The following is a 55,088-nucleotide window of genomic DNA, read 5'->3' on the forward strand; positions in this document are numbered from 1 at the left end:
ATTGGACCCTGGTCGAGCAGGCGCTGGCCGTCACCGAACGCGACGCGGATCGTGCCGCAGCGTGACCGTAGTCACATTCCTGGCTTGACAAGGGGCGCCGATTCGTCCCGAATGTTCACTTAGCTGAACAACGCAGGGGCGGGGCCGGAAAAGTTCAGACCGGATTCACTGCCCCAAACCAAGAATTTGCAAAGGAATTGTAAAGCGCCGGGTCCCGAACCCGGCTCCCGGATTTACGACTTTTGAACGAATCGCCGAGCTCGGCTAGGATCGCATCGATGTCTTCCGCTCCCTTCCATCGCCGCATTGCCTTCGCCACCTGCGTGGTGCTGTCGGCTGTGCCGCTGTCTTCGGCGCTGGCGCAGCAGCCGCCGCGCGGCGACCAGGGGCGGGCGGAGATGATGGAGCGGGGCGAGCGTGGCAACCGTGGCGACGAGCGTTCGCTGTCCGATGCCGTGCGCCGCGTGCAGCGCACCACCGGCGGCCACATCCTCGGCGCCGAGCGTGTGCCGTTCGATGGTCGTGACATCAACCGGGTGAAGTACATGGACGACCGGGGCCGGGTCCGCTACATGGACGACCCTGCACCGTCGCGTTCACAGCCGCGCACGCCGCGGTCGGATATGTCATCACTACGCGGCGATAACCCCTGAACAGGGATAGTTGTCGCTATCAACCCGTACCCCACAGGCCTCCGGGCCACACCCAGGACACTAGGGAGAGTTCATGCGTATCCTTCTGGTCGAAGACGAAGCCCCGCTGCGTGAGACCCTGGCAGCCCGGCTCAAGCGCGAAGGCTTTGCCGTCGATGCTGCGCAGGACGGCGAGGAAGGCCTCTACATGGGGCGCGAAGTTCCGTTCGATGTCGGCATCATCGACCTCGGCCTGCCCAAGATGTCGGGCATGGAGCTGATCAAGGCCCTGCGTGACGAAGGCAAGAAGTTCCCGGTGCTGATCCTGACCGCGCGTTCGAGCTGGCAGGACAAGGTCGAGGGCCTGAAGCAGGGCGCCGACGACTACCTGGTCAAGCCGTTCCACGTCGAGGAGCTGCTGGCCCGCGTCAACGCGCTGCTGCGCCGCGCCGCCGGCTGGAGCAAGCCGACCCTGGAATGCGGCCCGGTCGCCCTGGACCTGGCTGCGCAGACCGTCAGCGTGGCCGGCAGCAATGTCGACCTCACCAGCTACGAGTACAAGGTGCTGGAGTACCTGATGATGCATGCCGGTGAACTGGTCTCCAAGGCCGACCTCACCGAGCACATCTACCAGCAGGACTTCGACCGCGACTCGAACGTGCTGGAAGTCTTCATCGGCCGCCTGCGCAAGAAGCTGGACCCGGATGGCGAACTGAAGCCGATCGAGACCGTGCGCGGTCGCGGCTACCGTTTCGCGATTCCGCGCAACGAGGGCTGAGCCGGCTCAGCCTGGCGAGACCATGATGTCCGGCCGTCTGTGGTTCTTCCGACGCTGGCGGCCGCGCTCACTGCAGGCGCGCCAGATGCTTGCCGCGTCCGTGGGTCTGGTCGCGTTCCTGGCCCTGGCCGGTTACGCGCTCGACGCCGCCTTCGCCGATACGGCGAAGGCGAACCTGCGTGAGCGCCTGAAGAACTACGCCACCGCCTACGCGGCCGGCATCGACTTCACCCGCGACCGCTCGCTGTACATCCGCGAGCAGCCGCCGGATTCGCGCTTCGACGTGCCGGGCAGCGGCCTGTACCTGCAGGTGGTGATGCCGCACGGCAAGGGCAATTCGATGTCCGCCGAAGGCCCGATGCTGCCCACCGTCGGCGGCGGCCTGCTGGCGCCGCGCCAGGAAGTGTTCGAAGGACCGCTGCCGATGATCCAGATCGACGGCAGCCAGGGCTCGGTGTACCGCTATGGCCTGGGCCTGGTGTGGGACGCCGACGCCGACCCGGCCACCGAATTCCCGTACACCATCTACGTGATGGAAGACTCGCGCGCGCTGGGCGCACAGCTGCGCGTGTTCCGTGGCCGTGTCTGGTTCTACCTGGGCGGCATCGGCCTGATCCTGCTGCTGCTGCAGACCGTCATCCTGCAGTGGAGCCTGCGCCCGCTGCGCCGGGTGATCACCGAGCTGACCAAGGTGCAGCGCGGCGAGACCGAGCGCATGAGCGAGCGCCACCCGCGCGAGCTGGAACCGCTGACCGACAGCATCAACGCCTTCATTGAAAGCGAGCGCGAGAACCTCGAGCGCCAGCGCAATACCCTGGCCGACCTGGCGCACAGCCTGAAGACGCCCATCGCCGTGCTGCGCACGCAGATGGACAGCGGTGCCGGCGATGGCGCGCTGCGCGAGGAACTGGACGTGCAGCTGCAGCGCATGAACAACCTGGTCTCGTACCAGCTGGCACGCGCGGCCTCGTCGGGCCACAAGCTGTTCTCCGCGCCGCTGCCGATCGAATCCAATGCCGAGGAAATCGTGCGTGGCCTGGAAAAGGTCTACGCCTCCAAGGGCGTGCTGTGCGAGTTCGACATCGACCCGGCCGCGCGCTTCCACGGCGAACCGGGCGACCTGCAGGAGCTGCTTGGCAACCTGCTGGAAAATGCCTTCAAGTGGGCCAACCGCCGCGTGTTGCTGACCGCGCAGCCGCTGCCGGCCCCGAACGCGCGTCGTGCCGGCTTGCTGCTGGCCGTGGACGACGATGGCCCGGGCATTGCCCCGGACGACATCGGCAAGGTGCTGCAGCGTGGCGTGCGTGGCGACGAGCGCGTGCAGGGCCACGGCATCGGCCTGTCGATCGTGCAGGACCTGATCAAGGATTACCGCGGCGAACTGGCCGTTGGCCGTTCCGGCGAACTGGGCGGCGCCCGTTTCGAAGTGCGCCTGCCGCCGGGACCGTAGGCCGCGCGTTCCGGTCCGCCGGGCATCGCCCGTGCGCATTACCGGTAGCGCCGGGCCATGCCCGGCGAACGAATCACCCCACCATCTTCGGCGGCTCGCCATACAACCGCCGCAGCTGCGCCGCCACCTCCGGCAACGCCTGCTGCAGCACATCCGGTACCGAGAAGTGGTACTCGCTGGCCACCGCGAAGAACTCCTCCGGTGCCTCGGCCGCGTACGGGTCGATCAACGTTTCCTCACCCGCGTCCACCTGCGCACAGAACGCATCGTAGGCACGCTGGAAAATGCCCGCCCACTCACGCTGCCATTCGCGCGGCAGCGGCGGCGTGCCGTCCATCGCGCCATCCAGCGCATCCAGCTTGTGCACCATCTCGTGCACCGCCACGCAGTAGCCCTCGTGCGGCGCGGCCAGCTCGGCCTGCACGTCGGCCCAGGACAGGATCAACGGGCCGCTGTCCCATGACTCGCCGATCAGCTCGTCATCCCATTCGTGCAGCACGCCGGCCGCATCCATGTGGCTGCGGTGCACCCGGAACGCATCGGGGTAGACCACCAGCTGCGACCAGCCTTCCAGCCCCACCTCACCGAATTCCAGCAGCGGCAGGCAGCACAGCGCGGCCAGCAGCACGCCATCGCCGGCGTGCAGCTGCAGATCGCCGATCGGGGTGATGGTCTTCTCGTGAAGGAAGCGGGTGGCCAGCACGCGCAGGCGTGCGCGGCGTTCGTCGTCCAGGCCGTGCAGCCAGGCCGCGCGGCGGCAGGCCTCATCCCACAGTGCATCATCGATTGGCCGCGGCGCAGGCCGCAGCCACTGCAGCAACGACTTGATCAGCGGAACATTCCCGGCAGGTAGCTGTGCCACTTCGGTGCGCGGATGCGCTGCAGGACGTCGTCATCGCTGCCACCGCCGCCAGTGCTGGTGTTGGCTGCCGGGCGAACGGCTGCGGGCTTTGCCGCCGCCGAGGCCGTTGGGGTCGGTGCACGCTGCGAGGCGGGATCACCGTTGGAAGACACGCAGGCCCCGCGGCTGTCGTCCAGCGCTGCCGTCGCAGACGCCGCGAAGGGCATCATCAGCAGGATCAGGCAATGGGCATAACGGCGCATTGACGACATCCACGTTAAGGGAAGGTGAGTTCCCGATTCTAGCCCGAACCCGGCGCCCCGATGGAAGCCCTCGCGGAACCCAGCGTGGCGGGCGTCATTGGCGGCTTTCCCGCATAATTCCTTCCTGACTTCGTGGAAGCTGCCGTGGACGACCGCCAATTGCTGGCCAAACTCGCTGCCGGTCGCCTCTCCGGCGACGCCCTGGCCCGTGAGCTGGGCCAGACCCGGGCGGCCATTTGGAAGCGTATTCAAGGACTTAGAGCCGCCGGTGTAGACATCGAGGGCCGTGCAGGCGAGGGCTATGGCCTGACCCGGCCGGTCGATCTGCTGGACCCGGCCGCGATCCGCGCCGGTCTTCCCGCCGATGCCCAGGCCCTGCTGCATGACCTGCAGGTGGCCTGGACAGTGGACTCGACCAACGCCGAATTGCTGCGTTGCAGCGCGCCCCAGCGCGGGGTGAGCGTTCTGCTGGCCGAACGCCAGACCGGCGGCCGGGGTCGCCGCGGCCGCACGTGGGCCTCGCCACTGGCAGCGCACGTCTATCTGTCGGTGCTGCGCCTGTACTCCGGTGGCCTTGGCCGCCTGGCCGGGCTGAGCCTGGTGGCCGGCATCGCCGTGGCCGAAGCGCTGCACGACCTGGGCTACACCCAGGCACAGCTGAAGTGGCCGAATGACCTGATCGTTGATGGCCGTCGCAAGCTGGTCGGCCTGCTGGCCGAGGGCGGTGGCGAATACGCCGGCCCGGCGCGGGCGGTGATCGGCATCGGCATCAACACGCACATGCCGCCGTCGTTTGCCGAGCAGATCACCCAGCCATGGGTGGATCTGGACACGTTGGCTGGCAAGCCGGTGGATCGCAACGTCGTGGTCGCCGCCGTACTCGCGCGCCTGCTGCCGGCACTGGAAGAATTCGACCGCGAAGGACTGGCGCCCTTCCTGCCGCGCTACGCCGCGTTCGACATGCTGGCCGGCCGCGAAGTACGGGTGGAGCTGGATGGGCAGTGGCAGCACGGCACCGCACTCGGCCTGGCCGATGACGGCGCACTGCGTGTGCGCATCGATGGCCAGGAGCGCCTGCTGCACGCCGGCGAAGTCAGCGTGAGGGCGGCATGAGCGATTGGTTGTTCGACCTCGGCAATTCGCGCTTCAAGTTCGCGCCGTTGCAGGGTGACCGTGCCGGCGATGTGCAGGCCTGGGCGCATGGCGCCGAAGGCATGGCCGGGCAGCCGCCGCACAGCCTGCCCAGTGGCAGCACCGCGTTCGTCGCCAGCGTGGCCGCACCGTCGCTGACCAGCGCCATGCTGGACCAGCTGCAGCGCCGCTTCGCGCACGTGCACGTGGTGCGCACCAGCGCCGAATGCGCTGGCGTGCGCATTGCCTATGCCAAGCCGGAAAAGTTCGGTGTCGATCGCTTCCTGGCCCTGCTGGCCGCGGCCAAGGCGCAGCGCCCGGTGCTGGTGGTCGGCGTGGGCACCGCACTGACGATCGATCTGCTCGACGCCGACGGCCAACACCACGGCGGCCGCATTTCCGCATCGCCCACCACCATGCGCGAAGCACTGCATGCCCGCGCGGTGCAGCTGCCGGCCACGGGCGGTGACTACAGCGAATTCGCCAACGACACCGCCGACGCGCTGGCCTCCGGCTGCGATGGTGCGGCCGTGGCGCTGATCGAACGCAGCGCACAGCAGGCGGACGCGCTGCTGGGCGTGGCACCGTCGCTGCTGGTGCATGGCGGTGGCGCACCAGCGCTGATGCCGTTGCTGCCCGGCGCCGACTACCACCCCTCGCTGGTGCTGGATGGCCTCGCCCGCTGGGCGGTGCACCAGCCCGCAGGCTAGTATCCGCGCATGCTGACCCGTGCCCTGATCGTCGTACTGGCCATCCTCAATCTTGGCGTCGCCTGCTGGTGGCTGCTGCGCGATGCACCGCAGAGGCCTGCGCCGCCGCCGCAACCGGCCGGCGTGGCCGAGCTGCGCTGGGTGCCCGGTGGTGTGGATGCGAATGCCGCAGCCGAAGCCACTGCTGCCGCACCCACTGCGCCGCTGATGGAGCGCGAACCGGCCGAGAAGACGGCCGTGGCGGCGACGCCTGCGCCCGTTCCGCCGGCCAAGCCAGAGATCGCCAAGCCGCCAGTGGCCGAGGCTACGCCGGTTGCTGCCGCTGCCAAGCCGGTGACTCCGGCCGCGCCGACCCCGGCCCTGGAAAAGCCCGCAACCCCGCCCGCAGCCGCCGAGCCGCCGCGTTGCGTGGCGCTGGGCCCGTTCGCCGACCGCGCCGCCGCAACCAGTGCACAGGGCAAGGCCGGCAACGTCATCAGCCAGGTACGCCTGCGCGAACAGCCCGCTGCCAGTGGCAGTGCCCGCTACCGGGTGATGCTGCCGGCCGCCGCCAACCGCGAAGACGCACAGGCCACGGTGAAGCGCATCGTGGCCGCCGGCCTGAGCGACTACTACATCATCAGCCAGGGCGAGGACATCAACGCCGTGGCGCTGGGCCAGTACCGCAACCGCGAAGGCGCCGAGCGCCGCATGGCAGCGGTGCAGGCCGCCGGCTTCCAGCCGCGCCTGGTCGCCAGCGGCGACGCCGGCCAATGGTGGCTGGAAGGGCAGCTGGCGGCGGGCACGCAGCCGGCCCAGGCCCAGCAGCGCAGCGGCGCGGCGCAGAGCCGGTCGCTGGAATGCGCAAGGTTGCGCTAGAATCCCCCGGACCGCGGCGCTGCCGCCGGTGATGCACTCATGCCGCTTTAGCTCAGTTGGTAGAGCAACTGTCTTGTAAACAGTAGGTCATCCGTTCGATTCGGATAAGCGGCACCACTCAACTCATTGAAGTTGAATGGTTTGTGGGCGAGTTGATGTCGCCTAAGAGCGGCCCCGCGCCCTGCTTTCGATATGCCTATCTAGTTCTCCGATCCGCTGCCTGATTTCCGCACACGGCCAAACGCGGTGCCCCATCACGTCTTCCAGACTCTGCTGCCAACAGGCACGTCGGCCTTCTTGAGCGCGGGGAGACAGACGACCAGCTTGTAGCCGCCAGGTCGAAAGTGGTCCAGACGAAGTTCCGCCTCCGCAAGCAAACGGGTGCCGTCCGGACGCTCTACGATGACGGTAAGAGCGGGGATATGCCCGCCGGGCGGGAGCGGCACATCGGGAGCCAGAACCAGCCCCCGCCCGTCAACCGCGAAGCGGTCCTCGACACACAATAGAAGCTCCCTCAGTTCCCCATTCGAATCGCCCGCGTGACGCATACGTGAGTCTCAATCCATGTGTGCCTTGGTGCCACTCCATCAAGTCAGCTTCCTGGGTTCGCGGCTTTGTAAGCGCGCGCTCGACCAGAGGCAGTACATTCTTCTCGACAAAACTGCGAGCATCTTTCTCTGTATCAGACTCTTCAACACGGAAATCCTCGTTCCGCAGAGCCGATTTCCAAGAGAACTCTGGATCATGGAGGCTCTCGTAAAGCTCCCGCCTCAATGCCTCTCTGTATGCTTGGGTCCGTTCAAGCTGTTCCTGAAACAATTCAATCATCCCAGGCCAGTCGCCGATCTCAGTTGAGTAAAATGACTCGAGAGCAGAAACAGCTATGTTGTATGGCCTCATGCAGCACCTCCTGAGTAAGGGCGACTATGTTGCGCAACGCCATCCGGGATGCGCACTGACTATTAGCCTGCGACTCCCATCGACGGGAACGGACGCGCGATGCTGCTCGTTGTGCAAATGTACGTCGGCACGCAACAGGGAGACTCGGCAATGGGCGTGCGCAGGCTAGATCACACGGATCTCGGCAACCAGGTCCAGATACTGCGAACTTCCATCCTGCAGAGGTTGCTTCAGCTCATCAAATACGTACGTGATCTCAATCCTGCGCCCGACGGCGTAGCAGGAGACCTCACTGGGTGCATTTACGTACATATCCTCCGAGCGAATTGAACCATCCTGCAACCTGAAGTCAAAGGCATTCGGAGACCGCCGATGGTCCTGGCCAGTGACATAAAGACTTGTGATGACGCCAGCGACCGTCTCGGTGTGGATCAATCCATCCTCAATACTCCGCCACCACTGCTCACTTCCAAACAGCCCTTGGGTGCCTTTGAGCCCGAATAGAGGGCGGGCCTGGTTCAAGGTCAGCGCCTGGGTCTCCGCGACTCGTTCGGGGTGCAAGTCAAGATCCTTCTTCAACGAGTAAAGCACTTTCATCTTCGCTCCTGGGTCGACTCTCGCCTTAACCACTCAAGTAGGTCTGCTTCCGGCCTGACGCAGACGCTGGGATCACAAATATTGGGGCCACCTGTTCGTGACTTATGACTGTCCGCTACAGCCTGCGCTCGGGCGCTGATCGCGCAATGCTGTGTAACCGAAGGCACCATCCAACACTCGCAGTTCGAAACTATCCCCATTCTTGAGCAGAGAAAGGTCGGCAGATCCCGGGGTGTATTGCAGGTAGCGTGAACCCTTTGCTTCATCTTGTGGAAGGCGGATATCAGCATCCATCACGCGCTGTACGTTGCCACTTGGATTGGCCTTGATTGCCACAAGCAAAAAGCACTGGGTGCGCTGTTCCGCGCCGAACCTGTTCAACAACGACGCAGTGCCGGAGGCCACCTCTTGTGCCAGAAAGCCCATCCCGACGGAAACAACAATGAAAAGCAACGAATACTTCGAAAACGAGTTCTGTGGATCCTTGATGAAATGCATGCGCACGGCGAATGCCGCAATCATCAGTGCCGAAACCCCTAGCCACACCAGCGGCAGCGCTGTATTCAACCAAGTGTGCGGCACGAACAGTGACGATCGGCCAAGGACGATCACTACACCGAGGCTCGCAACAGCACATAGCAGTGGAATGAGAATGACGGGTTTGGGTGAAGCGCTCATGGAATGATTGAACTCCCCGCTCATTGCTTACTGGAATGTGTGTGGCGCCGGCAATCAGCAACGATCAATGAGTTCAGTTCGATGTGCTCAAGTACGTCCGCACTCCGATGGCATCCACGTCTTGACCCGTCAGATAGAGTGCGCCGATCGTACCTTCGGTTAGCGACGGAACTTGCTTCCTGCGCACATCTATTGCCTCCACGCGAATGGAAGTGGCGCGGACGTTAACCGGAGCGGCGCGAGCGCGCCCCTGTTGAGCGTCCTCCAGCGTCCTTGGCACCTCATACAATGAAATGAACACGTCACCGACGCTTAGAGAGCCACCTGTGACTACAAACCCGACGTGCACCGGTCTGCCAGCGTGATCCCTGGCAATCGCCTCAATAAAGAACTCCACGGTCGAAGTCATGACGAGCTTCCAATTCTGGCGATCCGAACTAATTTCTTGACTCGTTCCCGGGCCAACTTCGATGTCATTTTGATCAGCTCACCTCTTCGGCTTTGTCTACCGATGAGTCTCCGGCAACGATTACGATCGCAAGTCCCGAGCAGGGCGTATCATCCGGGAATCTGGAGGGTCGTCAAGTGCTTGATTCGCGCGCAGGATGACCGGTCGTTTGTCCCCCGAACCTGTCAGGTCAAGTTGGTTTCGACAGCCAGTTCGACATACTGCCAAGTCCGGCGATGCAGAGGCTGCTTCGATTGACGCTCTCAAGGACATAATTTGGCGCGCTCGCATCCTGGCCTGTATCGGTCGGCTCGCTGAAGGCCATCCTGATGATCATCGCTATTTGGCGGATGGCATTTCTGAATTGCGTATCGATGCAGGACCGGGTTACCGCGTGTACTACAGCCAGAGCGGCAGGGCAAACACGAAGGCCAAAAATGCGCCGCCCGCTTTTGATTTTCCTCACAGACTGCTTCCGGCCCTCACCGCATACTGGGAGTACACACCCGTCAGGACTCGCTCATGCGTCGCCATGCCCTGCGGCTCACCGTCGCACTGTTGTCTACCGCGTTCGCAGCCCTGGCCATGGCTGCGGTGCCGTTCTTCAACGCCAGTTGCCCGGGCGGCATCGATGTGCATGCCGATGAGGGCGGACCGGTCTACGTGCAGGGCCGCGAGGCGGCGCTGAAACGCGTCAACGACCGCTATGCCGAAGCGCGCGATGCCAAAAGCGGCATCACCCTGTCGATCAGCCGCAACGATGACGGCTCGCCGCAGGTCAGCTACACCGGCCGAGGCGGCGCCAATGGCATCTGCCAGGTCAGTGCCGGCAGGACGCCTGCACCGGCAGCACAGGGCGATGCGCCTCGCGACGCTGCCACCGGCGACGCCGCGCTACCGCGCGAAGTCACCTGCGAATCCACCGGCCAGCAGCAGGTGTCGTGCGATCTGAATACCCGTGGCAACGTCGAAATCGTGCGCCAGCTCAGCCGCACCCGCTGCGAGGAAGGCAAGAACTGGGGCCTGTCGCGGCACTCGGTGTGGGTCAACGGTGGCTGCCGCGCGGTGTTCCGCAATGTGTACTCGGTGTCCACCCCCGCGCCGGCAGACGATACCGCGCTGGGCGCCTGCAACATGCGCAAGGGCGCGCAGGGTGCGCTGGTTACCCAGATGCCGGTGGGCAGCGATTACCAGGAGCTGATCATTGATTATCCGGATGGCCGCTTCCTGTGCATGATGCGCAACAACGGCCAGGTGCAGAGCGTGACGCCGGTTCGCCGCCGCGGACGCTGAGCGCGGGGTGTAGACCCGGCGTCAGCCGCCGGACCTGTACAGCAGCACCCACGCCAGGATCAGGGCGAACGTTCCGACGACGGTCACGCCGAACCACAGCGCGGCCACCTTCACGTTGCCGATCAACGCCGCCAGCATACGGTGCAGTTCGCTTTTCAGAATCGGGTATTCAGCGTGCGCCTTGCGCAGACGCTGCCAGCCCAACCCGAGGAACAGCAGAAACGAAAATGGTGTCAGCAGCAGCGTCGCCTGCATCAGCCAGCCGTTCGGCGACGCATCGATCGAGTTGCTTAGAAAAACCGCAAAAGCGGCAAAGGGCAGCGCTCCGATGAAAAAGCGTGGCCAGGCGGTATTGATGAAGGGCGACATCGCAATCTTCCATGAAAGGTGGTCGGGACCGCGCCGCATCATGCCATGCAATGGCCCTGCTGCACCGCCGCGAGTGGTGTCACACAGCTCTGGCTAGACTGTGCTTCTTTTTCCCCCGCAGGAGGCACCCATGGCCCATCCCATTTCCGTATCCCTGATTGGCGTTCCCACCGATGTGGGTGCGGGCCATCGCGGTGCCCGGCTGGGGCCGGAGGCGCTGCGCGTGGCGGGCCTGCCGGAGGCGCTGGAAGCGCGTGGCGTGGACGTGCGCGATCTGGGCAACCTAGATGGCCCGCGCAACCCGTGGACCGCGCCGGTGGAAGGCTATCGCCACCTGGATGAAGTGGTGGCGTGGAACCACGCGTTGATGGAAGCCAGCTACGCCGAACTGCAGGCCGGCCGCATGCCGATCATGCTCGGTGGCGACCACTGCCTGGGCATCGGTTCGATCACCGCCGTGGCACGCTGGTGCCGCGAGCAGGGCAAGACCCTGCGCGTGCTGTGGCTGGATGCGCATTCGGACTTCAACACCAGCGACGTGACCCCGTCGGGCAACATCCACGGCATGCCGGTGGCCTGCCTGTGCGGCCTTGGCCCGGATGCGCTGACCCGGCTCGGTGGTACCGCACCGGCGATCACCCCGGCGCAGATGCACCAGATCGGCATCCGCTCGGTGGACCCGGAAGAGAAGCGCCTGATCAAGACCCACAAGGTGGATGTCTATGACATGCGCTACATCGACGAGAACGGCATGAAGCGCGCGGTGGAAGCGGCGCTGGCCGGCATCGACGAGAACACCCACCTGCATGTCAGCTTCGACGTCGATTTCCTCGACCCGAGCATCGCGCCGGGCGTGGGCACCACGGTGCCGGGCGGCGTGAACTACCGCGAGGCGCAGCTGGTGATGGAGATGATCGCCGACACCGGGCGCATGGGCTCGCTGGACATCGTCGAGCTCAACCCCTTGCTGGACAAGCAGAACGCCACCGCCGAGCTGGCCGTGGACCTGGTCGAAAGCCTGTTCGGCAAGTCCACCCTGATGCGCGACTGAGCTCTCCGCCTGAACGGATCTGTGATCCGTTCACACCCGCTCCACGCCCCTGCCGCCAGATTGCACTTCACGCGGCGGCAGTGGCATTGGCTTCTTCCGCCGAGCGACCGAACCCCATCCGCGAATGAAGCGGTATAGCGGCGAACCCAAGGAGAAGCCCATGAAGCGCGTAGTTGCCCTGATGCTGTTGTCGATGTTCTCGGTGGCCCTGCTGGCCGGTTGCAACACCGTTGCCGGTGCCGGCAAGGACGTGCAGAAGGCTGGCGAAAAGGTTGAGGATGCCGCCAAGGGCCGTTGAGCCTGACGTGGAACGGAAAGAGAAAAGGCCGGGGACTTCCCCGGCCTTTTTTGTTGCGCGTTTTCTGCAGCGCACGTGTCGAAGCGTAGTGAACCATTCAAGCAGGTGAGCAGTGTTTTCATGGTCGGTTGACCGGTACTCAACAGCGGCTGCGCGAAGCTGGGGCCACGGTAAGAACGCCGTTGCAGCCAAGGATTCCCAGCAATGAACAAAGACATCATTTCCGGCAAGTGGTCGCAGCTGAAGGGCAAGGCCCAGGCCAAGTGGGGCGATCTGACCAACGACGATTTCGATGTGGCCGAGGGCAATGCCGAGTACCTGGCCGGTCGCCTGCAGGAACGTTATGGCTGGGCCAAGGACCGCGCCGAGAAGGAAGTGCGCGAGTTCCAGGACAGCGTGAGCAAGGACTACCCGGACTACAAGTAAGCACCACGCTTTCCCCCACAGCACGACGCCCGCACCGTGAGGTTGCGGGCGTTGTGTTGCCTGCGCTCAGCGCGCCGGCGGGTCCGGCACGTAGCGGTTCGGGAACGCCTGCGGTTCGCGCGGCAGGCGCGACGGCGGTGTATCGACCAGGATGCCGCGCGCGCGCAGGTTGCGGGGGCTGTCGTAGCGCAGCTGCAGCACCTGGGCAGGACTGCGGCTGGCGCGCTCGAAGTCGGTATCGCGTACCGAGGACTGTTCGCGTGCGCCGTGGCCGGTGCCCAGCGCAGGGGCCTGCGACTTGCTGGCATAGCCCTCGATGCGGCTGGCACTGGCATCGGCGGCAGCCTCGGCTTGCGCGGCCGGTGCCGGCAGCGGCACGCCACGGCGCAGGATCGGCTCCGGACGCCAGCGGCGCGCCTCCTCGAATACTGCAACACCGACCACGCCGATGTTGTCCGGGCGGCCGGTGCGGCTGGCATAGCTGCCGCTGGGGCTGCTGAACACGAACTGCGCCACTTCGTCCTGGCTCTTGCGCCAGCCGGTGATGTCGGCGCGCTGGCCGGGGTTGAGCACGTAGCCGGTCTGCGAGGGATCGGCATCCTCGCCGGAGATGGCGTTGACGCCGTCCACCGACAGCACCACCAGCACCCGGCGCGGGCTGTCGTTGTACAGGCGCACGGCGTAGCGGTGGCCGCGCTCGCCGGCTACCCAGCGCTGGCCTTCGGCGGGGTAGCTGCGCAGTTCGATGCCACGGTCGCGGTCGACCAGGGCCATGCGCACGGGGCCGCCCGTGTACACCGGCGGCGGGGGCGGGGCCGGGCGGAAACCGGCCAGGGGCAGGATCAGCAGCAGGGGCAGCAGGCGTTTCATCGGGCGTCTCCAGCGGGGTTGGGTGAATGAACGCGCCGCCGGCCCTGACGGGGTTGGCCGCCGGCACGGTAAACTGGCCCCGTTCATCGAAGGTTTCCCCACGCAGTCATGACGACCCGAGTCCTTACCGGCATCACCCCCTCCGGCACGCCCCACCTGGGCAACTACGTTGGCGCCATCCGTCCGGCGATCGCGGCCAGCCGCGCCCCGGGGATCGAGAGCTTCTTCTTCCTGGCCGACCTGCACAGCCTGATCAAATCCCAGGACCCGCAGCGCACTCAGCGCGCGACCCTGGAAATCGCGGCCAGCTGGCTGGCCTGCGGCTTGGACCCGGAACACGTGTGGTTCTACCGCCAGAGCGACATCCGCGAGACCACCGAGCTGATGTGGTTCCTGACCGCCATCGCCAGCAAGGGCATCCTCAATCGCGCGCACGCCTACAAGGCGGCGGTGGACAAGAACCGCGAGGAAGGCGTGGATGAAGATGCAGGCGTCAGCGCCGGCCTGTTCATGTACCCGGTGCTGATGGCCGCCGACATCCTGATCTTCAAGGCCAACCAGGTACCGGTCGGCCGCGACCAGATCCAGCACATCGAAATGGCGCGCGATTTCGCCCAGCGCTTCAACCACGTGTACGGCAAGGAGTATTTCCCGCTGCCGGACGTGGTGATCGACGAGCAGGTGGCGACGCTGGCGGGCCTGGATGGCCGCAAGATGAGCAAGAGCTACCACAACACCATTCCGCTGTTCGTGCCGCGCGAGGAGCTGAAGAAGCTGGTGTTCTCGATCCTGACCGACTCGCGCGCACCGGGCGAGCCGAAGGACACCGAGGGCTCGGCCCTGTTCCAGATGTACCAGGCGTTCGCCACCCCGGAACAGACCGCCGAGTTCGCCAAGGCGTTCGCCGCCGGCATCAGCTGGGGCGATGCCAAGCAGCAGCTGTTCGAGCGCATTGACAGCGAGTTGTCGCCGCTGCGCGAGCGCTACAACGCGCTGATGGCCGAACCGGAAAAGATCGAAGCGCTGCTCAAGCGCCGTGGCCAGCAACTGCGCGAGCAGCTGGCGGCCCCGTTGCTGGATGAACTGCGCCATGCGGTGGGCCTGCGCGACCTGTCCACTGCCGGCGACATCGCCAGCGAGGACGCCGGCGTGGCCCGCGTGGCACCGCCGCTGTTCAAGCAGTACCGCGAGAAGGATGGTCGCTTCTACTTCAAGCTGACCGCCGGCGACGGCACACTGCTGATCCAGAGCGAAGGCTTCGATTCGCCGCGCGATGCCGGCCAGCTGATCGCGGTGATCAAGCAGGCAGAGCAGGGCGACCAGCTGCAGAGCGAACTGTTCAAGCTGGAAGCCGAAGTGGACGCGGTGCTGGCTGCGCTGGCGGCGCTGCGCGCCGAGTGATCGGTAGTGCCGGCCGCTGGCCGGCATTTCCCGTGCAGCCGGCCAGCGGCCGGCTCTACACGGCATTGCCCCCATGGCATGATGTCCGCGCGCCCCCGGCGCGATGACATGGAGTCTGCGATGGCCTGGTTGTCGCTGCTGCTGTTCCTGCCCTGGTTCCTGCTGCTGGGCAGCCTGTACTGGCTGTTCCCGCGCCAGCCGCGCACTCCGCGGCGGCGCCTGTTCGATGGCACCACCCTGCTGCTGGCCTTCGCGCTGAGCATCGTGTCGATGTTGTGGGGGTATCGCCTTGGCATGGCACAGCCTGGCGCCGGCCCGATCTGGCCGCAGGTGCTGGCGGTGCTGTACGCCTACGGCGCATTCCTGGCGGTGCTGGTACTGGCCCTGCTACTGCGGCCGCGGTTCGCATTGCGCTGAACCTGGCCCTTGCGCACCCGATGGACCTGCGGTTGGTGGGCCTGCGCTTGCCTTGGTAGAGTCGACTGTCAGTCGACTGCTCTTCTGGAAGCCCGCGCTGCGCGCGACAGTCGACTAACTGTGTAAACCCACCACGTTGTTCAGCAGGACTCTGGAAATAGGTGGCTGACCACCGATCCCCATGTGAGGGCGGTGCCAGTTGTAGTGGTGCAGCCATTGGGTCAGCACGGAATTGCGCTGGTCCGAGGAGGCGTATTCGCGGGCGTAGGCCCATTCACGCAGGCTGGTTTGGATGAAGCGCTCCGCTTTGCCGTTGGTGCGCGGGGTGTACGGTTTGGTCCGCATGTGCTTGATCCCAAGGGACTTAAGTAGCTTGGCGAATGCAGTGGAGCGATAGCACGCCCCGTTGTCGGTCAGAATTCGTTTGAAGGTGATTCCCAGGCTGGCGTAGTACTCCAAGGCACCAAGCAGTGCTTGGCAGGCCGTTTCCTTTTGTTCGTCGGGGTGAACGCTGCTGTAGGCGATGCGGGAGTGATCGTCGATAGCCACGTGCACGTAGCCCCAGCCTCCGCCACCGGCATTTCCTCGGCGCTGGGCGTCGGTTCTATGGCCCGGCCGCTGGAAGTTGCCCAGCTTCTTGATGTCCAGGTGTAGCAGCCCTCCGGGCTGATCGTATTCGTATCGGATGACCTCCTTAGGCGGATCCAGCCGGCACAAACGATTGAGGCCGTGGGCGCGCATCAGCCTGGAAATGGTGCTGTGGCCGATCCCCAAGGCTTTGGAGATGGTCAGATAGGTCTGCCGTTTACGGCGACACTCCTTGATCTGCTCGACCACCGGTGCAGATGTGGCATGTGGTGTCCGGTGAGGGCGTGAGCTGCGGTTTTCCAGTCCTGACACCCCCAATTCCCGGAATCGGGCCAGCCATTTGTAGGCCGTACGCACACTTACGCCGCATGCTTGGGCTGCTTCCTCTGGGCGCAGGCCCTCGTGGAGGATGCGGCGAACAAGAAGTGCTCGACTATGGACGGTCAAACGGGCATTTTTATGGGGGTTCATCCGGGCTCTTTGGGGTCTGGAGAGGTGTGGTAACCACCATTTTCCAAAGATGTCCCGGATGAACAACCTACAGAGAGATCACAACTAACAGTCGACTCTACCCGGCCAGCAACCGGCACTACCCGACCAAAGCCGCATCGAACCGGAGCCGCCCGCGCGCCTACCATGGGCATCTGTTCCCGACCCTGCCAGGTGCGTGCCGATGACCGCCGACCCCAGCATCCACACCATTGATACCGGCTTCCAGCGCCCGGACTTCGATGCGGCCTACCTGATCGTTGAAAACGGCCGCGCCGCCTTCGTCGATTGCGGCACCGGTCTGTCGGTACCGGCCATGCTGCAGGCGCTGGCCGACACGGGGCTGGGCGTGGATGCGGTGGACTGGCTGCTGCTGACCCATGTGCACCTGGACCACGCTGGTGGTGCCGGCCTGCTGATGCAGCGGCTGCCCAACGCGAAGGCGGTGCTGCATCCGCGTGGTGCACCGCACATGATCGACCCGACCCGGCTGATTGCCGGTGCCACGGCGGTGTACGGCGCCGAAGAGATCGCGCGCAGCTATGGTCGTATCGAGGCCATTCCCGAACACCGTGTGGTGGTGGCCGAAGACGGGCACCGCATCGATCTGGCCGGCCGCGAGCTGGTGCTGCTGCACACGCCGGGCCACGCGCTGCACCACTACTGCGTGTGGGATGCGCGCAGCCGCAGCTGGTTCACCGGCGATACCTTCGGCATCTCCTACCGTGAACTGGACAGCGCGCAGGGCGCTTTCATCTTCCCCACCTCGTCTCCGGTGCAGTTCGACCCGGAGGCGATGAAGGCCTCGATCCGGCGCATGCTCGACTACGCGCCACAGGCGATGTACCTGACCCACTATGGCCGCGTTGAGCAGGTGCAGAAGCTGGCCGAGGACCTGTTCGAACAGATCGATGCGATGGCCACCATCGGCCGCCAGTGCGATGGCCGCCCGGACCGTCATCGCTGCCTGCTGGCCGCGTTGCAGGCGCTGTACCTGGAACGCGCGCAGCAGCATGGCTGTGCGCTGGACCAGGCGGCGGTTACGGCGGTGCTGTCGATGGACATCGAGCTGAACGCACAGGGCCTGGCCTGCTGGCTGGACCGCATCCGTCGGTAGATCCACGCCATGCGTGGATGGCGCAAGCCCACGCTGCACCGTGATGTCACGACCACGTTACACTCTGGTGACTTCCAAGCCTGCCGTGGTACTGCCGTGAATCCGATGCGCGTGTTGCTGCTGTCGTCCTGCCTGTTCGTCGGTGGCCTGGCCCATGCGGCCAACGACCTGCCGGGTGGTGGCATCGATCCGCAGGCACTGTCGCGGCATGTGCGTGTGCTGGCGTCGGATGAATTCGAGGGCCGCGCGCCGGCCACCGAGGGCGAAGAGCGCACGGTGCAGTACCTGATCGAGCAGTTCCGCAGCTACGGCCTGCAGCCGGGTGGCGTGGACGGCAGCTGGGTGCAGCCGGTGCCGCTGGTGCGTGCCCAGCTGGATGGCGCGGCCAAGGCCAGCCTGTCGCTGAAGCAGGGCAAGCGCGCGCTGGCCAACGGTGTGGACGTGACCCTGCAGAGCCTGCAGCCGCGCAAGCGCGTGCAGATCAAGGATGCGCCGCTGGTGTTCGTCGGCTACGGCATCGACGCGTCGGAACGCCACTGGAACGATTACAAGGACGTGGACCTGCACGGCAAGATCGCCGTGGTGCTGATCAACGACGCCGATTTCGAGGCCGATGCACCGGGCGCGTTCGACGGCAAGGCGGTGACCTACTACGGTCGCTGGACCTACAAGTTCGAGGAAGCCGCACGCCGTGGCGCCGAGGGCGTGCTGATCGTGCACGAGACCGCTCCTGCGGCCTATGGCTGGGCCACGGTGAAGAGCTCGGGCACCTCGCCGCTGTTCGACATCGAGCGCGGCCAGGCTGAAGCGATGGCGCAGCACACGCCGCTGCGTGGCTGGATGCAGCGTGAGCTGGCCGAGGCGATCTTCGCCGACGCCGGCCTCGACTTCGATGCCGAGAAGCGCAAGGCGATGCGCGCCGACTTCCGCCCGGTGGCGCTGGATAACGCCAGGCTGAGCGTGGACTTCGCGCTGAAGCGCGAACAGGTGGTGACCCGCAACGTGGTGGCCAAGCTGCCCGGTGGCGCGCATGGCGACGAGGCGGTGATCTTCTCCGCACACTGGGATGCCTTCGGCATCGGCCAGCCCGACGCCAAGGGTGACCGCATCCGTCGTGGCGCGATCGACAACGCCACCGGCGTGGCCACGGTGCTGGAGCTGGGCCGCGTATTTGCTGCCGGCCCGCAGCCGCAGCGCACGTTGTACTTCGTGGCGCTGACCGCCGAAGAGAAGGGCCTGCTGGGCGCCAGCTACTACGCCGCGCATCCACTGGCGCCGCTGGACAAGACTGCCGCGGTGCTGAACATCGAGATGTTCAGCCCGGATGGCCCGACCCGTGACATTGCGTCGTGGGGCAAGGGCCGTGTCTCGCTGGAAGGCGACCTGGAGCGCGTGGCCAAGGCCCGTGGCCGCAGCTACAGCCCGGATCCGAACCTGGAGGCCGGCTTCTTCTACCGCGCCGACCACTTCGCCTTCGCCCGCCTGGGCGTACCGGCGATCACCATCGGCCCGGGCCTGGACAAGCTGGACGGCGGCGTTGAAGCCGGCCGTGCGCTGCGCGAGAAGTACTTCGCCGACTGCTACCACCAGGCCTGCGATGCCTGGACCCCGAGCTGGGACCCGAGCGGCCACGCCGCCGACACCCTGCTGGTCTATGACCTGGGCACGGAGCTGGCCAACAGCCGCCGCTGGCCGACGTGGGAAAAGGAATCGGAGTTCCGCGGCGCGCGCGACAAGAGCGAATCCGCCCGCCGCTGATGGGCCGGTGAATGACGGTGTGTAGAGTCGACTGTCAGTCGACTATCGCGCGCAGCGCGGGGCTTTTCGCTATCTGATCAAAGAGCAGTCGACTGACAGTCGACGCTACCCCGCCGGGGCTTCGACGATTCACCATCGTGGAATGGATGTCGCGATGCAGGCGGTAGAGTCGACTATCGCGCGCAGCGCGGGGTTTTTCGCGGTCTGATCGAAGAGCAGTCGACTGACAGTCGACGCTACCCTGTCGGGGCTTCGACGATTCACCATCGTGGGATGGATGCCGCGATGCAGGCGGTAGAGTCGACTATCGCGCGCAGCGCGGGGTTTTTCGCTATCTGATCGAAGAGCAGTCGACTGACAGTCGACTCTACCCCGTCGGGGCTTCGACGATTCACCATCGTGGGAAGGATGCCGCAATGCAGGCGGTAGAGTCGACTGTCAGTCGACTATCGCGCGCAGCGCGGGGTTTTTCGCGGTCTGATCGAAGAGCAGTCGACTGACAGTCGACTCTACCGTGCAGGTTTCATCCGGCCGGTCTTCCACAGCGGCCACCGGCATTGCACCGGTGGCCGCGATCACTACCGCGCCCTTACTTGCGGGTGCCGTCGAGCCAGTTCGGGCCCTTGTTGGTCAGGAAGAAGATGTAGACCACCAGCGAGACCGCGATCGTCGCGGTGACGTAGATGGCGAACCAGTCGACATGGCCGGTCTTCAGTGCGCCCTGGTACAGCAGCGGGGCGGTGCCGCCGAACAGCGAGTTGGCCAGCGCATAGCCCAGGCCCACGCCCAGTGCACGCACGTGGGTGGGGAACAGCTCGGCCTTCACCACCGCGTTGATCGAGGTGTAGCCGGTGAGGATGACGAAGGCCAGTGCCAGGGTCAGGAACGCCAGCGTGGCGTCGTGCTGGTGCGGCAGCTGGGTGATCAGGTACCAGCTGTACAGCACGCCGCCGACACCGAAGAACACCAGCAGGGTCTTGCGACCGATGATGTCCGACAGCCAGCCGCCGACCGGCTGCAGCACCATCAGGAACGCCAGCACGCCCAGGTTGATCAGGGTGCCGGTCATCGGGTCGTTGCCCGCGAAGGCGCTCTGGATCATCTTCGGGCCGTTCACCGAGTAGGTGTAGAAGGCCACGGTGCCACCGGCGGTGATCAGGAAGCACAGCAGCAGCGGCCGCCACTGGTGCACGAACAGCTCGTACATCGAGCCGGACTTCTGGGCCTTGCCCTCGCGCGCGGCTTCGATCGACGACTCCGACAGCGATTCGTCCATGCCACGGCGCAGCCAGAACACCACCACTGCGGCGATGCCACCGATGCCGAAGGCGATGCGCCAGCCCCACTCGGAGATTTCCGGCTTGCCCCAGAAGGTCAGCATCAGCAGCAGGGTCAGCTGGGCCAGCACATGGCCGCCGACCAGGGTGACGTAGTGGAACGAGGACAGGAAGCCGCGACGGCCCGGAATGGCGGCCTCGGACATGTAGGTGGCGCTGGCGCCGTATTCGCCGCCGGTGGCGAAGCCCTGCAGCAGGCGCGCAAACAGCAGGATGACTGCTGCCCAGATACCGATGCTGGCCGCCGTGGGCGTAATGGCGATCAGGAACGAGCACAGCGCCATCAGCGTGACCGAGACGGTCAGGGCCAGGCGGCGGCCGTGGCGGTCGGCGAAGCGGCCGAAGAACCAGGCGCCGATCGGGCGCATCAGGAACGTGGCGGCGAAGATCGCCCACACGTACATGGTGGAGTTCTTGTCGTCCGGCGAGAAGAACTGTGATTCGAAGTACACGGCGAATACCGAGTACACGTAGACGTCATACCACTCCACCAGGTTGCCGGCGGAGCCTTTGAGGGTATTGGAGATCGACCGCCGCAGGGCGGCGCGGTCGTTCGCGGGTACGGCGGGTTGGGACGTAGTGCTCATCTGGGTGGGAATCCTCGATGCGGCGCGTCCGTGCGCAGGGAAAACGGCGCCCGGCCTTGGGGCGGCGCGGCCGGGCAGCCCTCTTGGTACTGCATGGGCCGTCAACACGGGGTAGCAGACCAGAGCAGGGTGCATGGATGGATGACAGCGTGCCACCGTACGGGGTGCCGGACCATACTCAAAACGTCCTAGAATCCGCCTTCCCCCGGCTCCCTGGTGTGTCATGTCGGCTCCCCCCTCTTCGTCTGCGGCTGCCCCCCGGGGTGGCCTTGTCGCGCTGGCATTGCTGCTGGTCTACGTGGTCTGGGGCTCGACCTACCTGGGCATCGCCAAGGCCCTGCATGGCGGTGCGCTGCCGCTGACGATGGTCTCCGGCAGCCGGTTCATCATTGCTGGCGGCCTGATGTTCCTTGCCCTGCGCCTGTTCTGGAAGATGCCGAACCCGACGCTGCGGCAGTGGCGCAACCTGGTGGTGATGGGCGTGACCATGCTGGTGCTGGGCAACGGCATGGTGGTTCTGGCCGAGCGTGAGGTGTCCTCGGGCCTGGCCGCGACCGCGGTGGCCTCGGTGCCGCTGTGGATGGCGCTGTTCTCGGCGCTGCGCGGCCAGCATGCCCGCCGCGGTGAGTGGCTGGGCATCGCCATCGGCTTCCTCGGCGTGGTCTGGCTCAATGCCGGCAGCAGCCTGACGGCCTCGCCGACCGGGCTGGTGCTGCTGCTGATCGCGCCGGTCGGCTGGGCCTTCGGTTCGGTGTGGGCACGTGGCCTGGACCTGCCGGGCCCGTTCATGACCGCCGCCGGGCAGATGATCTGCGGTGGCGTGCTGCTGGTGCTGATCGGCCTGGCGGTCGGCGAGCGCCCCACCACGCTGCCCGATACCGGTGGCCTGCTGGCGATGGCCTACCTGTGCGTGTTCGGTTCGATCGTGGCGTTCACCGCCTATGTGTGGCTGCTGCAGAACGTGCGCCCGGCGCTGGCCGGCAGCTATGCGTACGTCAATCCGGTGATCGCGGTGCTGCTGGGCGCACTGTTGAACGGTGAACGATTCGGCTGGCGCGACCTGCTGGCGATGGCGGTGATTCTCCTGGGTGTGGTGGTGTTGACAATGGCAAGGACGAGAAAGAAGTGAGCATGGACGAGCAAGAACAACGCCGGGGCCTGCTGGTCACTGCGTCCACCTTCGTGATCTGGGGCCTGGTGCCGGTGTACTGGCACCTGCTCAACGAGGTGCCTTCGTTCCAGATCATCGCCCACCGCATCATCTGGAGCACCGTGCTGGTGCTGGGCTGGCTGTTGCTCAGCGCGCGCCTGGGCTGGTGGCAGAAGATTGCCGCCCAGCCGCGCGCGCTGCCGATCCTGCTGGTGTCCAGCCTGACCATCGCCTTCAACTGGGGCCTGTACATCTGGGCGGTCAATGCCGGCCACGTCATCGAGACCAGCCTGGGCTACTTCATCAATCCGCTGGTGAACGTGCTGCTGGGCGTGCTGGTGCTGAAGGAGCGCCTGCGCCGCCTGCAATGGGTGGCGGTGGCGATGGCAGCGGTGGGCGTGGCCTGGCTGACGATCGACGCGGGTACACCCCCGTGGATCGCGCTGGGCCTGGCCTGTTCGTTCGGCCTGTATGGCCTGCTGCGCAAGCTGGTCTCGGTTGATCCGGTGGCCGGCCTGGGCGTGGAGAGCATGTACCTGTTCCTGCCGGCGCTGGCGTTTGCGATCTGGGCCGAGAACGGCCATGGCGGCGCGTTCTTCCATGGCTGGGGCTGGCGCAACGACCTGCTGCTGATCTTCGGCGGCGCGGTCACTGCGGTACCGCTGATCGGCTTCGCCTACGGCGTGAAGCGCATTCCGCTGTCGCTAGTCGGCATCCTGCAGTACATCGCGCCGAGCCTGCAGCTGCTGCTGGGCGTGTTCTTCTTCCACGAAGCGTTCGACACCGCCAAGGCAATCGGGTTCGCGGCGATCTGGGCTGGCCTGATCCTGTTTGTCGGCGACAACATCCGCACGATGCGCGCGAAGCGGTAACGACCCAGGGGTCAGAGCCCTTCGTGTAGCGAAGGGATCCGACCCCCGCCTTCCGGCAAAAAAAGAACGGCGCCCCGAGGGGCGCCGTTCTGCTTCCATCCACCGCCAGGAGAGAGAGATGGCGGTGGCGGGAACGCGGTTGCAGGCTTAGAAGCGCTGCTGGTACTTCATGTACATGAAACGACCGATGTCGAAGCCACCGTAGTAGGTGAAGCTGCTGTTCGGCTGGCTGTACATGATCGGACCCTGGTGGTCGAAGACGTTGTTCACGCCCAGCGACACGGTGCCGTCCCACGGCAGGCTGTAGCGCACCTGCAGGTCGTGGAAGGTGTTGGAGCCCACCTTGCGGCTCGGCTGCGCATCGGTGTACGGCGAGACGAAGCCGGCCATGTTGCAGTCCGGGCCACCGGCCAGGTCATACGAACAGGCTTCCTTCATGCCCGAGTAGTAGCGGGCGGTCCAGCCGATGCCCAGGTCGCCGTACTGCCAATCCAGGTTGAAGGTCGAACGGACGCGGAAGTTGCCCTGCCAGCCGGTCTTCTGCTCCACCGGCGTGGTGGCGGCGCTGTCGTTGCGCTGCTCCAGGTAGTCGGTGTAGGTGGTGTTCCAGGTGGCGGCGAAGCGGCCGAACGCGGTTTCCGGCAGGCGGTAACGCAGGCTGAAGTCATAGCCGGCGGTTTCGCGGTAACCCGCATTGACCAGCGAGCGGTCCAGCGACGTCACCTGGCCCAGCGTCTTGGCACTGGTGGAACGGGTGAAGCGGCCGCAGGCCGAATCCACGCCCTGCACGTAGCACTGGTTGAGGATGTCGGTGGCCGACTCGCCCACGATCGCGTTGTCGATGCGGATCTTCCACCAGTCCAGGCTGACGTCCAGGCCCGGCACGAACTCGGGGCTGTACACCAGGCCCACGGTCCAGGTCTTGGCGGTTTCCGGCTTCAGGTTCGCATTGGAACCGGAGTCGAAATCGGCGATGCCCTGCTGGCCCGGACGGTTGGCGACGTTGCCTTCCGACGCGGTCTGCTGGCGGAAGTTCGCCGGCACCTTCAGCGCCTGGCAACGTGCGGCCACGGTCGAGCTGCTGGCAGCGATGCCGAACGAGGTATCGCACGGATCGGTGAACGAATCACGGCTCTTCACCGCACCGCCGTACAGGTCGTCCACGGTCGGCGCACGGAAGCCGGTGCCATAGGTCGCGCGCACCAGCAGGCTGTCGATCGGCTTCCACTTCAGGCCGAACTTGCTGTTGGTGGTCGAACCGAAGGTGTTGTAGTCGGTGTAGCGGCCGGCCAGGTCCAGCGACAGTTCACGCGCGAACGGCATGTCGGCCAGCAGCGGTACCTGCAGCTCCAGGTAGACCTCGTTGAGCGAGTAGTCGCCACGGGTCGGCTGGCCAGTGGTGCCGGCAATCTGGCCCTTCTGCACCATCAGGTCCGGGGTGTAGCTGGCTTCTTCGCTGCGGTGCTCGAAGCCCATCGCGGCCATCACGTCGCCGGCCGGCAGGGTGAACACCGAACCGGAGATGTTGGCGCTGGCGACCTTGGTGGTGCTCTTCATCTTGTCGACGAAGCGGGTGAACAGGTAGTCCTGCACGTCCTGGTTGCTCAGCGAGCCCGGGCCCGCATAGCCCATCGGCGCGGCCGGGTTCCACGGCACGCAGCCGGCGATCACCGCGCCCGGGGTGCCGCAGCGTGCCACGGTGCCATCCATGAAGGACGGGCCGACCGCCAGGTCGACGTGCGGCTGGTACATGCTGCCGGTACCGATGCGCTCGCCTTCATTGCGGTTGTACATGTAGCTGACGTTCCAGTCCCAGTAACGCGAACCGGTTTCGAAGCTGCCTTCCAGGCCGATGCTGGCGCGCTTGGTGTCCAGGTTGTTCTCGGTCGCACGCGGCATTTCTTCGGTGCGGTGCGAGAACAGCACGTCCTGGCCCCAGTGGTTGAACGCGCTGTCCTTGGACAGGGCGGCACGGGAACCGTTGCGGGCCTGTGCGGTGGACACCGAGTAGGGGTAGCCGGCCAGGTGCTTGGTCGACTCGCGCTTGCTGTACAGCGCGTCGGCGACGATGCGCAGGTCATCGGTGATCGAGAAGCCACCGTTGGCGAACACCGAAGTGCGCTCCAGGCCGCTCAGCAGGCTCATGTTGGTCTTGGTGTTGGCACCGTCGGCCGGATTGGGCGTGTGGAAATTGCCCTTCTGGCTCGGGTCGCCGCCCGGGCCCACGGTCAGCGACTTGCCGTCGACGGTGACGCTGCCCCACTGCGTGGTCTGGTTCAGTGCCTTGATGTCGTCGGGATGGCGCGGGCCACCCGGGTAACGGCTGAACTCGCGCTCGCTGCCGAGGATCTCGTCTTCCTTGGTGCGCTCGGCGCCGACGCTGAACCAACCGCGGTCGAAGGTCTTGCCGAAGGTGGCGCTGTAGGAGCGCTTCTGGCCGTCGCCTTCACCGTACTGGCCGACGTAGACGCTGGCTTCGCCACCGTCGAAGTTCTTGCGGGTGATGATGTTGACCACACCGGCGATGGCGTCCGAGCCATACAGCGCGGATGCGCCGTCGGTCAGCACTTCCACGCGCTCGACAATCGCCGAGGGAATCGAAGCCAGGTCGGAGTAGCCGCCGGCGCTGACGCCCATGCGGCGGCCGTCGATCAGCACCAGGCTGCGTTCCGGGCCGAGGTTGCGCAGGCTGACGTACGTGCCGCCGAAGTCGCGCGAAGAACTCAGCGACGACGAGCGGCTCAGGCTCGGTGCGCCGGCTGCAGTGACGTCCTGCAGGATGTCGGCGACGTTGATGTAGCCCTTCTTCTCGATCTCGGCGCGGCTGAGCGCGACGACCGGCTGTGCGGTCTCGACACTGGCCTGGCGGATGCGCGAGCCGGTGATTTCGATGCGGTCGAGGTTGGTCGGGGTATCGCCGGCGCTCTGTGCGAAGGCGGGGGTGGTGCAGCTGGCGGCCAGCGCGATGACGATCGCGTTGCGCAGCGGAGTGGTTTTCAGGGACATCCGTGACATCTCGTGTTTCAGGAAAACAAGCGTCCGTTCTGTGGGCGCGTGGGGTGCTGCAAACCAACGTGGGGGCCGGGATTCTAGAGTGTTTCCATTCGTAACTGTTTGTCGCCATGCTGCTGAATGTGCGCGAAGATGAATCGCAACCAACAATCCACAGATGCGATGTGCGCAGCGTCACGCACGTTGCGTGCGCGATGGGCAGAGGCATCGATAGCGGCTGCGTTGCCGCGATCTGTAGTGACGTGTGTGCGCACGCCTTCATCCACGCATGGCGTGGATCTACACGACCTCACATGCGATGCACCGCATCAGTAGATCCACGCCATGCGTGGATGACGCGCAAAATGAAAGGGACGGAGCCTTCGCTCCGTCCCCCTGCAGAACGTCCATTCAATCCGTGCGCGATGCTCAGGTTTCGCGCAACGCCGTGGTGATCGGCAAACGTGCCGCGCGCAGCGCCGGGAACAGGCCACCGACCAGGCCGATGCCGAGTGCCCATTTCAGGCCGGTCCACAACAGTTCCGGCGAAACATGGAACTTGAACACCACCGCGCTGAAGTTGCTGCCGATGGTGGACACGCTGTAGCCATTGAACAGCAGCCACGCCACCGCACACCCCAGCAGGCCGCCCAGCAGCGCCAGCAGCATCGTCTCCAGCATCACCGCGGTGACCACCGGCAGGCCACGGAAGCCGATCGCGCGCATGGTGGCGATCTCGCGCGCACGCGTGGCAACAGCGGCATACATGGTATTGAGCGCGCCGAACACCGCACCCACCGCCATGATCGTGCCGATCACCTTGCCGAGGATGTCGATCAGCTTGGTCAGCCCGCCGCCCTGCTTGCTGTAGTAGACACGGGTGGTTTCCACGTCCAGCTTCAGGCGGGGGTCGGCGGCGACCGCCGCCTTGAACTGCTCGAAGCCGGCCTTGCCATCGGTACGCACGCTGATCGACTGCCACGCACTGCGCTGGTAGGTGGTGGCCAGCGTATCGGCGTCGGTCCACAGTTCCGAATCATGTGCATCGCCGGTGGCGAACACGCCGACCACGGTCCAGGTCTGGTTGCCCAGGGTCAGCGTCCTGCCCACGTCCATGTCGCGGAACTGGCCCCTGGCGCCCTGGCCGACCACGATCTCGCGCAGGCCGGTGGCGAACCTGCGGCCTTCGATGATCTTGACCTTGTCATGCACGGCCCACGCCTGCGGGCCGACGCCGCGGAACTGCGCGTTGACGTCGGTGCCGTCGGACTTGGAAACCAGGTTGACCACCTGTGACAGCTCCGGCGAAAGCAGCGGCCGGCCTTCGCCATCGCGGCTGATGCCGGGCAGGGTGGACAGCGTCGGCACCTGTTCGCGGGTGATCACCGAATTGGTCTCGGCCTGCGAGCCACCGCGCAGCACGATGGCGGTGGTGTCATCGCCGGTATTGTTGAGCGTGGCCTGGAAGCCTTCGCCCATCGCCAGCATCGCCACCAGCACGCCGACCACGCCGGCGATGCCGACCACGATCACCGAGGACGCACCCCAGCGCTGCGGCAGGCTGGCCACGCCGATGCGGGTGGCCGCCAGTGCCAGCCGCCCGCCACGGGTCAGCAGCAGCCACAAGGCCACCAGCACGGCGACGGCCAGCACGCCGATCCACGGCAGGCTGATCCACAGCACCAGGCCGATCACCAGCAGCAGCACCGTCACGCCGTTGCCCAGCCACTTCTTGAGTTTGCTCTTGAACATGTCGGTGTCCTCCTCAGCGGCCGGCCAGTGCGTCGACGATCTTCAGGCGCTTGGCACGCAGCGCGGGCAGCAGCCCGACGATGATGCCGATCACCACGATCAGGCCCAGCCCCATCAGCCAGGTCGGCGTCGGTACGTGTGGCGGCAGCATGCCCATGCTCTTTGGCCCGATCGCCGGAAGGATCAGCGCGGCCAAGCCCATGCCGATCAGGCCGCCGAGGCCGATCAGCAGCACCGACTCCACCATCACCAGGGTCAGCACGGTGCTGTCCTTGAAGCCCAGCGTCTTCAGCGTGGCCAGTTCGGGCACGCGCTCGCGCACGGCCTGGGCCATGGTGTTGCCGGTCAGCAGCAGCAGGGTGAAGAACACCGCGCCCATGATCGAAGTGACGATCATGCCGATGTCCGCGAACTGCTTGACGAAGGCCTGCTGGAACGCCGATTCGGTCTGGGTCTTGGTCTCGTGGTCGGAGTTGGCCGAGATTGCATCGATGGCCTGCGCCACCCGCGAGGAATGATCCGGATTGTCCAGCGTCACCGTGTACCAGCTCACCTGGTTCTTGATGTAGTCGTTGGATTCATCGAAGTACTTCCAGTTCATCATCAACTGGCGTTCTTCATTGGCGGCCAGCGCACGGTCCTTGGAGCGGTAGATGCCCTTCAGCTCCAGCGGCCAGTCGTTGCTGCCGCCACGCGGGAAGATCGTCGCCTGCAACGGGATGGTGTCGCCGATCTTCCAGCCGAACTGCTTGGCCAGCGATTCGCCGACGATCGCGCCGGTGCGGGTCTGTTTCCAGTCTTCCAGCTGCGCCGGCTCGATCTGCAGTTCGCGGTAGACATCGAAGTAGTTGGGCGACACCGAGAAGTTCGGGAAGAAGTTCTTCGGGTCCTGGTAGATGCCGCCGAACCACATGCCGTAGGCCACATCGCGCACGCCGGCCACCTGGCGGATCTGGGTTTCCAGGCGGATCGGCAGCGACTGGGTGATCGACAGCCGCGAGGCCACCACCAGGCGGTTGGCGCCTTCCACGCTGCCACCGGACGAGAACGCCACGCGCACCGAGTCGAGCATGCCGAACAGCAGGAACGCGGCCACCACCGACAGCAGGGTCAACAAGGTGCGCGTGCGGCTGCGGAACAGCTGCGCCCACACCAACGAGAAGTATTTCATCGCCGTGGCCTCCGTCAGTGGGCCAGCGGCGCGTCGGCCAGCTCGCCCTTGTCCAGGTGCACCGTGTGCGTGGCGTACTCGGCGGCCTTCGGGTCATGGGTGACCATGATGATGGTCTTGCCGTGTTCGCGGTTGAGCTGCTGCAGCAGGCCCAGGATCTCCTCGGCGGACTGGCGGTCGAGGTCGCCGGTGGGTTCGTCGCAGATCAGGAAGGTTGGGTCGGAGACGATCGCGCGGGCGATCGCCACGCGCTGCTGCTGGCCGCCGGACAGTTCATTGGGACGATGGCTGCGGCGGTCGGCCAGGCCGACCAGGGTCAGCGCGATTTCGGCATTGCGCTTGCGCTGGGAGGCACTCAGGTGGGTCAGCAGCAGCGGCAGCTCCACGTTCTTCTGCGCGGTCAGCATTGGCATCAGGTTGTAGAACTGGAACACGAAGCCGACGTGATGGCTGCGCCAGGTCGACAGCTGGCCGCCGCTCATCTGGTCGATGCGCTCGCCTTCGATGCTGATTTCGCCGCCACTGGGGTTGTCCAGGCCGCCGATCAGGTTGAGCAGGGTGGTCTTGCCCGAGCCCGACGGGCCCATCAGCGCCACGAAGTCGCCGCTGGCGATGTCCAGGTCGATGCCGTGCAGCACCTGCACTTTCTCGGGGCCACGCTGGTAGGTCTTGGTGATGTTGCGCAGTGAAACCAGGGTCGACATGGGTGGTTCTCCACGGAAGGCGGGAAACGGGAAATCACGCCGGCGATGGCCGGGGGCGTGCGTCGAGCGGTGCTGCCGGCGGCGCCCGCGGGCGCCAGGCCGTTACTGCGCTTGTTTCTGTTGCACCTTGGCGCCATCGCGCAGGGTGTCCGGCGGGTTCACCACCACCGATTCACCTGCGCTCACGCCCTTGAGGATCTGGCGGTCCTTGCCCATCGCCTGGCCGGCATGGACCGTGCGCTGCTGCACGCGGCTCTCGTCGCCCAGCACGAAGGCCACCGAGGCGCCGTCGCGCTGGACCACGGCACCGCCCGGCACGCGCACGCCCTGCGGCTTGGCGGCGGCCTGCGGCTGGGCCTGTTCCAGGAAGCTGACCCGCACGCCCATCTCCGGCACGATGCGCGGGTCCTTCACCTTCAGCGCCACGCGCACCTTCACCGTGGCCTTGCCGCGGTCGGCGGTGGGGATGATGGCGATCACCTCGCCCGGGATCTTCCACTCCGGGTAGGCATTGAGCGTGGCTTCCACTGGCATCTTCGGCTGCACGCGGCCGATGAAGGCCTCGCCAACCTCGACTTCGATTTCCAGCGAGTCCATGTCGACGATGGTGCCGATGCCGGTACGGGTGAAGCCACCACCGGCCGACAGCGGCGAGACGATTTCGCCCGGCTGCGCCGCCTTGGCGGTGACCACGCCGGAGAACGGCGCGCGCACCACGTTGTTGTCCACGCCCAGGTCGGCGATGGCCAGCTGGTCGTGGGCGACCTTGACGTTGCGCTGTGCGGTGTCCAGTTGTGCGCGCAGGCTGTCGCGCTGGGCCACGGCCTGGTCGTACTGCGAGCGCGACACCAGCTGCTGGCCGACCAGCGCCTGCAGCCGGCTGGCCTCGGCGGCGGCCTGCTTCTGCTGTGCCTCCAGCCCGGCCACCTGGCTGCGTGCGGCCTGCAGCTGCGAGGCATACAGGCTGCGCTGCGCATCGGCATCGATCGGGTCCAGGGTGGCCATCACCTGGCCGGCTTCGACGCGCATGCCTTCCTCGATCATCACCTCGCGCACCTTGCCGGTGATCTTGGCCGATACCGTGGCCATGCGCCGGGCGACCACGTAGCCGCTGGCATCAAGCACCGAACTGCTGGCGCTGCCCTGCTGGATGGCCACCGCGGGTGCGGTTTCCACCTCCACGGCCGGGGTGCGGCCGAACAGTGCGAAGGCGCCGGCGGCCAGCAGCACGGCAATCACGGCAATCGTGATCCACAGCCAGCGGCGGCCACCGCCATTGCCACCGGAGGCGGGCGGCGACGACTTGCGGTCGATACGGAGTTCCTTCAACAGCTCGGCAGAAGCGTTCATTCGTTCCATCACAGACGTTCGGGCGGGTGTGGCCGGAAGAGCGGACGGCGGCGGTTCCGGCGGTGGAGCGTGCGGCACAGCATGAAGGCAGGCACAGCGATGACGGCAGTGACAGCTGTCATCCGATGACACTGACGGCGGCAACTGCGAAATGTGACCACGGCGGCACAGGATGGCAACGTCCCCGCTACCGGTACCGCCCATGGATCCGATCGCCCCGTCGCTGGCCCGCCTGCAGCAGGTGCAGGTGCGCTATCGCGACCATACCGCCCTGCATGGCATCGACCTGCAGGTCCGCGCTGGCCAGGTGCTGGCATTGCTGGGCCGCAACGGTGCCGGCAAGAGTACCGCGATCAGCGTGCTGTTGGGCCTGCGCCGCGCCGACGCCGGGCAGGTCGAGCTGCTCGGTGGCGACCCACAGCAGCGCGCCAGCCGCCTCGGCCTGGGCGTGATGCTGCAGAGCACGAACCTTCCGCCGATGCTGCAGGTGGACGAACTGGTGGCCCAGGCCAGTGCCTGCTACCCCGACCCGATGCCGTTGCAGGAGGTACTGCAGCGTGCCGGACTGCAGGCGCTGGCGGGCCGCCGCTACGGCCAGCTGTCCGGTGGCCAGCAGCGTGCGGTGCAGTTCGCCATCGCGCTGTGCGGCCGCCCGCGGGTGCTGTTTCTGGACGAGCCCACCACCGGGCTGGACATCCAGGCGCGGCAGACCATGTGGCAGGCCATCCGGCAGCTGGTGGCCGAAGGCTGCGGTGTACTGCTGACCACCCACTACCTGGAGGAAGCCGAAGCGCTGGCGCAGCAGGTGGTGGTGCTGGAACAGGGCCGGGTGCTGGCCGATGCGCCGCTGGCCGAACTGCGCCTCGCCGACCGGCCGCGCCGCATCCGCTGCCGCAGCGTGCTGCTGGCCGACGACGTGCAGCACTGGCCGGGGGTTCAGCAGGTGCAGCGCGACGGTGAGCACCTGCAGCTGCTGGCGAGCCCGGCCGAGCCGGTGGTGGCCCGTCTGCTGGCCGCCGATGCGCAGCTGCGCGAACTGGAAGTACAGGGCGCGGCGCTGGCCGATGCCTTCCTCGACCTGACCCGGGAGGCCGCATGAATACCCTGAATCCGACCGTCGCCGCTGCGCGTCCGGTATCGACCTGGCGGCGCACGCTGCGCCCGTACCGTGCCGAACTGCAGGCCGAGCTGCGCCGCGCCTGGCGTACTCCCGCCTTCGCCGTCCCCTCGCTGCTGTTCCCGGTGCTGTTCTACCTGTTGTTCGGCGTGCTGTTGGGCCGCGGCCATGCACCGCTGTACCTGCTGGCCACCTACTGCGTGTTCGGCGCGATGGCGCCGGCCCTGTTCGGCTTCGGCGTGCAGCTGGCGCTGGACCGTGAAGGCGGCCTGCTGACTCTCAAGCGCGCACTGCCGATGCCGGCGGCGGCACCGTTGCTGGCGCGACTTGCGATGGCCGTGATGTTCGCGCTGCTGGTGGCTGCTCTGTTGATCGGCGTGGCGCGCGCGCTGGGTGGCGTGCAGCTTCAGGCAGTGCAGATGCTGCAGCTGCTGGCGGTGGCGGGCCTGGCCGCGTTGCCGCTGGGTGCGATCGGCCTGCTGATCGGCAGCCATGTCAGTGCCAGCGCAGCGCCGGCGATGGTCAATCTGGTCTACCTGCCGCTGGCGTTGCTGTCGGGGCTGTGGCTGCCGCTGTCGGCGTTGCCCAAGGTGTTTTCGATGATGGCGCCGCTGTGGCCGACCTGGCACCTGGCGCAGCTGGCGCTGCCGGTGGTCGGACTGCCGTCGGTGGGCAGCGTCGCCGGCCACCTGCTGGTGCTGCTGGCGGTCACCCTCGCGGCGTTGCTGCTGGCCCGCCGCCGCCTGCGCCGGATCGGCTGAACTGGCATGATCGGCAGCGATCGTCCCCGCCTGGATCAACCCGTGTCGTCGAGCTGGCTTGCTCCCCTGCTGCGCCCCGCACCGGACTCGGCAGTGGCCGACAACCTGCGCCGCGGCAAACCGGCCTGGGCCGATGCCATCCACCTGCTGTGGACGGTGTGGGTGTTCATGACGCCGCTGTTCGCCGGCGGCTACACGCTGCGCTGGCTGGGCTTCACCCTGGCCAGCTATCCGCTGTTCCTGCTGCTGTACGCGCGCCTGCTGTTGTCTCCCCGCCACCATGCGCCACGTTACGCATTGGCGATGACCGCACTGGCGATCGTGCTGGTGCCCTGGTACCCGTCGGGCATCAGCTACTTCATCTTTGGCTGCGTGATGCTGCGGGTCTGCGGGCGTGGCAGCTGGTGGCGCTACCTGCTGCAGCTGGCCGTGCTCAATGCGGCCTTCTACCTGGTGGCCCATCTGGCGCACTATCCGTGGCAGAGCCTGGTCTGGGTGCCGGCGGTGTCGTTCATCATCGGCATGGTGGTGAACGTGGAGGCCGTGAACAAGGAGAAGGATGCCGCGCTGCAGCTGTCGCAGGAGGAGGTGCGGCGGCTGGCGACCACCGCCGAGCGTGAGCGCATCGGCCGCGACCTGCACGACCTGTTGGGCCACACCCTGTCGCTGATCACCTTGAAGCTGGAACTGGCACGCAAGCTGCACGACCGCGGCGATGCCCGTGCGCGGCAGGAGATCGGCGAAGCCGAGGACATCGCCCGCGAAGCGCTGGCCCAGGTGCGCAGCGCGGTTACCGGCATCCGCGCCAGTGACCTGGCTGGCGAACTGGCTTCGGCGCGCCTGCTGCTGGAGTGCCAGCAGGTGCACCTGCAGTACGCGCCTCCACCGCCGATGCCGGTGGACGTCGAGCGCGGCCTGGCGCTGGTGCTGCGCGAGGCCGCAACCAATATCGTGCGCCATGCGCAGGCGACGCAGGCGCGGGTGGAATTCATGCTGGAAGGACGAATGCTGGCGATGCAGATCCGCGACGATGGTCGTGGCGGCGTAGAGGCAGAGGGCAATGGCCTGTGTGGCATGCGCGAACGCGTGGCGGCACTGGGCGGGCAGTTGGCGGTGCAATCGGTACGGGGCGACGGCACCGTGCTGACCGTGCGTGTGCCATTGGCCGCGGCGACCACGCCGCTGCCACCGGCTGCACCGCCGTCGCTGGCGCAGGACGGTGCCGCATGATCCGCATCCTGCTGGCCGAAGACCAGGCCATGGTGCGCGGCGCGCTATCGGCCTTGCTGGGGCTGGAACCGGATATCGAGGTGCTTGGCAGCGCCGCCGACGGCGAGGCGGCCTGGCGCATGCTGCAGCAGCTGCAGCCGGACATCCTGGTCACCGACATCGAGATGCCGGGCCTGTCGGGGCTGGAGCTGGCCCAGCGTATTGCCCGCCATGAACTGCCGATCAAGGTGGTGATCGTGACCACCTTCGCTCGTGCCGGTTTCCTGCGCCGCGCGCTGGAAGCAGGCGTGCTGGGCTACCTGTTGAAGGATGCACCGGCAGAGAACCTGGCCGATGCACTGCGCAAGGTGAAACAGGGCATCCGCGCGATCGACCCGCAGCTGGCACTGGACGCCTGGTCGCAGGCCGACCCGCTGACCGATCGCGAACGCCGCGTGCTGCGGCTGGCAGGCGAGGGCCGCACTGCCAGCGAGATTGCTGAGCAGCTGGGGCTGTCGCACGGCACGGTGCGCAACTACCTGTCCGAGTGCATCGGCAAGCTGGGCGTGGCCAACCGGATCGAGGCGTACCGGCTGGCGCGGCAGAAGGGGTGGTTGTAGGGGGCGTACGCCGACGCACTGGTAGCGCCGGGCCATGCCCGGCGGATCATTTCCGCGCCTGCGGAGAGGTGTCACTTTCTTTGCTCGTGCACCGCGCTGCAGGAGCAGCGCGGAACGGCGCAGCCGGCCCGCAGGGTGGTGCACATGGATGTGCGCCATCAAGAAAGTAACCAAAGAAACGCTCCGCCGGCCGCGAGCCGGCGTACTTCGCACGCCGGTGCCCTGCGCTCCTCGGTCCGTCGAGGGACGGCGCGGGAACTCGCTGCGCTCAGACACCCGCGCCTCTTCGCCCTCGCCGGACCTGCGGTGCTCGGCTCGCTCAAGGCGGACTGGAAGGTCAAGATCAACGGCAACAGCATCCACGCATGGCGTGGATCTACTGGGTGCAGCTGTCGCTCTTGATGTTGGGTCCGCCTTGAGCGAGCCGAGCATCGCAGGGGAATCAGGGGCGAAGAGGCGCCGGTGTTTGAGCGTAGCGAGTTCGGCGCCGTCCCCTGATTCACCGAGAAGCACAGGGCACCGGTGCGCAGCACCGGCTCGCGCTCTGGCGGCGCGTTTCTTTTGGTTACTTTTCTTTTCGCGCGAAAAGAAAAGTGACACCCCACCGCAGTCGCGGAAACGATCCGCCGGGCATGGCCCGGCGCTACCCATGCGTCCGCGCAGGGGAACCCGCGATCAATCCTTCCCGCGCGCCATCGCCTGGAACACCCCATCGCGCCGCACCCACAGGTGGAACAGCGCCGCACCCACATGCATCAGCACCGTGGCGAACAACACATACGCCAGCAGGCTGTGCGCATTACGCAGCGCGGCATACAACGCCGGGGTGTGCGGCACGATCGGCGGGAGGTGCAGGCCACCCCACAGCACGATCGGGTAGCCGCCGGCCGACAGCATCGCCCAGCCGATCAACGGCATCGCCAGCATCAGCGCATACAGCATCCAGTGCGAGGCCTTGGCCGCCATTGCCTGCCAGACCGGCAGGTCGGCGGGCAGCGGCGGCGGGCGGTGGCGCAGGCGGTTGTACAGGCGCAGCAGCACCAGCAGCAGGATCGCGATGCCCAGCGGGCGGTGAAGGTCGATCAGCACCGGACGCAGGTGCAGCGAGGCGACCATGGTCACGCCGATGAACAGCATGGCGATGATCATCAGCGCCATGGTCCAGTGCAGTACACGCGCCAGCAGATTGAAGTGGCCGTTGTGGGTGTTCATCGCGCGGCCTCCTTCGGTTGTTCGACATTGCCGCTGGCGCGCTCGCGCTCGCGGCGGTTGAACGACTGCGAATACACCGCAGAGCGGGCGGCCAGGATCGGATCGTCACTGCCGCGCACGCCACTGGGCAGGATCAATGGATCGAAGTTGATCTGGCCGCAGGCGCCCTGTTCCTGCGACTGCATGCGGTCCAGGCTGAGTACGCCGGCCACCACCTCATCGCGCGACGCGGGCCACGGCACCGACGGATCATCGATGGCATCACCCGCCGCGGCGGTGCTGACGACCAGGTTCCAGCGCACCGGGCCACTGGCCAGGCGCTGTTTCAGTTCCTGGCTGAGGAAATCGACGCTGGCCTGCTTGCGCGTTTCCGCATCCATCTCCACCACAGCCGCCTGTGGCTGCCAGCGCCAGCGCACCGCGCGCTTCTGGCCCTGCGCATTGGTGAACCAGAAGCTGTTGACGCTGTTGAAGGTGGTGTCGGCCCAACTGCTGGTCCATGGCGCCGTCTTGGCCCACTGCTGGAACGCCTGCGCACTGGGATATTTCGCCAGCACTGCCGCCATCTTCTGCGGGTCCGGCTTGCCGGTGGCCGGGTCGGGAATGGAGGCGCGCGTCTGCTCGTAGAACGCTTCGGCCGTGGGCACCGCGAAGAACGGGAAGCTGTTCATCGCCATGCGCCATTCCTGGCCATCGTCGCTGACCATCTGCACCGCGAGGCTGCGGACGCGTGCGGTGTTGTCGGCGCCATAGGGATCGCCACCGCCGATCGACAACCGGCCCATCACCGGCACGCGGGGCTGCGAGAATACTCGTGCACTGGACAGGGTGGGCGCCTGCGCACTGGGTTCGAACCAACCGCTTACGCAGATGCCCTTGCTGTGCGCACGGCGGAACCCGGGGTGGGCCGGGCCGGTGGCCTCGATGGTGTCGGTGAAGCGCTGCGCGGTCAGGCGACCGCCGATCCAGCCGGCCAGCCAAGCGAAGGTCAGCGCGACGGCACCCAGAATGAGTGCGATCAGTGCGATCCAGAGCAGCGGCGAATGCCTGCGCGGTGCGCCCGGCGTCTGGCCGGCGCGGGTGTAGCGGAAGAGCGACATGGTCGGAGTCCTGCCTTCACGGAGCGTGTGGGTGGTCGACCCACACATCCTCGCAGAACCCGGCCGCGGCCGAAATTCAATTTTTCGTCAAACTTCCAGCCCTGCCAACGCCCCGGTAGAGTCGACTGTCAGTCGACTCGCGCGCGCAGCGCGGGGTTTTCACGGCCGGTTCCAATTGAAGAGCAGTCGGTTTGAAGAGCAGTCGGATTTCAATAGGAGTCGACTAACAGTCGACTCTACCGCGCCGGTGCCGGTGCCCGGGCACGGGCCGCTCCCATCCCATGCCTGCCCCGGCGGTCGGGCCGGGTACGGCGTGCCGACCAAGGTCGGCACCCACCCGATCAGCTGTAACGCGCCTTCAGCATCGCCCATGCCGAGCGCAGCGCCAGGGCTTCGCCACCGGCCGGGCGGCCCGGGCGTTCGCCGTCGTTCCAGGCATACACGTCCAGGTGCGCCCAGCGCTGGCCGTCTTCCAGGAAGCGTTCCAGGTACAGCGCGGCGGTCACCGAGCCGGCCATGCGCGAACCGGCGTTGGCCAGGTCGGCGATGCCGCTGCTCAGGTAGCGCAGGTAGGGGCGCCACAGCGGCATGCGCCAGACCGGATCGCGGGTGGCGTCGCCGGCCTGCAGCCATTGCTGGGCCACCGTATCGTCATTGCTGAACAGTGCCGGCAGGTCCGGGCCCAGTGCGATGCGCGCGGCACCGGTGAGGGTGGCGAAGTCCAGCACCAGGTCCGGCTTCTGCTCGCCGGCGAAGGTGAGCGCGTCGCACAGGATCACGCGGCCCTCGGCGTCGGTGTTGTCGATCTCCACGCTCAGGCCCTTGCGGGTGGCGATGACTTCGCCCGGGCGGAAGGCATCCGGACCGATCGCGTTTTCCACCGCCGGCACCAGCAGGGTCAGGCGCACCGGCAGCCCGCGCGCCATCACCAGGCCGGCCAAGGCCAGCGCGTGTGCGGCGCCGCCCATGTCCTTCTTCATGTTGCGCATGCCGTCGGCGGGCTTGATGTCCAGGCCGCCGGTATCGAAGCACACGCCCTTGCCGACCAGCACCAGCGCCGGGTCCGTTTCCTTGCCCCAGCGCAGCACGACCAGGCGCGGCGCACGGTGCGAAGCGCGGCCGACGGCGTGGATGGCCGGGAAGTTCTGCTTCAGCAGTTCATCGCCGGTGATCGCATCGACCTGTGCACCATGTGCATCGGCCAGTGCGCGCGCGGCGTCTTCCAGCTGCTGCGGGCCCATGTCTTCGGTCGGGGTGTTGACCCAGTCGCGCACGCGCAGGCTGGCGGCGATCAGGTCGGCCACTTCGCCGGACGGTGCAGCCACCAGTTGCGCCGGTGCGCGGTTGCGCTTGCGGTAGCGGTCGAAGCGGTAGCTGCCCAGGCCCCAGCCCAGCTGCAGCAGCGCCAGTTCGGCGGCCGGCAGTTCATTGGCCAGCTGCCAGACGCTGCCTTCCGGCAATGCATGCGGCGCATGCGCATAGCTGTAGGCATCGCCACGATCACCCACGCCCATCACGGCACCGCCCAGGCCATCGGTGCCCGGCAGCAGCGCCACGCTGTGGGCGCCGGCGTTGAAGCCCTGCGATGCCAGCCATGCCTGCGTGGCAGCCGGCTGGCTGTCCTTCCACGCGGCGAACTGCTCGCGGTCCAGCACGTACAGCGGCAGCGCCGCGGCGGTGTCGGCGGTGAAACCAGTGATCTCGCTCATGCGTCAGATACTCCGGGGTGCGGCGGCGTCGAGGTTGGCGTCCAACCAGTCGGCCAGGCCGGTAAGGGTGTCGAACTGCAGGTCCGGCTGCAGCTGCGGATGGGTCCAGGTGGCTGCGTCGCGGTTGATCCAGCAGCCGCGCAGGCCGGCGGCGATCGCCCCGGCCACGTCCATGTCGGCATGGTCGCCGACGTGCAGTACCTGTGCCGGTGCCACACCCAGGCGGGTGCACGCGGCATGGAAGATGCTGGCTTCGGGCTTGGCCGCGCCGTGTTCGCGCGAACCCAGCTGGAAGGCGAAATGATGGGCCAGGCCGATCCGCTCCAGGTCGGCGTTGCCGTTGCTCAGCGCCGCCACCGGTACCCGTGCGGCAATGCGTGCCAGCGCGTCGATCGCATCGGGATAGCACTCCACCTGGTTGCGCGCGGCGTAGAACACTTCATACGCCGGTTCCAGCAGATCGAGGCTGGCACCACTGGTGTGCAGGGCTTCGTGCAGGGTCAGCCGGCGCAGCGCGCTCAGGTCGTGATGGAGGTGCGGATGGGCGTGGTACAGCCGTTCGCGCAGTTCGCGCATTGCCTCCACCGGATACATCGCGGCGGTAGCGGGGCTGTGTTCGCACATCCACGCGTGCAGGACCTGTTCGATGCGGGCGCCGATCGGAGCGAACGGCCACAGCGTGTCGTCAAGGTCGAGGGTGATGGCTTGGACGGGGAAATTCACCCCGCCATTCTACCCCTGCCCGCGCGGGCTTTCATGCGGCGCGGCGGGCGGGAGGGGCGCTGGGCTGGGCCGGGTCAGCGCAGGTTGTAGGAACAGGCGATGGTGGTCTGGCCGTCGAACTGCTGCACATCCAGGTTGTGCCGGCCCACTTCCTTCGTATAGGTGCCCGCCACCGGGTCGGACATCTTCGCCAGTGCCGCAATCTGTTCGACGCTGGCCGAGCTGAAGTACGCGGTGAAACTGTCGATGCCGTCCTCGCCGCTGTCGCCGTCATACGACTGCAGTTGGTTCACCGGCTGGCCCAGCACCATCAAGGGCGTGGTCAGCCGGAACTCGCCGCTGGATTCGCCGTTCTGCGCCCGCGCCGGGGCCGGTGCCAGCAGCCGGGCCATGGCGTCGAACTGCCTGGTCGTGAGGTGCCGCTTGCAGGTGACTGCTTCGGCGAGCTGGGTGCGCGCCTGCTCGGCAGTGGGGGGCGCGGCGGCGAACGCGGGAGCAGCAAGGCAGGCCAGGGCGAGGCAACGCGTGGCGAAAGAGATCATCCGAACGGATCCATCCGAAAAAAGGGGGCATAGTCTGCCACTTCGTCCCTGATTCGGGTTCCGCCATCTGCGTCCATCATTTACTGATGCCGCTATTCCAGCAGCCGCGCCCAGCCCTGCATACCGTCCAGCCGCGCCAGTACCAGCTTGATGCAGACCAGCAGGGGCACCGCCAGCAGCAGCCCGATCATGCCCCAGGCCCAGCCGAACACCATCAGTGCCAGGATCAGCACCAGTGGCGACAGTTTCATGCGACGGCCCAGCACGATCGGGGTCACCATCTGCCCTTCCAGGGTGTGCAGGGCCAGGTAGGCGGCGGCCGGCAGCAGGGCCTGCAGCGGGTCGCGGAACTCGACGAAGCCCATCAGCAGCATCAGCGCCACGCCGATCAGCGGGCCGACGTAGGGGGCGAAATTCAGCAGTGCGGCCACCGTGCCCCACAGCAACGCCTCCTGCAGGCCGATGCCGAACAGCATCAGCACGCCAGCGAACACCAACCCGACCAGCGTATTGATAACGCTGATGGTCAGCACATAGCGCGAGACCTCGCGCTCGATCGAACGCAGGATGTCACTGGTGAATCGCTGCTGCTGGCGGTTCGGGAACAGGGCGATGGCCGCGCGCTGCAGGCTCTGCCCATAGATCATGAAGAACAGCGTGAGCAGCACCACCGCCAGCACCGAGGCGGCCAGCCGTGGCGCGCGGGTCAGCATGCGGTAGGGGTCGTCCATCTGGGTGCGGATCACCTGCACCTTGTGGTTGCTGTCACCCCCAGCCACGCGGGCGAAGTTCTCCGCCGCCTGGTTGGCCTGCTGCACCGGCTTGGTCAGGTCCTGCACCTGGCGCGCCACCTTGCGCAGCTGCTGCGGGGCTTCCTGAGCCCAGTCCATGGCCGGGCCGATCAGCTGCACGGCCAGCGAACCGGTCACACCCAAGCCGGCACCGAGGATCAGCAGCGCACCCAGTGCACGCGGAATCCACAGTTTCTGCAGCAGGCGCAGGATCGGATTGCCGACCAGCGCGAAGAACATCGCCAGCAGCACCGGCAGGATGATGTCCTGCGCAGCCCAGAGCGTGTAGCCCACTGCCAGGGTCGCCAGCACCACCAGCGACATCGGCCCGCGCGGACGTGACGGCGGGGGCAGCGGTGCGTCGGGTTGTTCGGGACCGGCCGGTGACGGGGACAGGAGGGACTCGCTCATCGACGCATCAGCCGGAAAGGGGAGCGCATTATCCGCCGGCCGCGATTGGCGCGGCGGATTACATGAATCAACGTTCGGACAGCTCGGTGGCCGCTTCGGCCGGCCGCGGTTCGCGCAGTTCCGGTTCGGGCACGGGCCGCGCTGCCGGCGCAGGTCGCTCGGCGGTCGCCGACGTTGCTGCCTGAGCCTGTTCGCTGGCCTCGTCGGCTTCCTCGGCCGCGTCGTCGGCAGTGGCCGCGGCCTGCGCCGCCATCGCCGTGGCAAATGCCGCCTGCGCGCTGGCGAACAGGTTCGAGACCGAACCGACCATCTGCAGCCAGCGGGCACCGTTGACCTTGCCCGGCACTTCCAGCTTGCCGGCGATGAAGCCACCGGCCAGGCCGACCACCACGATGCGCAGCGGCGACCAACCCTGTCGCCAGACCTGGCTGAGCGTGGACCAGTGGTCCTGGGTCTCGCCCAGGCGCACGGTCACCACCTGTTCGCAGCGTTTCACCCGCCGCTGCAGCGCGCCGAACTTCATGGCTTGCCCTCGGGCAGCTGCACGCCGGCATCGGGGTCGTCTTCGCTGGGCTCGTCGAACAGGCCCAGGCGTGACAGCTGGCGCCGGGTGGCATGCATGCCGGTGTGGTGGAAGAAGTAGGACACCCGCCAGATCGCATAGCCGGTGACGGCCAGGCTCAGCAGGGAGGTGATCAGCAGGGCCTGCAGCCAGCTCAGGCCCCAGCTCTGCAGCAGCGCGATGAGGGTGGCGGCCATCAGCAGCCAGGCCGAGGCACCGAACACGATCGCCACGCCGGCCCAGGCCAGCGCACGACCGAACGCACTGCGTGCCAGCGCGAAATCGGCCGAGGCCAGCCGGCGCAGCGAACGCACCGTGTGCTTGGCCGAATCGGCAGCGGCACGACCGGCCGCGCCGACCTGGCGGATGCTCTCATCCAGCGGCGGGGTGGCCGCCGGATCAGGCGCTTGCGTGTTGTCTTCGCTCACGCTGCGGCTTACTTGTCGCTGCTGCCGCGGGCCAGCTTGGCGATGATCCAGCCGGCAGCGAAGGCGACGCCGAACGAGGCCAGCGGACGTTCGCGGATCAGTTCGGCGGCGCTGTCGATCAGGTCCTTGCCCTTGTCCATCAGCGCATCGACCTGTTCCTTGGCGGCGGCACCGCCGAACTCGGCGGCGGCCAGGCCGGACAGCGCGCTGTCGGACAATTCAGCCTTGACGTTGGCCTTGCCGATGCGAAGCTCGTCGGTCGCTGCACCGGTTGCACCCTTGATCGCACCGCCGGCGGCCGTAGCGGCCTGCTTCAGGTGGGAACCGGCTTCACCCAGGTGTTCCTTCAGGTTCTCGGTATTGGTGGGGCTCATCGAATCACTCCTGTTGCGATGGGGGAACGGGAGTCGGCGGTGCCGACCTGGACTGACAGCAATAGCATTGCCGGGGTATAGGGGGTGTTACGGCAGGGCGATCAGCGCATCACGAGCTGGCCCTGCTGCTGGCCATTGTTGCGCAGCACGCGCAGCACCAGCGTCGGCGGGCGCTGCTGGAAGTTGGCACGCCAGCTGGCCAGGTCGGCGAATTCACCCACGGTGGCATCGGTGATGATGTCGCCCTGCTGCAGGCCGTTGCTGGCGGCGCGGCTGCCGCGCTTGACCTCGCTGACCAGCACGCCGTTGGCGCCTGACTGGCGCAGCGACTCGGGCAGGTCGACGAAGGTGGCCCCGCCCAGGCGCGGGTCCAGGCTGTCGCCGGTGACCGCGCGTGCCTGTTCCTTCAGTGTCGCCTTGATCTGCAGCGGCTTGCCTTCGCGGCGTACGTCCAGCGTCAACGGGCTGCCGACCGCCGCCAAGCCTTCCACGTTGTGCAGGGCTTCGGCGCTGTCCACGCGCTGGCCATTGGCCGACACCACCACGTCGCCCGGCTTCAGGCCAGCTGCGGCGGCGGCCGAACCGGCCAGCACGCGGGTGATCAGCGCACCGCGGGTTTCGCCCAGGCCCAGGCCCTGCGCGATCTGCGCGGTCAGGTTCTGGCTTTCCACGCCCAGCGTGCCGCGTACCACCACGCCGTGCTTGACCAGCTGGTCGACCACGCTGCGCGCCAGGTTCGACGGAATCGCCAGGCCCAGGCCGATGTTGCCGGCCATGCTGCCCTGCGGGTTGAAGCTGGCGGTGTTGATGCCGACCAGCTGGCCCTGCAGGTCGACCAGCGCGCCACCCGAGTTGCCCGGGTTGATCGATGCGTCGGTCTGGATGAAGTTCTGGTAGCCCAGCCCGCGGATGCCGCTGCGGCCCACCGCCGAGACGATGCCGGAGGTGACCGTCTGGCTGAAGCCGAACGGATTGCCGATGGCCACCACGAAGTCGCCTACCCGCAGCTGGTCGCTGTTGCCGAGCTTGATGTCGGTCAGGTTCTGCGCCGGAATGCGGATCAGCGCGATGTCGGTGTCGCGGTCGGAACCGAGGAACTCCGCCTTGACCGTACGCCCATCGGCCAGCGTCACCTGCACGTCATCGGCGTTGTCGATGACATGGTGGTTGGTCAGCACCAGGCCCTCCTTGGCGTCGATGATCACGCCCGAGCCCAGCGATTCGTTGATGCGTTCCTGCGGGATGTCCGGGAACAGGCGCCGGAAGAACGGGTCGTTGAAGAAGGGGTTGCGCACGCGCACCACCTGCTTGGTATTGACGCTGACCACGGCCGGCATCGCCTTCTCCAGCATGGGCGCCAGTGACGGTACCTGCTGCCCGGCCACTGCGGCCGGCAGTGCCGCCATGGTCGGCACCACCGCTGGAAGCGGCGCGGCATCGGCACGGTTGTCCAGGTGGGCGTTGATGCCGGTGGCAACGAAGCCACCGAAGGCGGCGGCGATTGCGAGCGTAAGCAGGGTAGGTAGCGGTCGCATGGGGGTCGGTTCGCAGGCGGGAATGGGGTCGGTTCGGCTCTACGGTAAAACAAGCTGAATGAGTGTGTCGCGATCTGGATAAATGCGCCATGAAAAACACGTCCGCGAACAGTGGGTCCAGAGCCGGGCAACGGATCCGCGGTGGCACCCATCGGGGTGATCAGGACACCTCTGAAAGCCACCCTTCGCCGCGCGGACACAGTCGGATACTTGCGCAGTTCCGCGCAGGGAGGTGCCGCACTGCGCCACAACGCATGCCTGTCGCTGCACGTGCGCAGGTACGCGCGGCGTCGTCGATGAACCCGGTGGTTGGCGTGGCACAGTCCTTAAAAAAAGGGGTTTCCTGAAAACCTGCCACACCGAAGGGGGTGGTCGACTACACCATCGCCGTCGCAGCAGATGCGATTGCTGGCGCATGCCCCGTTCCACGATCGTCAATGTCGGTATAGCATCGCCCCGTTTTGATACTTAAGGCCCGCAGGAGGGCAACATGAGCAACGGTAATGGTGTGTCGGTCGTGACCGACGCCGTCGAGAACGTCAAAGAAACCGCCACCAACGTTGGCGAGACCATCGCCCACGCTGCCGAAGACGCAGTGAAGTCGGTCAAGAAGACCGTCAAGCGTGCCACCAAGGCTGCCGGTACCCGCGTTGCCAAGGCCAAGAAGGCCGTGGCCAAGGTCGAGAAGACCGTTGCCAAGAAGGCCGAAAAGGCTGCCAAGTCGGTCGGCAAGACTGTTGCCAAGGCCAAGAAGAAGCTGGAAGCCGCCAAGAAGAACGCCAAGGCCGAAGCCGCTGCCCTTAAGAAGGAAGTGGCCAAGAAGAAGGCGGCTGCAGGCAAGGCCGTGACCAAGAAGGCCGCCGCTGCCAAGAAGACCACGAAGGCCGCCACCAAGGCTGCCGGCAAGAAGGTTGCCACCGTGAAGAAGGCCGCCACCAAGAAGGCCGCTGTCGCGAAGAAGACCGTTGCCAAGAAGACCGCGGCCGCCAAGAAGGTTGTCGGCAAGAAGGTCGCCACCGCCAAGAAGGCTGTGGCCAAGAAGACCGTCGCCGCCAAGAAGGTCGCCGGCAAGAAGGCTGTGGCTGCGAAGAAGGTTGTCGGCAAGAAGGCTGCCGTCGCCAAGAAGGCCGTTGCCAAGAAGACCACTGCCGCCAAGAAGGTTGTCGGCAAGAAGGCTGCCGTCGCCAAGAAGGCCGTTGCCAGGAAGACCACTGCTGCCAAGAAGGTTGTCGGCAAGAAGGTCGCCGCGACCAAGAAGGTCGTCGCCAAGAAGGCTGCACCGCTGAAGAAGGTTGCCGCCAAGAAGGCGCCGGCCAAGAAGGCTGCCGCGAAGAAGGCACCGGCCAAGGCCGTGCGCAAGGTCGCCAAGCGCAAGTAATCGCGCCGTGACCGAAGGCCCTGCCACCCCCGGGGTGGTGGGGCCTTTCGCGTTTCTGGGACGCGGTCTGGGGCAAGATGCAGGTTCTTCCCGCCGGAGCCCCGGGCATGCGTGGTATCGACTTCAGTTCCTGGCGGGGCGTGCTGTCCACCTTGGCCGGCCTGGTCCTGATCACCCTGCTGGGCGTGGGCATCCGCCTGCTGGTGATGCAGACCCTGCAGCAGCGCCGCGAGCGCGAGAACCGTCAGATCAACGAACGGCTGCGCACGCTGATGGCGGCCTACAAGACCCTGGGCGGTTCGTTCACCGGCGAACTGGGCGTGGATCCCAGCCATCGTCGCGACCTGCGCCAGCGCGAAGAAATCGAAGGCATCGCCGAACCGCGCTCGGATCGCACGCGCCGCATCCGCGATGCCGTTGAGGCCGCGCTGTCGGACATCCTGCTGCTGGGCACCGACGAACAGGTGCGCCTGGCCGCGCGCGCTGCCAACGAACTGGCGCAGGGGCGTCCGGTACATACCCACGAACTGGTGGTCTCGCTGCGCGACTTCGTGCGCGAGGCGCTGGATCTTGCGCCGATCCCGACGGATCTGCAGATCCCTCCGCAAGGGCCGACCCGGCCTGGTACCAGCGGTGGCAGCAAGGGCCGCGACGACGGTGACGCCAAGGCGGGCCGTGGTGGCGGTGGTGGAGGTGGAGGTGGAGGTGGAATGGGCGCCGGGATGGGCGGCATGGGCCTCGGTGCCGGCGCCGCACTGGGCGCCGGCCATGCTGCTGCCAGCGATGAAACGGACGCGCGCTGAGCGCGTCCGCCGGGTTCAGCGCGTCAGCTCGTAGATCGGCGCGAAGCCGCCGTAGATCATCCGCGCGCCGTCGAAGGGCATCGGATTCTTCGAAGGATCCATCCGCGGGTCTTCCATCATCTTCGCCATGCCAGCGTCGCGGGTCGGTTTGTCCGGCCATTCGATCCAGGAAAACACCACCGTCTCATCCGGCGTGGCTTTCACCGCGCCGAAGAAATCGGTGGTCTTGCCGTGCGGTACGTCATCACCCCAGCACTCGACCACGCGAAGCGCGCCGAATTCGACAAAGACGGGATTGCCCGCGCGCGCGTGGGCGAGAAACTTCTCCTTGTTGGCGGTGGGTACCGCCAGCACGAAACCATCGATGTAGCTCATTGCCTACCTCCGGTTGGACCGTGCCGCATGCACGGCCTTCAAGTACCCGACGAACCAGGGCGCCGTGGATCGACAACGGTGGAAAGGTGGGAGAAAGCTGGAAGAAGAATGCACGCGCGCCGCGCGCGTATGCCAGACGAAGCCTGAATCAAGCCCAAAAATTCAGCAATGCGAAGACGGCTGTTTTCAGGGAGCGTTGTGGCGGATAACGGAGAATTTACATTTCCGATGCGATGGCGCCCTGGCGCTGCTGCAGACCATAAGAAAGTAAAGGTGTACCCCCATGAAGAATTCGCTGATTGCTCTGGCTCTGGCCGCTGCCCTGCCGTTCACCGCTTCGGCTGCCGAGAACCTGTCGTACAACTACGCTGAAGCCGATTACGCCAAGACCGACGTCGATGGCATCAAGGCTGACGGCTGGGGCGTGAAGGGTTCCTACGGCTTCCTGCCGAACTTCCACGCGTTCGGTGAATACAGCCGTCAGGAAGTCGACCACACCAACATCAAGGTTGACCAGTGGAAGGTCGGTGCCGGCTACAACGTCGAAATCGCTCCGTCGACCGACTTCGTTGCCCGCGTTGCCTACCAGAAGTTCGATCGCAAGCACGGCCTGGACTTCAACGGCTACAGCGCTGAAGCCGGTATCCGCACCGCCTTCGGTGCCCACGCCGAGGTCTACGGCATGGTCGGCTACGAAGACTACGCCAAGAAGCACGGCGTCGACATCGACGGCCAGTGGTACGGCCGCCTGGGTGGTCAGGTCAAGCTGAACCAGAACTGGGGCCTGAACGGCGAGCTGAAGATGAACCGCCACGGCGACAAGGAATACACCGTCGGCCCGCGCTTCAGCTGGTAATTGCTTCCTCGGCGCGCCTGCGCGCTGAAGGTGCCTCGACAGGCCCGGCCCATGCCGGGCCTGTTGCGTTCTAGCGAGCCGGATCATCCTGCCGCACCGCATCCGGCACCTGCTCGAATGCGGATGAGCAGGCTTACTCGCCCTGGTACTGCTTCTCTTCCACCAAGGCCGAACCGGCCACGCGGTTGATCTCGTTCTTCACCTGCACGCGCTCGCCATTGGTGCCGTACACGCCGCGCGCCAGCTGGATGAACGCATCGTCGAACACCTGGGCCGCTTCCTTGTCGCGCAGCTGGTCCTGGATGTCCCACATGCGCTCGTTGATCGCCTTCAGCTGCTGCTTCAGCGCGGCCAGTGCCGGCTGTGCCTGCAGCTGCTGCTGCAGCAACGGCAGCAGGCCCTCCAGCTCGGTGCGCACGTTGGCCAGCTTGGCGGCATCGTCGATGCGCTCGGCCTTGATCTCGAGAATGGTGATCTTGTCGATCAGCTCGCCGATCGATACCGGAGTCAGGATGGCGTCCACGCAGTTGGTCCCTTTGAACAAGGCGCCATGATACCGCGCCGGTGGTAACTGGCCCCGGTCTGCGGGATTTACGCCGAATTTGCGCTGTGGGCCCGGCAGCACCCTCGATCCGTTACGGCCAGTCCCCCGACACTGCCGTCCCGGCGGCCAGACTGCCTTCGACGAGGAAAACAGTGCAGTGAACAGCAAGGGGACAATGGCGGCGGTAGTGGCCGCGCTGGCAGGGCTGCTCGGCATCGGCAGTGCGCAGGCACAGGTGCAGGTGAGCGGCAGCATGGCGTTGACCAGCGATTACGTGTGGCGTGGCAGCTCGCAGAGCGATGGTGACCCGGCCGTACAGGCGGGCGCGAAGGTCGCGGTGGCATCGGGCTGGTACGCCAGCGTGTGGGGTTCCAATGTCTCGTTCAAGCCGGACAACGGCGCGCGCAGCGAATTCGATCTGGTCGCAGGCTGGTCGGGCGCGCTGGCCACGGACTGGACGCTGGACGCCAACCTGACGCGCTACCTGTATCCGGGTACCGGCCGCGCGCTGGACTGGACCGAACTCAACACCACGTTGACCTGGAAGCAGCGCGCCTGGCTGCAGGTCGCGCACTCCAACGATGCACTGGCCGGCGGCCATCGTGGTACCTATGCCCAGCTCGGTGTGCGTGTGCCGCTGCACGAGCGCTTCCGTCTGGAAGCGGCGGTGGGCCAGTACTGGTTGGCCACCGAACAGGGACCGGACTACCTGCATGGCCAGCTCAGTGCCATTGCCACGCTGACGCCGGCGTGGGAGCTGCGTGCCACCGTGCATGACACGGACAACGCAGCCAAGCGCCTGTTCCCCGGCAACGCCGGTGGCCGATGGGAGCTGGCGCTGCAGGGCAGCTTCTAATCGGCCATCGAAGCCTGGCGTGCACGCAGCGCGCCGGGCAGCCACAGCAGCAGCGCCAGCACGGCCACGGCAGCACCGGCCACGCAGACGCCGGTCCAGCCGAAGCGCTGGTAGACCTGCGCCGACAGCAGCGAACCCAACGAACCGCCGATGAAGTAGCCGGTCATGTAGCCGGCATTGAGACGATTGCGTGCCGCCGGTTGCAGCGCATAGATCAGGTTCTGGTTGCTGACGTGCAGCAGCTGCGCGGCCAGGTCGAGCACCACTACGCCCACCAGCAGTGCCAGCAGCGAATGTGCGGACAGCCCCAGCGGCAGCCACGACAGCAGCAACAGCAGCAGTGCGATGGCGGTGGCGCGACCGGTCTGCCCACGGTCGGACATGCGCCCGGCCAGGCCGGCGGCCAGCGTGCCGGCCGCACCCACCAGGCCGAACAGGCCGATGGTGGCGTCGCTGTAGGCGTAGGGCGGCTGTGCCAGCAGGAAGGCGAGCGGTGTCCAGAAGATCGCGAACATGGCGAAGCTGCAGGCGCCCAGCAGGGTGCGCTGGCGCAGCACCGGTTCCTGCACGAACAGCACGCCGATCGAGCGCAGCAGTGCGAAGTAGCCGAGACCGGCGCTGTGGTGGAAACGCGGCAGGCCGCGCTGCAGCGCCAATGCGGTCAGTACCAGGGTGCCGGCAGCGATCGCGTACACCAGGCGCCAGTCGCCCAGGCTTGAAAGCAGGCCAGCGACGGTGCGCGCCAGCAGGATGCCCAGCAGCAGCCCACTCATCAGCGTGCCGACCACGCGGCCACGATGCTCGGGCGCAGCCAATGTGGCCGCGAAGGGCACCAGCACCTGCGCCACCACCGAGAACAGGCCGGTGATCGCGGTGCCCACCAGCAGCCAGGTGAGCGACGGTGCGCAGGCACTGATCACCAACCCGCCGGCCGACAGCAGGCTCATCACCACGATCAGGCGGCGGCGCTCGAACAGGTCACCCAGTGGCACCAGCAGGATCAGCCCGGCGGCGTAGCTCAGCTGCGCGGCGGTGACCACCATGCCGACCTGGCCGAACGGCACGCCGAAGGCATCGGCGATGGTGTGCAGCAGTGGCTGCGCATAGTAGTTGCTGGCCACCGCCACGCCGGTAGCGATCGACATCAACAGCACCTGCCAGCGGTGCAGAGGGGGAAGGGTGGGGCTCACGTGGCAGTCCAGGATGCGGGTTGCACAGTGTCCGCCTGCTGCAGCGATGATGGAAATGAATCATCATCATCCCTGTCATCTGGAAACGAGATAGTCGGGTGAACCTCAAGCAGCTCGAGTTTGCCGTTGCCCTTGCCGAAGAGGGCAATTTCACCCGTGCCGCAGAACGTTGCCACGTGGTGCAGTCCGCACTCAGCCATCAGATCGCCGGACTGGAGCAGGAACTGGGCACTCCGCTGTTTGAACGCCTGCCGCGCCAGGTGCGGGCGACCGCCGCCGGTGAGGCCATGCTGGTGCATGCGCGGCAGGTCCTGGCCAGCCTGCGCCACCTCCGTGCCGACGTGGCGGCGGTGAGCGGCGAGGTGCGCGGGCTGCTGGCGATCGGGCAGATTTCCTCGCTGACCGGCATTGACGTGGTGGCAATGCTGGCCGCCTTCCAGCAGGTGCACCCGCAGGTGGAATTCCAGCTGCGGGTGGACAAGAGCGAGGACCTGATCGCACAGGTGCAGTCGCGCGCACTGGACGTGGCGCTGGTGGGGTTGGCGCCCTCTGCGGCGCTGGACGGTGTCTGCCACAGGATGCTGCAGGAAGAAGACCTGGTGGCGGTGCTGGCCCCCTCGCATCGGCTGGCCCGGCGCAAACGGCTGCCTTTGACCGCGCTGCAGGATGAAGCGCTGGTCGACTTCCCGCGCGGTACCGGTGCGCGCCGGCAGACCGACGATGCGTTCGCTGCCGCCGGCCTGCCGCACACGGTGCGCTTCGAGGTCAACCTGATGGAACTGGTCGAGCGCTTCGTCCGCCATGGGCTGGCGGTCGGCATCGTGCCGGCGTTGATCGCCGAAGGCTTTGAAGGCGTGGTGCGGATTCCGCTGCAGCCGACCCCGACCCGTCGCGTGCATCTGGCCTGGCAACGGCTGCCGACGCCCGCGGCACGGGCGTTCGTGGATGCCGTGCTCAGCCGCGCAGGCGCAGGCTCAGGCCCTTGAGGAAGTTGCGCAGCATCTGGTCCAGGCAGCGCCGGTAGTTGGCATGGCCGGGCTGGCGGAACAGGGCGCCGACTTCCGACTTGGAGACGTTGAAGCCAGCGCTGGCGAAGATCTCCATCAGGTCCACGTCGCGCAACTGGAATGCCACCCGCAGCTTCTTCAGCACCAGGTTGTTGTCGATGCGGGTTTCCACCGCGCGCTGCGGCTGGCTCTCGTCACGGCCACGCAGGTGCACGATCAGGCCATCCAGGAAGTGCGCCAGTGCACTGTCGCTCATCGCCTCGAAACCGGCTTCATCTTCGCGGCGAAGCCAGGCCTTCACCTGTTCGGCATCCACGGCGAAGGCCGGGTCGGCCATCTGGCACAGGCTCACCACGTGGTGGTCGCCCAGGTCCAGGGAGTAGCGCACGCTGCGCAGGACATCGTTGTTGATCATGGCCCATTGTACCGGCCACCCTGCAGCTGGGGTCGGATCCCTGTGCGGAGCAGAGGGATCTGACCCCGGATCTGGCCGATCCGGCAACACAGCGGCCAACCGACGATGCCAGAATGGGGGTCTGGTTTCCCCCTGGAGTTGCCTGATGACCCGCACTGTCCTGATTACCGGCGCCACGTCCGGCTTCGGCGCCGCCGCCGTCCACCGCTTCGCCCAGGCGGGCTGGAAGGTGATCGCCACCGGCCGCCGCGGCGAGCGCCTGCAGCCGCTGGTCGACCGCTACGGCAAGGACGTGGTGCACGCCGCCGCCTTCGACATCCGCGATCCGATCGCGATGGAAGCCGCGCTGCTGGCACTGCCGCCGGCCTTCGGCGAGATCGATCTGCTGGTCAACAACGCGGGCCTGGCGCAGGGCACCGCGCCGGCACAGAGCGCCAGGTTGTCGGACTGGACCACGATGATCGACACCAACATCACCGCGCTGGTGACCCTGACCCACCGCCTGCTGCCGCAGCTGGTGGAGCGCAAGGGCGCGATCATCAACATTTCGTCGGTGGCGGGCGTCTACCCGTACCCGGGCGGCAACGCCTACGGTGGCACCAAGGCCTTCGTCAGCCAGTTTTCGCTGGGCCTGCGTTCGGACCTGCACGGTACCGGCGTGCGCGTGACCACGATCGAGCCGGGCATGGCCGAAACCGAGTTCACCGTGGTGCGTACCCATGGCGACCAGGCTGCGTCGGACAAGCTCTATACCGGTGCCAACCCGATGACCGCAGAGGACATCGCCGAGCAGATCTTCTGGGTGGCCACGCTGCCGCCGCACCTGAACATCAATCGCCTGGAACTGATGCCGGTCAGCCAGTCGTTTGCCGGCTTCCAGGTCGCCCGCGAAGTCTGACCTGCGCCGTGCGTCCTGTAGAGCCGAGCCCATGCTCGGCTTCGTCTGGATTCAGCCGAGCATGGCTCGGCTCTACAGAAACAAAAAAGCCGGGCAATGCCCGGCTTTTTCCATCTGGATCCGACAGGTCACTGTGCCTTGATCGCCATCGCCTGCAGGCCGGTGCCATCCAGCTTCTGCTTGGCTTCGGACAGTTCGCCAGCGCTGCCATACGGCCCCATGCGAACGCGATACACGGTCTTGCCGTTGATCTGCGCCGACTCCACGCGTGCTGCAAGTCCCATCATCGCCAGCTTGGCCTTGGTCGCTTCGGCATCGCCGGAGGCACCGAACGCGCCTGCCTGCAGGATATAGCGTGCGTTGTCGGCGGCCGCCGGTGCGGCAGCGGCCGGGGTAGCCGCCGTTGCCGGTGCAGTTTCCGTGCGCGCTGCCGGAGTGGCGGCGGCGGTGCTGGTCGAGGCCGGGGCGGTGCTGGCCGGCGGCGTTGCCGCGGCCGGACGTTCACTCAGCGGTGCCGGCAGCGGACGGCTGGTGGCGGTCACCTGCGCGGTGCTGGACACGCTGGCGGTGGCCGCCGGTGCCGGTGCGGTGGTGGTCGCCGGCGGAACCGGCTTGCCTTCCAGCGCAGCCTGCGCGCGTGATGCTTCGGCCTTGGCCCGGCGCTGCTCTTCGGCACGTGCGCTGGCGGCCAGTTCGGCGTCGGACATCTCGACTTCCTTGCCCGGCAGCAGGGTGTAGAAGTCGTACTGGGTGGCGGCCGGCTTTTCCGGTTCGGCCGGCTTCGCCGTGGCCGGCTGCGCGGCCGGCTGGGCGCCGACATCGCTGTCGGCATCCGCGACCGGGGCCGGCTGCGCATTCGGGTTCGGCTGCGGACCGGCGCGCAGGAAGCCATCGCCTTCGCCCTTGAACAGGTTCGGCGCCGCCAGGAACACCACGGCAGCGATCGCTACACCGGCCACCAGCCACACCCATCCGGGTGTGCCCTGGCTGCCGCTGTTGCGTCGTGCCTGGCTTTTGCCGCGTCGTGCTGCCATGTGTACTGCGTCTCCTGATGCTTACATTTTTTCCGGGGCGCTGACGCCCAGGAGTTCGAGGCCGTTGGCCAGCACCTGGCGTGCGGCGCAAGCCAGCGTCAGCTTGGCATTGCGGTCGGCGGCGTCATCCACCAGCACCGGCGTCCCGTGATACCACGTGTGGAACGCGTGCGCCAATTCACGCAGGTACTGCGCCACCAGATGCGGTTCCAGCGCCACGCCGGCCGCTTCCACCACTTCCGGATACCGCGAGATCTCGTTCATCAGCAGCAGCGAGGCGTCGTCGGCCAGGCGGCCGAGGTTGGCCAGGCCGTTGCCCTGTTCGTACACCAGGCCCTTCTCCTGTGCCTGGCGCAGCAGGCTGCAGACGCGGGCATGCGCGTACTGCACGTAGAACACCGGGTTGTCGTTGCTCTGCTGGCGGGCCAGGTCGATGTCGAAGGTCAGCTGCGAATCGGGCTTGCGCGCGATCAGGAACCAGCGGGTCGCATCGCGGCCGGCTTCCTCGATCAGGTCGCGCAGGGTGAAGTAGCTGCCGGCACGCTTGGACAGCTTCACTTCCTCGCCGCCGCGCATGACCGTGACCATCTGGTGCAGCACGTATTCCGGCCAGCCCTGGGGGATGCCCACTTCCATCGCCTGCAGGCCGGCGCGCACGCGGGCCAGCGAGCCGTGGTGGTCCGCGCCCAGCTCGGTGATCGCGCGCTCGTAGCCACGCTGCCACTTGGACAGGTGGTAGGCCACGTCCGGCACGAAGTAGGTGAAGGTGCCGTCGGACTTGCGCATCACGCGGTCCTTGTCGTCACCGAAGTCGGTGCTGCGCAGCCACAGCGCGCCACCTTCCTCGTAGGTGTGGCCCGAGGCCTGCAGCTTGGCGACCGCTTCAGCAACCTTCCCGTCGGCGTACAGCGAGCTTTCCAGGAAGTAGATGTCGAAGTCGACGCCGAACGCGGCCAGGTCCAGGTTCTGCTCGTTGCGCAGGTAGGCCACGGCGAAGCGGCGGATCGCCTGCATGTCGTCCGGGTCCTTGGCGCCAACCACGGTGCTGCCTTCCAGGTCGACGCTGGCGCCGGCCATGTAGGCACGGGCGACATCGGCGATGTATTCACCGCGGTAGCCGCCTTCCGGCCAGCCGTCCTGGTCCGGCGCGATGCCCTTGATCCGCGCCTGGGTGGACAGTGCCAGGTTCTCGATCTGAACGCCGGCGTCGTTGTAGTAGAACTCGCGCTTGGCGTTCCAGCCGTTGGCATCGAGCACGCGCGCCACGCAGTCGCCGATCGCCGCCGCGCGGCCATGGCCGACATGCAGCGGACCGGTCGGGTTGGCCGACACGTACTCCACGCCCACCGTGCGGCCATTGC

The 55,088-nt window shown here is 66.6% G+C and carries 57 protein-coding genes and 1 tRNA gene (2 of these 58 running past the window's edge); 28 read left to right on the forward strand and 30 right to left on the reverse strand.

The annotated features are described in order from the left end of the window. The 4 genes from dusA to QP552_RS01220 form a co-directional block, all read left to right on the forward strand. A protein-coding gene (gene dusA / locus QP552_RS01205; RefSeq protein ID WP_286074748.1) for a tRNA dihydrouridine(20/20a) synthase DusA crosses the window boundary here: on the forward strand, positions 1-65 show its final stretch. 967 nt of this gene lie to the left of the window's left edge; 65 of the gene's 1,032 nt are visible here — the last part of the coding sequence; its start codon lies off the left edge, out of view; its stop codon occupies positions 63-65. 213 nt (positions 66-278) lie between these two features. Next, on the forward strand, positions 279-653 hold the full coding sequence (locus tag QP552_RS01210) for a hypothetical protein (RefSeq protein ID WP_049431386.1): 375 nt from the start codon (positions 279-281) through the stop codon (positions 651-653). A gap of 73 nt (positions 654-726) precedes the next feature. Then, positions 727-1,410 carry a response regulator transcription factor gene (locus QP552_RS01215; RefSeq protein WP_004136763.1) on the forward strand — a complete coding sequence of 228 codons (684 nt, stop codon included), beginning with the start codon at positions 727-729 and terminating at the stop codon, positions 1,408-1,410. Positions 1,411-1,435: 25 nt separating this feature from the next. Next, a complete protein-coding gene (locus QP552_RS01220) occupies positions 1,436-2,860 on the forward strand; it encodes a sensor histidine kinase (RefSeq protein ID WP_106549921.1) in 1,425 nt (474 codons plus the stop codon). A gap of 73 nt (positions 2,861-2,933) precedes the next feature. On the opposite strand, the gene QP552_RS01225 is transcribed toward QP552_RS01220, so the two are convergent. After that, positions 2,934-3,722, reverse strand: coding sequence for a M90 family metallopeptidase (locus QP552_RS01225; RefSeq protein ID WP_181453985.1), 789 nt, complete (start codon positions 3,720-3,722; stop codon positions 2,934-2,936). Then, a complete protein-coding gene (locus tag QP552_RS01230; protein WP_111112523.1) occupies positions 3,689-3,964 on the reverse strand; it encodes a hypothetical protein in 276 nt (91 codons plus the stop codon). Before QP552_RS01230 ends, QP552_RS01225 begins: the two co-directional genes overlap by 34 nt. A gap of 144 nt (positions 3,965-4,108) precedes the next feature. Between QP552_RS01230 and birA the strand changes: the two genes are divergently transcribed. The 4 genes from birA to QP552_RS01250 all read left to right on the forward strand — a co-directional run bounded on the left by birA (position 4,109) and on the right by QP552_RS01250 (position 6,780). After that, entirely contained in the window at positions 4,109-5,077 is a 969-nt protein-coding gene (gene birA, locus QP552_RS01235) for a bifunctional biotin--[acetyl-CoA-carboxylase] ligase/biotin operon repressor BirA (RefSeq protein ID WP_111112524.1), read from the forward strand. Then, on the forward strand, positions 5,074-5,805 hold the full coding sequence (locus tag QP552_RS01240) for a type III pantothenate kinase (RefSeq protein ID WP_111112525.1): 732 nt from the start codon (positions 5,074-5,076) through the stop codon (positions 5,803-5,805). Before birA ends, QP552_RS01240 begins: the two co-directional genes overlap by 4 nt. A gap of 9 nt (positions 5,806-5,814) precedes the next feature. Continuing rightward, positions 5,815-6,663, forward strand: coding sequence for an SPOR domain-containing protein (locus QP552_RS01245; protein WP_286074749.1), 849 nt, complete (start codon positions 5,815-5,817; stop codon positions 6,661-6,663). A 41-nt stretch (positions 6,664-6,704) separates the two neighbouring features. Next, a tRNA-Thr gene (locus QP552_RS01250) sits at positions 6,705-6,780 on the forward strand. 948 nt (positions 6,781-7,728) lie between these two features. Here QP552_RS01250 and QP552_RS01255 read toward each other — a convergent pair. The 3 genes from QP552_RS01255 to QP552_RS01265 form a co-directional block, all read right to left on the reverse strand. Further along, on the reverse strand, positions 7,729-8,160 hold the full coding sequence (locus QP552_RS01255; RefSeq protein WP_286074750.1) for a hypothetical protein: 432 nt from the start codon (positions 8,158-8,160) through the stop codon (positions 7,729-7,731). A gap of 102 nt (positions 8,161-8,262) precedes the next feature. Next, positions 8,263-8,838 (reverse strand): hypothetical protein, encoded by a 576-nt coding sequence (locus QP552_RS01260; RefSeq protein ID WP_286074751.1) that lies wholly within the window; start codon positions 8,836-8,838, stop codon positions 8,263-8,265. A gap of 73 nt (positions 8,839-8,911) precedes the next feature. Continuing rightward, on the reverse strand, positions 8,912-9,247 hold the full coding sequence (locus QP552_RS01265) for a hypothetical protein (protein WP_106549899.1): 336 nt from the start codon (positions 9,245-9,247) through the stop codon (positions 8,912-8,914). A 561-nt stretch (positions 9,248-9,808) separates the two neighbouring features. Between QP552_RS01265 and QP552_RS01270 the strand changes: the two genes are divergently transcribed. Then, positions 9,809-10,579 carry a DUF3011 domain-containing protein gene (locus QP552_RS01270; RefSeq protein WP_286074753.1) on the forward strand — a complete coding sequence of 257 codons (771 nt, stop codon included), beginning with the start codon at positions 9,809-9,811 and terminating at the stop codon, positions 10,577-10,579. Between the two features lie 21 nt (positions 10,580-10,600). Here QP552_RS01270 and QP552_RS01275 read toward each other — a convergent pair whose 3' ends face one another. Beyond that, complete coding sequence (locus tag QP552_RS01275) at positions 10,601-10,948, reverse strand: hypothetical protein (protein WP_106549898.1); 348 nt, start codon at positions 10,946-10,948, stop codon at positions 10,601-10,603. A gap of 130 nt (positions 10,949-11,078) precedes the next feature. Between QP552_RS01275 and rocF the strand changes: the two genes are divergently transcribed. From rocF to QP552_RS01290, 3 genes are all read left to right on the forward strand, one after another. Next, a complete protein-coding gene (rocF, locus tag QP552_RS01280; RefSeq protein WP_106549897.1) occupies positions 11,079-11,999 on the forward strand; it encodes an arginase in 921 nt (306 codons plus the stop codon). Between the two features lie 160 nt (positions 12,000-12,159). Continuing rightward, positions 12,160-12,297 (forward strand): entericidin A/B family lipoprotein, encoded by a 138-nt coding sequence (locus QP552_RS01285; RefSeq protein WP_005407710.1) that lies wholly within the window; start codon positions 12,160-12,162, stop codon positions 12,295-12,297. A gap of 204 nt (positions 12,298-12,501) precedes the next feature. After that, entirely contained in the window at positions 12,502-12,723 is a 222-nt protein-coding gene (locus QP552_RS01290; protein WP_004137109.1) for a CsbD family protein, read from the forward strand. Positions 12,724-12,789: 66 nt separating this feature from the next. On the opposite strand, the gene QP552_RS01295 is transcribed toward QP552_RS01290, so the two are convergent. Then, entirely contained in the window at positions 12,790-13,593 is an 804-nt protein-coding gene (locus QP552_RS01295) for a hypothetical protein (RefSeq protein WP_286074754.1), read from the reverse strand. 108 nt (positions 13,594-13,701) lie between these two features. Between QP552_RS01295 and QP552_RS01300 the strand changes: the two genes are divergently transcribed. Continuing rightward, on the forward strand, positions 13,702-14,994 hold the full coding sequence (locus QP552_RS01300; protein ID WP_106549895.1) for a tryptophan--tRNA ligase: 1,293 nt from the start codon (positions 13,702-13,704) through the stop codon (positions 14,992-14,994). Between the two features lie 120 nt (positions 14,995-15,114). Continuing rightward, positions 15,115-15,411, forward strand: coding sequence for a hypothetical protein (locus QP552_RS01305; protein ID WP_059034872.1), 297 nt, complete (start codon positions 15,115-15,117; stop codon positions 15,409-15,411). 114 nt (positions 15,412-15,525) lie between these two features. On the opposite strand, the gene QP552_RS01310 is transcribed toward QP552_RS01305, so the two are convergent. Further along, on the reverse strand, positions 15,526-16,470 hold the full coding sequence (locus QP552_RS01310) for an IS481 family transposase (protein WP_286074755.1): 945 nt from the start codon (positions 16,468-16,470) through the stop codon (positions 15,526-15,528). A gap of 202 nt (positions 16,471-16,672) precedes the next feature. Between QP552_RS01310 and QP552_RS01315 the strand changes: the two genes are divergently transcribed. Continuing rightward, entirely contained in the window at positions 16,673-17,605 is a 933-nt protein-coding gene (locus tag QP552_RS01315; RefSeq protein ID WP_286074756.1) for an MBL fold metallo-hydrolase, read from the forward strand. Between the two features lie 105 nt (positions 17,606-17,710). Next, positions 17,711-19,363: a M28 family metallopeptidase gene (locus QP552_RS01320; RefSeq protein WP_286075897.1), complete on the forward strand. Its 1,653-nt coding sequence runs from the start codon at positions 17,711-17,713 to the stop codon at positions 19,361-19,363. 589 nt (positions 19,364-19,952) lie between these two features. Here QP552_RS01320 and QP552_RS01325 read toward each other — a convergent pair. Next, on the reverse strand, positions 19,953-21,287 hold the full coding sequence (locus tag QP552_RS01325; RefSeq protein WP_106549891.1) for an MFS transporter: 1,335 nt from the start codon (positions 21,285-21,287) through the stop codon (positions 19,953-19,955). A 223-nt stretch (positions 21,288-21,510) separates the two neighbouring features. Between QP552_RS01325 and yedA the strand changes: the two genes are divergently transcribed. Both yedA and rarD read left to right on the forward strand, forming a co-directional pair. Then, a complete protein-coding gene (yedA, locus tag QP552_RS01330) occupies positions 21,511-22,416 on the forward strand; it encodes a drug/metabolite exporter YedA (RefSeq protein WP_286074758.1) in 906 nt (301 codons plus the stop codon). Next, on the forward strand, positions 22,413-23,309 hold the full coding sequence (gene rarD / locus QP552_RS01335; protein WP_286074759.1) for an EamA family transporter RarD: 897 nt from the start codon (positions 22,413-22,415) through the stop codon (positions 23,307-23,309). Before yedA ends, rarD begins: the two co-directional genes overlap by 4 nt. 147 nt (positions 23,310-23,456) lie before the next feature. Here the strand turns inward: rarD and QP552_RS01340 are convergent, their stop codons facing one another. The 5 genes from QP552_RS01340 to QP552_RS01360 all read right to left on the reverse strand — a co-directional run bounded on the left by QP552_RS01340 (position 23,457) and on the right by QP552_RS01360 (position 31,277). After that, positions 23,457-26,315 carry a TonB-dependent receptor gene (locus QP552_RS01340; protein WP_286074760.1) on the reverse strand — a complete coding sequence of 953 codons (2,859 nt, stop codon included), beginning with the start codon at positions 26,313-26,315 and terminating at the stop codon, positions 23,457-23,459. Positions 26,316-26,729: 414 nt separating this feature from the next. Continuing rightward, entirely contained in the window at positions 26,730-28,052 is a 1,323-nt protein-coding gene (locus QP552_RS01345; RefSeq protein WP_286074761.1) for an ABC transporter permease, read from the reverse strand. A 13-nt stretch (positions 28,053-28,065) separates the two neighbouring features. Next, complete coding sequence (locus QP552_RS01350; RefSeq protein WP_106549886.1) at positions 28,066-29,223, reverse strand: ABC transporter permease; 1,158 nt, start codon at positions 29,221-29,223, stop codon at positions 28,066-28,068. Positions 29,224-29,237: 14 nt separating this feature from the next. Further along, positions 29,238-29,927: an ABC transporter ATP-binding protein gene (locus QP552_RS01355; RefSeq protein ID WP_106549885.1), complete on the reverse strand. Its 690-nt coding sequence runs from the start codon at positions 29,925-29,927 to the stop codon at positions 29,238-29,240. A gap of 102 nt (positions 29,928-30,029) precedes the next feature. Next, on the reverse strand, positions 30,030-31,277 hold the full coding sequence (locus QP552_RS01360) for an efflux RND transporter periplasmic adaptor subunit (RefSeq protein ID WP_286074762.1): 1,248 nt from the start codon (positions 31,275-31,277) through the stop codon (positions 30,030-30,032). A 202-nt stretch (positions 31,278-31,479) separates the two neighbouring features. On the opposite strand from QP552_RS01360, the gene QP552_RS01365 reads away from it, so the two are divergent. From QP552_RS01365 to QP552_RS01380, 4 genes are read left to right on the forward strand one after another with little or no spacing between them, the layout of a single operon-like run. After that, complete coding sequence (locus QP552_RS01365) at positions 31,480-32,376, forward strand: ABC transporter ATP-binding protein (RefSeq protein WP_286074763.1); 897 nt, start codon at positions 31,480-31,482, stop codon at positions 32,374-32,376. Continuing rightward, complete coding sequence (locus QP552_RS01370; protein WP_111112294.1) at positions 32,373-33,155, forward strand: ABC transporter permease; 783 nt, start codon at positions 32,373-32,375, stop codon at positions 33,153-33,155. The genes QP552_RS01365 and QP552_RS01370 overlap by 4 nt, the downstream gene beginning before the upstream one ends. Positions 33,156-33,161: 6 nt before the next feature. Continuing rightward, the gene (locus tag QP552_RS01375; RefSeq protein ID WP_111112293.1) at positions 33,162-34,385 is read left to right on the forward strand and encodes a sensor histidine kinase; all 1,224 of its coding nucleotides are present in this window, start codon (positions 33,162-33,164) and stop codon (positions 34,383-34,385) included. After that, positions 34,382-34,984, forward strand: coding sequence for a response regulator transcription factor (locus tag QP552_RS01380; protein WP_005407733.1), 603 nt, complete (start codon positions 34,382-34,384; stop codon positions 34,982-34,984). Before QP552_RS01375 ends, QP552_RS01380 begins: the two co-directional genes overlap by 4 nt. Positions 34,985-35,659: 675 nt before the next feature. On the opposite strand, the gene QP552_RS01385 is transcribed toward QP552_RS01380, so the two are convergent. The 10 genes from QP552_RS01385 to QP552_RS01430 all read right to left on the reverse strand — a co-directional run bounded on the left by QP552_RS01385 (position 35,660) and on the right by QP552_RS01430 (position 44,371). Beyond that, entirely contained in the window at positions 35,660-36,196 is a 537-nt protein-coding gene (locus tag QP552_RS01385; RefSeq protein ID WP_111112292.1) for a cytochrome b, read from the reverse strand. Continuing rightward, positions 36,193-37,296, reverse strand: coding sequence for a catalase family peroxidase (locus QP552_RS01390; RefSeq protein WP_286074764.1), 1,104 nt, complete (start codon positions 37,294-37,296; stop codon positions 36,193-36,195). Before QP552_RS01390 ends, QP552_RS01385 begins: the two co-directional genes overlap by 4 nt. A 341-nt stretch (positions 37,297-37,637) precedes the next feature. Further along, positions 37,638-39,005, reverse strand: a complete 1,368-nt coding sequence (locus QP552_RS01395) for a leucyl aminopeptidase family protein (RefSeq protein WP_286074765.1) — start codon at positions 39,003-39,005, stop codon at positions 37,638-37,640. A 3-nt stretch (positions 39,006-39,008) separates the two neighbouring features. Further along, positions 39,009-39,728: an HAD-IA family hydrolase gene (locus QP552_RS01400; protein ID WP_106549876.1), complete on the reverse strand. Its 720-nt coding sequence runs from the start codon at positions 39,726-39,728 to the stop codon at positions 39,009-39,011. A gap of 74 nt (positions 39,729-39,802) precedes the next feature. After that, complete coding sequence (locus QP552_RS01405; RefSeq protein WP_111112290.1) at positions 39,803-40,270, reverse strand: hypothetical protein; 468 nt, start codon at positions 40,268-40,270, stop codon at positions 39,803-39,805. Between the two features lie 92 nt (positions 40,271-40,362). Continuing rightward, a complete protein-coding gene (locus QP552_RS01410) occupies positions 40,363-41,472 on the reverse strand; it encodes an AI-2E family transporter (RefSeq protein WP_111112289.1) in 1,110 nt (369 codons plus the stop codon). 67 nt (positions 41,473-41,539) lie between these two features. Continuing rightward, positions 41,540-41,995, reverse strand: a complete 456-nt coding sequence (locus QP552_RS01415; RefSeq protein WP_049429640.1) for a hypothetical protein — start codon at positions 41,993-41,995, stop codon at positions 41,540-41,542. Continuing rightward, entirely contained in the window at positions 41,992-42,462 is a 471-nt protein-coding gene (locus QP552_RS01420; protein WP_099498329.1) for a phage holin family protein, read from the reverse strand. The genes QP552_RS01415 and QP552_RS01420 overlap by 4 nt, the downstream gene beginning before the upstream one ends. An 8-nt stretch (positions 42,463-42,470) precedes the next feature. Beyond that, a complete protein-coding gene (locus tag QP552_RS01425) occupies positions 42,471-42,836 on the reverse strand; it encodes a hypothetical protein (protein WP_004153835.1) in 366 nt (121 codons plus the stop codon). Positions 42,837-42,937: 101 nt separating this feature from the next. Further along, positions 42,938-44,371 (reverse strand): Do family serine endopeptidase, encoded by a 1,434-nt coding sequence (locus tag QP552_RS01430; RefSeq protein ID WP_106549873.1) that lies wholly within the window; start codon positions 44,369-44,371, stop codon positions 42,938-42,940. 490 nt (positions 44,372-44,861) lie between these two features. Between QP552_RS01430 and QP552_RS01435 the strand changes: the two genes are divergently transcribed. Next, on the forward strand, positions 44,862-45,749 hold the full coding sequence (locus QP552_RS01435) for a histone (protein ID WP_286074768.1): 888 nt from the start codon (positions 44,862-44,864) through the stop codon (positions 45,747-45,749). 107 nt (positions 45,750-45,856) lie between these two features. Beyond that, a complete protein-coding gene (locus QP552_RS01440) occupies positions 45,857-46,552 on the forward strand; it encodes a hypothetical protein (protein WP_286074769.1) in 696 nt (231 codons plus the stop codon). Positions 46,553-46,567: 15 nt separating this feature from the next. On the opposite strand, the gene QP552_RS01445 is transcribed toward QP552_RS01440, so the two are convergent. After that, complete coding sequence (locus QP552_RS01445; RefSeq protein WP_106549870.1) at positions 46,568-46,927, reverse strand: DUF1428 domain-containing protein; 360 nt, start codon at positions 46,925-46,927, stop codon at positions 46,568-46,570. Positions 46,928-47,210: 283 nt separating this feature from the next. Between QP552_RS01445 and QP552_RS01450 the strand changes: the two genes are divergently transcribed. After that, positions 47,211-47,783: an Ax21 family protein gene (locus tag QP552_RS01450; protein ID WP_005407747.1), complete on the forward strand. Its 573-nt coding sequence runs from the start codon at positions 47,211-47,213 to the stop codon at positions 47,781-47,783. A 133-nt stretch (positions 47,784-47,916) separates the two neighbouring features. Here the strand turns inward: QP552_RS01450 and QP552_RS01455 are convergent, their stop codons facing one another. Then, positions 47,917-48,306: a DUF6165 family protein gene (locus tag QP552_RS01455; RefSeq protein WP_106550850.1), complete on the reverse strand. Its 390-nt coding sequence runs from the start codon at positions 48,304-48,306 to the stop codon at positions 47,917-47,919. A gap of 178 nt (positions 48,307-48,484) precedes the next feature. Here QP552_RS01455 and QP552_RS01460 point away from each other — a divergent pair, with 178 nt between their 5' ends. Next, a complete protein-coding gene (locus QP552_RS01460) occupies positions 48,485-49,183 on the forward strand; it encodes a TorF family putative porin (protein ID WP_286074771.1) in 699 nt (232 codons plus the stop codon). On the opposite strand, the gene QP552_RS01465 is transcribed toward QP552_RS01460, so the two are convergent. Beyond that, complete coding sequence (locus QP552_RS01465) at positions 49,180-50,328, reverse strand: MFS transporter (protein WP_343125585.1); 1,149 nt, start codon at positions 50,326-50,328, stop codon at positions 49,180-49,182. The genes QP552_RS01460 and QP552_RS01465 overlap by 4 nt on opposite strands. A gap of 143 nt (positions 50,329-50,471) precedes the next feature. Here QP552_RS01465 and QP552_RS01470 point away from each other — a divergent pair, with 143 nt between their 5' ends. After that, positions 50,472-51,359, forward strand: a complete 888-nt coding sequence (locus tag QP552_RS01470; RefSeq protein ID WP_111111601.1) for a LysR family transcriptional regulator — start codon at positions 50,472-50,474, stop codon at positions 51,357-51,359. Here the strand turns inward: QP552_RS01470 and QP552_RS01475 are convergent. Next, positions 51,328-51,795, reverse strand: a complete 468-nt coding sequence (locus tag QP552_RS01475) for a DUF1456 family protein (RefSeq protein ID WP_106550839.1) — start codon at positions 51,793-51,795, stop codon at positions 51,328-51,330. The two genes, QP552_RS01470 and QP552_RS01475, sit on opposite strands and share 32 nt — an antisense overlap. 145 nt (positions 51,796-51,940) lie before the next feature. Between QP552_RS01475 and QP552_RS01480 the strand changes: the two genes are divergently transcribed. Then, positions 51,941-52,693, forward strand: a complete 753-nt coding sequence (locus QP552_RS01480) for an SDR family NAD(P)-dependent oxidoreductase (RefSeq protein ID WP_286074772.1) — start codon at positions 51,941-51,943, stop codon at positions 52,691-52,693. 128 nt (positions 52,694-52,821) lie between these two features. Here QP552_RS01480 and QP552_RS01485 read toward each other — a convergent pair whose 3' ends face one another. Continuing rightward, a complete protein-coding gene (locus QP552_RS01485; RefSeq protein WP_286074774.1) occupies positions 52,822-53,727 on the reverse strand; it encodes an SPOR domain-containing protein in 906 nt (301 codons plus the stop codon). 21 nt (positions 53,728-53,748) lie between these two features. After that, positions 53,749-55,088: the 3' portion of an arginine--tRNA ligase gene (gene argS, locus QP552_RS01490; RefSeq protein WP_010486900.1), read on the reverse strand. The gene runs 349 nt beyond the window's last position; the window shows 1,340 of its 1,689 coding nt (coding positions 350-1,689); its start codon lies beyond the right edge, outside the window — the gene reads right to left on this strand; the stop codon is at positions 53,749-53,751.

The sequence above is a fragment of the Stenotrophomonas sp. 59 genome, from assembly GCF_030291095.1.
GTDB lineage: Bacteria > Pseudomonadota > Gammaproteobacteria > Xanthomonadales > Xanthomonadaceae > Stenotrophomonas > Stenotrophomonas maltophilia_Q.

Coding starts and splice junctions, on each gene's coding strand:
- QP552_RS01210 (WP_049431386.1), top strand. CDS start 279: ATGTCTTCCGCTCCCTTCCATCGCCGCATTGCCTTCGCCACCTGCGTG.
- QP552_RS01215 (WP_004136763.1), top strand. CDS start 727: ATGCGTATCCTTCTGGTCGAAGACGAAGCCCCGCTGCGTGAGACCCTG.
- QP552_RS01220 (WP_106549921.1), top strand. CDS start 1,436: ATGTCCGGCCGTCTGTGGTTCTTCCGACGCTGGCGGCCGCGCTCACTG.
- QP552_RS01230 (WP_111112523.1), bottom strand. CDS start 3,964: ATGCGCCGTTATGCCCATTGCCTGATCCTGCTGATGATGCCCTTCGCG.
- QP552_RS01240 (WP_111112525.1), top strand. CDS start 5,074: ATGAGCGATTGGTTGTTCGACCTCGGCAATTCGCGCTTCAAGTTCGCG.
- QP552_RS01245 (WP_286074749.1), top strand. CDS start 5,815: ATGCTGACCCGTGCCCTGATCGTCGTACTGGCCATCCTCAATCTTGGC.
- QP552_RS01255 (WP_286074750.1), bottom strand. CDS start 8,160: ATGAAAGTGCTTTACTCGTTGAAGAAGGATCTTGACTTGCACCCCGAA.
- QP552_RS01260 (WP_286074751.1), bottom strand. CDS start 8,838: ATGAGCGCTTCACCCAAACCCGTCATTCTCATTCCACTGCTATGTGCT.
- QP552_RS01265 (WP_106549899.1), bottom strand. CDS start 9,247: ATGACTTCGACCGTGGAGTTCTTTATTGAGGCGATTGCCAGGGATCAC.
- QP552_RS01270 (WP_286074753.1), top strand. CDS start 9,809: ATGCGTCGCCATGCCCTGCGGCTCACCGTCGCACTGTTGTCTACCGCG.
- QP552_RS01275 (WP_106549898.1), bottom strand. CDS start 10,948: ATGTCGCCCTTCATCAATACCGCCTGGCCACGCTTTTTCATCGGAGCG.
- rocF (WP_106549897.1), top strand. CDS start 11,079: ATGGCCCATCCCATTTCCGTATCCCTGATTGGCGTTCCCACCGATGTG.
- QP552_RS01285 (WP_005407710.1), top strand. CDS start 12,160: ATGAAGCGCGTAGTTGCCCTGATGCTGTTGTCGATGTTCTCGGTGGCC.
- QP552_RS01290 (WP_004137109.1), top strand. CDS start 12,502: ATGAACAAAGACATCATTTCCGGCAAGTGGTCGCAGCTGAAGGGCAAG.
- QP552_RS01295 (WP_286074754.1), bottom strand. CDS start 13,593: ATGAAACGCCTGCTGCCCCTGCTGCTGATCCTGCCCCTGGCCGGTTTC.
- QP552_RS01300 (WP_106549895.1), top strand. CDS start 13,702: ATGACGACCCGAGTCCTTACCGGCATCACCCCCTCCGGCACGCCCCAC.
- QP552_RS01305 (WP_059034872.1), top strand. CDS start 15,115: ATGGCCTGGTTGTCGCTGCTGCTGTTCCTGCCCTGGTTCCTGCTGCTG.
- QP552_RS01310 (WP_286074755.1), bottom strand. CDS start 16,470: ATGAACCCCCATAAAAATGCCCGTTTGACCGTCCATAGTCGAGCACTT.
- QP552_RS01315 (WP_286074756.1), top strand. CDS start 16,673: ATGACCGCCGACCCCAGCATCCACACCATTGATACCGGCTTCCAGCGC.
- QP552_RS01320 (WP_286075897.1), top strand. CDS start 17,711: ATGCGCGTGTTGCTGCTGTCGTCCTGCCTGTTCGTCGGTGGCCTGGCC.
- QP552_RS01325 (WP_106549891.1), bottom strand. CDS start 21,287: ATGAGCACTACGTCCCAACCCGCCGTACCCGCGAACGACCGCGCCGCC.
- yedA (WP_286074758.1), top strand. CDS start 21,511: ATGTCGGCTCCCCCCTCTTCGTCTGCGGCTGCCCCCCGGGGTGGCCTT.
- QP552_RS01340 (WP_286074760.1), bottom strand. CDS start 26,315: ATGTCCCTGAAAACCACTCCGCTGCGCAACGCGATCGTCATCGCGCTG.
- QP552_RS01345 (WP_286074761.1), bottom strand. CDS start 28,052: ATGTTCAAGAGCAAACTCAAGAAGTGGCTGGGCAACGGCGTGACGGTG.
- QP552_RS01350 (WP_106549886.1), bottom strand. CDS start 29,223: ATGAAATACTTCTCGTTGGTGTGGGCGCAGCTGTTCCGCAGCCGCACG.
- QP552_RS01355 (WP_106549885.1), bottom strand. CDS start 29,927: ATGTCGACCCTGGTTTCACTGCGCAACATCACCAAGACCTACCAGCGT.
- QP552_RS01360 (WP_286074762.1), bottom strand. CDS start 31,277: ATGAACGCTTCTGCCGAGCTGTTGAAGGAACTCCGTATCGACCGCAAG.
- QP552_RS01365 (WP_286074763.1), top strand. CDS start 31,480: ATGGATCCGATCGCCCCGTCGCTGGCCCGCCTGCAGCAGGTGCAGGTG.
- QP552_RS01370 (WP_111112294.1), top strand. CDS start 32,373: ATGAATACCCTGAATCCGACCGTCGCCGCTGCGCGTCCGGTATCGACC.
- QP552_RS01375 (WP_111112293.1), top strand. CDS start 33,162: ATGATCGGCAGCGATCGTCCCCGCCTGGATCAACCCGTGTCGTCGAGC.
- QP552_RS01380 (WP_005407733.1), top strand. CDS start 34,382: ATGATCCGCATCCTGCTGGCCGAAGACCAGGCCATGGTGCGCGGCGCG.
- QP552_RS01385 (WP_111112292.1), bottom strand. CDS start 36,196: ATGAACACCCACAACGGCCACTTCAATCTGCTGGCGCGTGTACTGCAC.
- QP552_RS01390 (WP_286074764.1), bottom strand. CDS start 37,296: ATGTCGCTCTTCCGCTACACCCGCGCCGGCCAGACGCCGGGCGCACCG.
- QP552_RS01395 (WP_286074765.1), bottom strand. CDS start 39,005: ATGAGCGAGATCACTGGTTTCACCGCCGACACCGCCGCGGCGCTGCCG.
- QP552_RS01405 (WP_111112290.1), bottom strand. CDS start 40,270: ATGATCTCTTTCGCCACGCGTTGCCTCGCCCTGGCCTGCCTTGCTGCT.
- QP552_RS01410 (WP_111112289.1), bottom strand. CDS start 41,472: ATGAGCGAGTCCCTCCTGTCCCCGTCACCGGCCGGTCCCGAACAACCC.
- QP552_RS01415 (WP_049429640.1), bottom strand. CDS start 41,995: ATGAAGTTCGGCGCGCTGCAGCGGCGGGTGAAACGCTGCGAACAGGTG.
- QP552_RS01425 (WP_004153835.1), bottom strand. CDS start 42,836: ATGAGCCCCACCAATACCGAGAACCTGAAGGAACACCTGGGTGAAGCC.
- QP552_RS01430 (WP_106549873.1), bottom strand. CDS start 44,371: ATGCGACCGCTACCTACCCTGCTTACGCTCGCAATCGCCGCCGCCTTC.
- QP552_RS01435 (WP_286074768.1), top strand. CDS start 44,862: ATGAGCAACGGTAATGGTGTGTCGGTCGTGACCGACGCCGTCGAGAAC.
- QP552_RS01440 (WP_286074769.1), top strand. CDS start 45,857: ATGCGTGGTATCGACTTCAGTTCCTGGCGGGGCGTGCTGTCCACCTTG.
- QP552_RS01445 (WP_106549870.1), bottom strand. CDS start 46,927: ATGAGCTACATCGATGGTTTCGTGCTGGCGGTACCCACCGCCAACAAG.
- QP552_RS01450 (WP_005407747.1), top strand. CDS start 47,211: ATGAAGAATTCGCTGATTGCTCTGGCTCTGGCCGCTGCCCTGCCGTTC.
- QP552_RS01465 (WP_343125585.1), bottom strand. CDS start 50,328: ATGTCGATCGCTACCGGCGTGGCGGTGGCCAGCAACTACTATGCGCAG.
- QP552_RS01475 (WP_106550839.1), bottom strand. CDS start 51,795: ATGATCAACAACGATGTCCTGCGCAGCGTGCGCTACTCCCTGGACCTG.
- QP552_RS01480 (WP_286074772.1), top strand. CDS start 51,941: ATGACCCGCACTGTCCTGATTACCGGCGCCACGTCCGGCTTCGGCGCC.
- QP552_RS01485 (WP_286074774.1), bottom strand. CDS start 53,727: ATGGCAGCACGACGCGGCAAAAGCCAGGCACGACGCAACAGCGGCAGC.